This is a genomic window from Amycolatopsis taiwanensis DSM 45107 (genome assembly GCF_000519205.1).
In the GTDB taxonomy this organism is placed as follows: Bacteria; Actinomycetota; Actinomycetes; order Mycobacteriales; family Pseudonocardiaceae; genus Amycolatopsis_E; species Amycolatopsis_E taiwanensis.
Map to the genome: position 1 here is coordinate 1 of NZ_JAFB01000038.1, position 57186 is coordinate 57186.

Annotated in this window: 54 protein-coding genes and 1 rRNA gene (1 of these 55 only partly in view); 14 read left to right on the top strand and 41 right to left on the bottom strand. The window is 68.9% G+C overall.

Annotated features, from left to right (window positions below):
- The 11 genes from A3CU_RS0127305 to argC all read right to left on the bottom strand — a co-directional run.
- Positions 1 to 173: ribosomal RNA gene (locus tag A3CU_RS0127305) — 16S ribosomal RNA — on the bottom strand; the annotation flags it as partial.
- A 358-nt stretch (positions 174 to 531) separates the two neighbouring features.
- Positions 532 to 1809, bottom strand: coding sequence for a tyrosine--tRNA ligase (gene tyrS / locus A3CU_RS0127310; RefSeq protein ID WP_027944975.1), 1278 nt, complete (start codon positions 1807 to 1809; stop codon positions 532 to 534).
- A 30-nt stretch (positions 1810 to 1839) separates the two neighbouring features.
- Entirely contained in the window at positions 1840 to 2463 is a 624-nt protein-coding gene (locus A3CU_RS0127315) for a DNA-3-methyladenine glycosylase (protein WP_027944976.1), read from the bottom strand.
- Between the two features lie 250 nt (positions 2464 to 2713).
- Positions 2714 to 4126, bottom strand: coding sequence for an argininosuccinate lyase (gene argH, locus A3CU_RS0127320; RefSeq protein ID WP_027944977.1), 1413 nt, complete (start codon positions 4124 to 4126; stop codon positions 2714 to 2716).
- Positions 4126 to 5556, bottom strand: a complete 1431-nt coding sequence (gene argG, locus A3CU_RS0127325) for an argininosuccinate synthase (protein WP_027944978.1) — start codon at positions 5554 to 5556, stop codon at positions 4126 to 4128. Before argG ends, argH begins: the two co-directional genes overlap by 1 nt.
- Positions 5557 to 5586: 30 nt before the next feature.
- Positions 5587 to 6024, bottom strand: coding sequence for an arginine repressor (locus A3CU_RS0127330; RefSeq protein WP_052372271.1), 438 nt, complete (start codon positions 6022 to 6024; stop codon positions 5587 to 5589).
- 44 nt (positions 6025 to 6068) lie between these two features.
- Positions 6069 to 6995, bottom strand: a complete 927-nt coding sequence (argF, locus tag A3CU_RS0127335; protein WP_027944980.1) for an ornithine carbamoyltransferase — start codon at positions 6993 to 6995, stop codon at positions 6069 to 6071.
- 2 nt (positions 6996 to 6997) lie between these two features.
- Positions 6998 to 8215, bottom strand: coding sequence for an acetylornithine transaminase (locus A3CU_RS0127340; protein ID WP_027944981.1), 1218 nt, complete (start codon positions 8213 to 8215; stop codon positions 6998 to 7000).
- Between the two features lie 196 nt (positions 8216 to 8411).
- Positions 8412 to 9350, bottom strand: a complete 939-nt coding sequence (gene argB, locus A3CU_RS0127345) for an acetylglutamate kinase (protein WP_027944982.1) — start codon at positions 9348 to 9350, stop codon at positions 8412 to 8414.
- Between the two features lie 61 nt (positions 9351 to 9411).
- Complete coding sequence (argJ, locus tag A3CU_RS0127350) at positions 9412 to 10569, bottom strand: bifunctional glutamate N-acetyltransferase/amino-acid acetyltransferase ArgJ (RefSeq protein WP_027944983.1); 1158 nt, start codon at positions 10567 to 10569, stop codon at positions 9412 to 9414.
- The gene (argC, locus tag A3CU_RS0127355) at positions 10566 to 11594 is read right to left on the bottom strand and encodes an N-acetyl-gamma-glutamyl-phosphate reductase (protein WP_027944984.1); all 1029 of its coding nucleotides are present in this window, start codon (positions 11592 to 11594) and stop codon (positions 10566 to 10568) included. Before argC ends, argJ begins: the two co-directional genes overlap by 4 nt.
- 164 nt (positions 11595 to 11758) lie before the next feature.
- Here argC and A3CU_RS46850 point away from each other — a divergent pair, with 164 nt between their 5' ends.
- On the top strand, positions 11759 to 12124 hold the full coding sequence (locus tag A3CU_RS46850) for a hypothetical protein (protein ID WP_052372251.1): 366 nt from the start codon (positions 11759 to 11761) through the stop codon (positions 12122 to 12124).
- Positions 12125 to 12134: 10 nt separating this feature from the next.
- Here A3CU_RS46850 and A3CU_RS0127365 read toward each other — a convergent pair whose 3' ends face one another.
- Together A3CU_RS0127365 and A3CU_RS46855 are read right to left on the bottom strand one after the other, a co-directional pair.
- The gene (locus A3CU_RS0127365; RefSeq protein ID WP_027944985.1) at positions 12135 to 12614 is read right to left on the bottom strand and encodes a hypothetical protein; all 480 of its coding nucleotides are present in this window, start codon (positions 12612 to 12614) and stop codon (positions 12135 to 12137) included.
- A 199-nt stretch (positions 12615 to 12813) separates the two neighbouring features.
- Complete coding sequence (locus A3CU_RS46855) at positions 12814 to 14337, bottom strand: alpha/beta hydrolase (protein ID WP_043842717.1); 1524 nt, start codon at positions 14335 to 14337, stop codon at positions 12814 to 12816.
- Positions 14338 to 14561: 224 nt separating this feature from the next.
- Between A3CU_RS46855 and A3CU_RS0127375 the strand changes: the two genes are divergently transcribed.
- Positions 14562 to 15272, top strand: coding sequence for a DNA alkylation repair protein (locus A3CU_RS0127375; protein WP_027944986.1), 711 nt, complete (start codon positions 14562 to 14564; stop codon positions 15270 to 15272).
- A 90-nt stretch (positions 15273 to 15362) separates the two neighbouring features.
- Here A3CU_RS0127375 and pheT read toward each other — a convergent pair whose 3' ends face one another.
- The 6 genes from pheT to infC all read right to left on the bottom strand — a co-directional run bounded on the left by pheT (position 15363) and on the right by infC (position 21405).
- Complete coding sequence (pheT, locus tag A3CU_RS0127380; RefSeq protein ID WP_027944987.1) at positions 15363 to 17882, bottom strand: phenylalanine--tRNA ligase subunit beta; 2520 nt, start codon at positions 17880 to 17882, stop codon at positions 15363 to 15365.
- 76 nt (positions 17883 to 17958) lie between these two features.
- Positions 17959 to 19026 (bottom strand): phenylalanine--tRNA ligase subunit alpha, encoded by a 1068-nt coding sequence (pheS, locus tag A3CU_RS0127385; protein WP_027944988.1) that lies wholly within the window; start codon positions 19024 to 19026, stop codon positions 17959 to 17961.
- An 87-nt stretch (positions 19027 to 19113) separates the two neighbouring features.
- Positions 19114 to 19938 (bottom strand): TrmH family RNA methyltransferase, encoded by an 825-nt coding sequence (locus tag A3CU_RS0127390; RefSeq protein WP_084143847.1) that lies wholly within the window; start codon positions 19936 to 19938, stop codon positions 19114 to 19116.
- Positions 19935 to 20318: a 50S ribosomal protein L20 gene (rplT, locus tag A3CU_RS0127395; RefSeq protein WP_027944990.1), complete on the bottom strand. Its 384-nt coding sequence runs from the start codon at positions 20316 to 20318 to the stop codon at positions 19935 to 19937. Before rplT ends, A3CU_RS0127390 begins: the two co-directional genes overlap by 4 nt.
- 210 nt (positions 20319 to 20528) lie before the next feature.
- On the bottom strand, positions 20529 to 20723 hold the full coding sequence (rpmI, locus tag A3CU_RS0127400; RefSeq protein ID WP_027944991.1) for a 50S ribosomal protein L35: 195 nt from the start codon (positions 20721 to 20723) through the stop codon (positions 20529 to 20531).
- 73 nt (positions 20724 to 20796) lie between these two features.
- Complete coding sequence (gene infC / locus A3CU_RS0127405; RefSeq protein ID WP_027944992.1) at positions 20797 to 21405, bottom strand: translation initiation factor IF-3; 609 nt, start codon at positions 21403 to 21405, stop codon at positions 20797 to 20799.
- A 202-nt stretch (positions 21406 to 21607) separates the two neighbouring features.
- On the opposite strand from infC, the gene A3CU_RS0127410 reads away from it, so the two are divergent.
- Complete coding sequence (locus A3CU_RS0127410; RefSeq protein WP_027944993.1) at positions 21608 to 21976, top strand: DUF1844 domain-containing protein; 369 nt, start codon at positions 21608 to 21610, stop codon at positions 21974 to 21976.
- A gap of 25 nt (positions 21977 to 22001) precedes the next feature.
- Here the strand turns inward: A3CU_RS0127410 and A3CU_RS0127415 are convergent, their stop codons facing one another.
- Positions 22002 to 22382, bottom strand: coding sequence for a RidA family protein (locus A3CU_RS0127415; protein ID WP_027944994.1), 381 nt, complete (start codon positions 22380 to 22382; stop codon positions 22002 to 22004).
- A 256-nt stretch (positions 22383 to 22638) separates the two neighbouring features.
- Here A3CU_RS0127415 and A3CU_RS0127420 point away from each other — a divergent pair, with 256 nt between their 5' ends.
- Complete coding sequence (locus A3CU_RS0127420; RefSeq protein ID WP_043842719.1) at positions 22639 to 23931, top strand: amino acid deaminase; 1293 nt, start codon at positions 22639 to 22641, stop codon at positions 23929 to 23931.
- A gap of 85 nt (positions 23932 to 24016) precedes the next feature.
- Here the strand turns inward: A3CU_RS0127420 and A3CU_RS46860 are convergent, their stop codons facing one another.
- The 4 genes from A3CU_RS46860 to A3CU_RS0127440 all read right to left on the bottom strand — a co-directional run bounded on the left by A3CU_RS46860 (position 24017) and on the right by A3CU_RS0127440 (position 29388).
- On the bottom strand, positions 24017 to 24484 hold the full coding sequence (locus tag A3CU_RS46860; RefSeq protein WP_027944996.1) for a YbjQ family protein: 468 nt from the start codon (positions 24482 to 24484) through the stop codon (positions 24017 to 24019).
- A gap of 122 nt (positions 24485 to 24606) precedes the next feature.
- Positions 24607 to 25062, bottom strand: a complete 456-nt coding sequence (locus tag A3CU_RS0127430; protein ID WP_027944997.1) for an SRPBCC family protein — start codon at positions 25060 to 25062, stop codon at positions 24607 to 24609.
- Between the two features lie 7 nt (positions 25063 to 25069).
- Entirely contained in the window at positions 25070 to 27928 is a 2859-nt protein-coding gene (gene uvrA, locus A3CU_RS0127435; protein WP_027944998.1) for an excinuclease ABC subunit UvrA, read from the bottom strand.
- 215 nt (positions 27929 to 28143) lie between these two features.
- Positions 28144 to 29388: an acyltransferase family protein gene (locus tag A3CU_RS0127440; protein WP_027944999.1), complete on the bottom strand. Its 1245-nt coding sequence runs from the start codon at positions 29386 to 29388 to the stop codon at positions 28144 to 28146.
- Between the two features lie 108 nt (positions 29389 to 29496).
- Here A3CU_RS0127440 and A3CU_RS0127445 point away from each other — a divergent pair, with 108 nt between their 5' ends.
- Positions 29497 to 30174: an MBL fold metallo-hydrolase gene (locus A3CU_RS0127445; protein ID WP_027945000.1), complete on the top strand. Its 678-nt coding sequence runs from the start codon at positions 29497 to 29499 to the stop codon at positions 30172 to 30174.
- Positions 30175 to 30269: 95 nt separating this feature from the next.
- Here A3CU_RS0127445 and A3CU_RS0127450 read toward each other — a convergent pair whose 3' ends face one another.
- The gene (locus tag A3CU_RS0127450; protein WP_027945001.1) at positions 30270 to 30950 is read right to left on the bottom strand and encodes a TetR/AcrR family transcriptional regulator; all 681 of its coding nucleotides are present in this window, start codon (positions 30948 to 30950) and stop codon (positions 30270 to 30272) included.
- 66 nt (positions 30951 to 31016) lie between these two features.
- Here A3CU_RS0127450 and A3CU_RS0127455 point away from each other — a divergent pair, with 66 nt between their 5' ends.
- Positions 31017 to 32126 (top strand): FAD-dependent oxidoreductase, encoded by a 1110-nt coding sequence (locus tag A3CU_RS0127455; protein WP_027945002.1) that lies wholly within the window; start codon positions 31017 to 31019, stop codon positions 32124 to 32126.
- A gap of 99 nt (positions 32127 to 32225) precedes the next feature.
- Here A3CU_RS0127455 and A3CU_RS0127460 read toward each other — a convergent pair whose 3' ends face one another.
- Positions 32226 to 32750 (bottom strand): GNAT family N-acetyltransferase, encoded by a 525-nt coding sequence (locus tag A3CU_RS0127460; RefSeq protein WP_027945003.1) that lies wholly within the window; start codon positions 32748 to 32750, stop codon positions 32226 to 32228.
- 215 nt (positions 32751 to 32965) lie between these two features.
- Between A3CU_RS0127460 and A3CU_RS52780 the strand changes: the two genes are divergently transcribed.
- On the top strand, positions 32966 to 33124 hold the full coding sequence (locus A3CU_RS52780; RefSeq protein WP_156960575.1) for a hypothetical protein: 159 nt from the start codon (positions 32966 to 32968) through the stop codon (positions 33122 to 33124).
- A 58-nt stretch (positions 33125 to 33182) separates the two neighbouring features.
- Here A3CU_RS52780 and A3CU_RS0127470 read toward each other — a convergent pair whose 3' ends face one another.
- The 3 genes from A3CU_RS0127470 to A3CU_RS46865 are packed head-to-tail and all read right to left on the bottom strand — an operon-like array spanning position 33183 to position 34693.
- Positions 33183 to 33644 carry a type II toxin-antitoxin system VapC family toxin gene (locus A3CU_RS0127470; RefSeq protein WP_027945004.1) on the bottom strand — a complete coding sequence of 154 codons (462 nt, stop codon included), beginning with the start codon at positions 33642 to 33644 and terminating at the stop codon, positions 33183 to 33185.
- Positions 33634 to 33903, bottom strand: coding sequence for a type II toxin-antitoxin system Phd/YefM family antitoxin (locus tag A3CU_RS0127475; protein WP_027945005.1), 270 nt, complete (start codon positions 33901 to 33903; stop codon positions 33634 to 33636). The genes A3CU_RS0127470 and A3CU_RS0127475 overlap by 11 nt, the downstream gene beginning before the upstream one ends.
- Before the next feature lie 52 nt (positions 33904 to 33955).
- Complete coding sequence (locus tag A3CU_RS46865) at positions 33956 to 34693, bottom strand: TetR/AcrR family transcriptional regulator (protein ID WP_043842722.1); 738 nt, start codon at positions 34691 to 34693, stop codon at positions 33956 to 33958.
- 75 nt (positions 34694 to 34768) lie between these two features.
- On the opposite strand from A3CU_RS46865, the gene A3CU_RS46870 reads away from it, so the two are divergent.
- Positions 34769 to 36307, top strand: a complete 1539-nt coding sequence (locus A3CU_RS46870) for an FAD-dependent monooxygenase (protein WP_052372258.1) — start codon at positions 34769 to 34771, stop codon at positions 36305 to 36307.
- Positions 36308 to 36321: 14 nt separating this feature from the next.
- Here A3CU_RS46870 and A3CU_RS0127490 read toward each other — a convergent pair whose 3' ends face one another.
- The 5 genes from A3CU_RS0127490 to A3CU_RS0127510 form a co-directional block, all read right to left on the bottom strand.
- Positions 36322 to 36828 (bottom strand): mycothiol transferase, encoded by a 507-nt coding sequence (locus tag A3CU_RS0127490; protein WP_027945006.1) that lies wholly within the window; start codon positions 36826 to 36828, stop codon positions 36322 to 36324.
- A gap of 10 nt (positions 36829 to 36838) precedes the next feature.
- Positions 36839 to 37330 (bottom strand): MmpS family transport accessory protein, encoded by a 492-nt coding sequence (locus A3CU_RS46875; RefSeq protein WP_052372260.1) that lies wholly within the window; start codon positions 37328 to 37330, stop codon positions 36839 to 36841.
- A 153-nt stretch (positions 37331 to 37483) separates the two neighbouring features.
- On the bottom strand, positions 37484 to 38233 hold the full coding sequence (locus A3CU_RS0127500) for an MgtC/SapB family protein (RefSeq protein ID WP_027945007.1): 750 nt from the start codon (positions 38231 to 38233) through the stop codon (positions 37484 to 37486).
- An 11-nt stretch (positions 38234 to 38244) separates the two neighbouring features.
- Positions 38245 to 39759, bottom strand: a complete 1515-nt coding sequence (locus tag A3CU_RS0127505) for an FGGY-family carbohydrate kinase (RefSeq protein WP_043842724.1) — start codon at positions 39757 to 39759, stop codon at positions 38245 to 38247.
- Between the two features lie 11 nt (positions 39760 to 39770).
- Positions 39771 to 41198 carry an L-fucose/L-arabinose isomerase family protein gene (locus A3CU_RS0127510; protein ID WP_027945009.1) on the bottom strand — a complete coding sequence of 476 codons (1428 nt, stop codon included), beginning with the start codon at positions 41196 to 41198 and terminating at the stop codon, positions 39771 to 39773.
- A gap of 207 nt (positions 41199 to 41405) precedes the next feature.
- Between A3CU_RS0127510 and A3CU_RS0127515 the strand changes: the two genes are divergently transcribed.
- Positions 41406 to 42386: a LacI family DNA-binding transcriptional regulator gene (locus A3CU_RS0127515; protein ID WP_027945010.1), complete on the top strand. Its 981-nt coding sequence runs from the start codon at positions 41406 to 41408 to the stop codon at positions 42384 to 42386.
- Between the two features lie 11 nt (positions 42387 to 42397).
- On the opposite strand, the gene A3CU_RS0127520 is transcribed toward A3CU_RS0127515, so the two are convergent.
- The 5 genes from A3CU_RS0127520 to A3CU_RS0127540 form a co-directional block, all read right to left on the bottom strand.
- Complete coding sequence (locus tag A3CU_RS0127520) at positions 42398 to 43411, bottom strand: substrate-binding domain-containing protein (protein WP_027945011.1); 1014 nt, start codon at positions 43409 to 43411, stop codon at positions 42398 to 42400.
- Positions 43412 to 43470: 59 nt separating this feature from the next.
- On the bottom strand, positions 43471 to 44493 hold the full coding sequence (locus A3CU_RS46880) for an ABC transporter permease (protein WP_052372261.1): 1023 nt from the start codon (positions 44491 to 44493) through the stop codon (positions 43471 to 43473).
- 20 nt (positions 44494 to 44513) lie between these two features.
- Positions 44514 to 46064 (bottom strand): sugar ABC transporter ATP-binding protein, encoded by a 1551-nt coding sequence (locus A3CU_RS46885; protein WP_043842747.1) that lies wholly within the window; start codon positions 46062 to 46064, stop codon positions 44514 to 44516.
- A 244-nt stretch (positions 46065 to 46308) separates the two neighbouring features.
- Positions 46309 to 48246 carry a S9 family peptidase gene (locus A3CU_RS0127535; RefSeq protein ID WP_027945012.1) on the bottom strand — a complete coding sequence of 646 codons (1938 nt, stop codon included), beginning with the start codon at positions 48244 to 48246 and terminating at the stop codon, positions 46309 to 46311.
- Between the two features lie 61 nt (positions 48247 to 48307).
- Positions 48308 to 49276, bottom strand: a complete 969-nt coding sequence (locus tag A3CU_RS0127540; protein ID WP_027945013.1) for a TerC family protein — start codon at positions 49274 to 49276, stop codon at positions 48308 to 48310.
- 243 nt (positions 49277 to 49519) lie between these two features.
- On the opposite strand from A3CU_RS0127540, the gene A3CU_RS0127545 reads away from it, so the two are divergent.
- The 3 genes from A3CU_RS0127545 (at position 49520) to A3CU_RS0127555 (ending at position 53850) form a co-directional block, all read left to right on the top strand.
- Positions 49520 to 52288, top strand: a complete 2769-nt coding sequence (locus A3CU_RS0127545) for an alpha/beta fold hydrolase (RefSeq protein WP_027945014.1) — start codon at positions 49520 to 49522, stop codon at positions 52286 to 52288.
- Positions 52289 to 52331: 43 nt separating this feature from the next.
- Positions 52332 to 53288: an ABC transporter permease gene (locus A3CU_RS0127550; RefSeq protein ID WP_043842727.1), complete on the top strand. Its 957-nt coding sequence runs from the start codon at positions 52332 to 52334 to the stop codon at positions 53286 to 53288.
- Positions 53289 to 53469: 181 nt separating this feature from the next.
- On the top strand, positions 53470 to 53850 hold the full coding sequence (locus A3CU_RS0127555; RefSeq protein WP_027945016.1) for a VOC family protein: 381 nt from the start codon (positions 53470 to 53472) through the stop codon (positions 53848 to 53850).
- 24 nt (positions 53851 to 53874) lie between these two features.
- On the opposite strand, the gene A3CU_RS0127560 is transcribed toward A3CU_RS0127555, so the two are convergent.
- The gene (locus A3CU_RS0127560) at positions 53875 to 54795 is read right to left on the bottom strand and encodes a 2-dehydropantoate 2-reductase (RefSeq protein WP_027945017.1); all 921 of its coding nucleotides are present in this window, start codon (positions 54793 to 54795) and stop codon (positions 53875 to 53877) included.
- A 141-nt stretch (positions 54796 to 54936) separates the two neighbouring features.
- The gene (locus tag A3CU_RS0127565; protein ID WP_027945018.1) at positions 54937 to 55764 is read right to left on the bottom strand and encodes a tryptophan 2,3-dioxygenase; all 828 of its coding nucleotides are present in this window, start codon (positions 55762 to 55764) and stop codon (positions 54937 to 54939) included.
- A 140-nt stretch (positions 55765 to 55904) separates the two neighbouring features.
- Between A3CU_RS0127565 and A3CU_RS0127570 the strand changes: the two genes are divergently transcribed.
- Positions 55905 to 56333 (top strand): Lrp/AsnC family transcriptional regulator, encoded by a 429-nt coding sequence (locus tag A3CU_RS0127570; RefSeq protein ID WP_211246528.1) that lies wholly within the window; start codon positions 55905 to 55907, stop codon positions 56331 to 56333.
- Positions 56334 to 56593: 260 nt separating this feature from the next.
- Positions 56594 to 57186: the 5' portion of an ABC transporter substrate-binding protein gene (locus A3CU_RS0127575; protein ID WP_156960576.1), read on the top strand. 289 nt of this gene lie beyond the right edge of the window; only the first 593 of its 882 coding nucleotides appear in the window; its start codon is at positions 56594 to 56596; the stop codon falls past the right edge of the window.

Genomic DNA, 57186 nt, shown 5'->3' on the forward strand with positions numbered 1-57186 from the left:
ATCCGGTATTAGACCCCGTTTCCAAGGCTTATCCCAGAGCAAAGGACAGGTTATCCACGTGTTACTCACCCGTTCGCCACTCATCCCCACCCGAAGATGGTTCAGCGTTCGACTTGCATGTGTTAAGCACGCCGCCAGCGTTCGTCCTGAGCCAGGATCAAACTCTCCAACAATGAATGAATTCGATCAGACTCGAATAATCTCAAAGAAACCCAAACAGGGTAACATAAAGAACTACTAACTTAGCTCACTAGCACACTGTTGAGTTCTCAAACAACACGCGACCACAGTCGCCTCTGCTTGTTGTCGTCTGGCGAAGCTCTACCCGTCGCGAATCTTCCGACTCATTCGATGGGCTTAGATCTTCGTCCGACCGGACCACCCACTCTACCACACGATGCGGGAGCTTGGTTCGTGGCCCCGCCTGGTACCCCGTGCCTTCCGGCCCGGTCTCCCTGGCGACGAAGAGAAGATTACACACCTGCGCCAAGGGGCCCCGCACGGGGGTCCCCTAATCGGTGAAAGCGCAGGTCAAGACAGCAATCGGACGCCGGCTACGTGCCGCTTGCCGCGCCGGACGACCAGCCACCGGCCGTCCAGCGCGCCGGTCGGCTCCGGTCGCCAGTCCTCGGCGGCGATCTTCGCGTTGTTCACGTAGGCGCCCCCCTCCTTGACCGTGCGACGGGCGGCTCCCTTGCTGTCCACCAGCCCGGCGGCCAGGAGCAGGTCGACGATCGTCGGCTGGTCGGCCAGCCGGACCTCGCCGATCGGCACCTCGGCCATCGCCGCGTCGAGGGTCGCGGTATCCAGTTCCGCCAGCTCGCCCCGGCCGAACAGCGCCTGGCTGGCCGCGATCACCTGCCGGGTCTGCTCGGGCCCGTGCACGAGCGTGGTCAGCTCCTCGGCCAGCTTCCGCTGACCCGCCCGGCGGTGCGGCTGGTCAATCGTCAGCCGTTCGAGCTCCTCGATCTCCTCGCGGGCCAGGAAGGTGAACATGCGCAGGTACGGCACCACGAGCGCATCGGCCACATTGACGAAGTACTGGAACCACGCGTACGGCGAGGTCATCTCCGGATCGAGCCAGAGGTTGCCTCCGCCGGTGGACTTGCCGAACTTGCGGCCCTCCGAGTCGGTCACCAGCGGCGTGGTGAGCGCGTGTACCGCCGCGCCGTCGACCTTGCGGATGTAGTCGACGCCGCCGACGATGTTGCCCCACTGATCGGACCCGCCGATCTGCAGCTTGGTGCCGTACTTCCGGAAGAGGCGCAGGTAGTCGTAGGACTGCAGCAGCAGGTAGCTGAACTCGGTGTAGGACATGCCGTCCGTGGCGAGCCGCCGCTTGACCGTCTCACGGGCCAGCATCACGTTGATCGAGAAATGCTTGCCCACGTCACGCAGGAAGTCGAGCGCGGTCACGTCCTGGAACCAGTTCAGGTTGTTCTCCAGGATCGCGCCGGTCGCCGAATCGTCGAAGGTGACGAACTTCTCCAGCTGCCCGGTGATCCGCTCGAGCCGCTCCTCGGTGACCTCCCGGCTCACCAGCGTCCGCTCGCCCACGTCGCGCGGGTCCCCGATCTGGCCGGTGGCCCCGCCGGCGAGCACGATCGGCCGGTGCCCGGCCCGCTGGAAGCGAGCCAGCGTGAGCAGCTGTACAAGGTTGCCGGCGTGCAGGCTGTTCGCGGTCGGGTCGAAACCCCCGTAGAGCGTGAGCGGGCCCGTGTCCAGATCCTTCCGGAGTGCGTCCAGATCGGTGGTCTGGGCGAGGAGCCCCCGCCAAGCCAGTTCGTCAAGAATGTGTTCGCTGCTCACGTCTCGATACTCTCCTACCGGTTCAACCGGTTATTTGCCGGGGCGCGCCCGCCCGCCCCGGCGGTAGGGCGACACCGCCGCGGAACCTTCGATCCAGAATCGCCATGGGAAGTCCTCGGCCGCGGCGACCCCCACCCGTGGCCCGGTACGGATCGACTCCGGCGGAATCTCGTCCCCGGTCAGCAGCCGGATCCGCGAAGCCGGGTCGAGGAGATCAACCCCATTGTCCCGCGGGCCGATGTCCAGCGCCGAGGTGAGCCGCGCGGGCCCTCGCGCCAGCTCGCGGTCGTGCCGGGCGGCCTTCCGCCGGGCACGCGCCAGCTCGGTCCCGGAAACCACCTCCGCGGCCCGCAAGAGAACGGCTCCGGCCACACCGTCCTCGGCGCCGACCACATTGGCGCAGAAATGCATCCCGTACACGAAGTACACGTAGAGATGCCCGGCCGGGCCCCACATGACCTGGTTGCGCGCCGTGCGTCCGCGATAGGAATGCGAAGCCGGGTCCGCCCCGCCCCGGTATGCCTCGACCTCCACCAGCCGCGCCGACACGATGCCGTCCGGCCCGCTGGACTCGATGACCGCGCCCAGCAGCAGGCGCGCGAGGTCGAGCGGGTCGACGGCGAGCTCTTCCCGCTTGAACAGCCGGCCGTTCAACGTTCCTCCGCGAGTTTGCGCGCGACCGCGATCGTGTCGACGGGGCGCTCCATCCGAGATCCAATCACTTCCTGGACAAGGGCACCCCGCCGCCCCGATAAGGGGGTCTGGGGGCTTGCCCCCAGTCGGGGTGTGGGGGCGGAGCCCCCACAAGGCACGGGGCCTGACGGCGGCGCGCTGGTGGTCACCCTAATTACCGCGACTCAAGATCGAGCTCCTCATCGGCGCGCTCTCGTCGAGCGCCAAGCGTTCACGAACCGCTCGCCCACTGCCGGAAGCCCTCGGCACGGGCGACCAGCCGGTCGAGCTGCTCCGCGACGCGCGCGGGCGCGGTCCCGCCATGCGCGTCCCGCGACGCGATCGATCCGGCGACGGTGAGGACTTCGCGCACCTGGGGCGTGAGCGACGGGTGGATCTTTTCGAACTCCTCGTCGGTGAGCTCGTCCAGGCCCACACCGCGGGCCTCCGCCACCCGCACACATTCCCCGGCTGCCTCGTGCGCGACCCGGAACGGGACACCATGCCGGACCAGCCACTCGGCGACGTCGGTGGCGAGCGTGAACCCGGCCGGTGCCAGCTCCGCCATCCGGCCGGTGTGGAAGGTCAGCGTCGCGAGCAGGCCGGCGATCGCGGGAAACAGCAGCTCCAGCTGGTCCACCGAGTCGAAGACCGGTTCCTTGTCCTCCTGGAGATCCCGGTTGTAGGCCAGCGGCATCGCCTTGAGCGTCGCGAGCAGGCCGGTCAGGTTCCCGATCAGCCGTCCCGACTTGCCGCGAGCCAGCTCGGCCACGTCCGGATTCTTCTTCTGCGGCATGATCGAACTGCCGGTCGCCCACGCGTCATCCAGCGTGACGTAGCCGAACTCGGCGGTGTTCCAGATGATCAGCTCTTCGGCGATCCGGGACAGGTTCACCCCGAGCATCGCCACCACGAAGGCGAACTCGGCGGCGAAATCCCGCGAAGCGGTGCCGTCGATCGAGTTCTCCACAGCGGCGTCGAAGCCCAGTTCCGTGGCGACCGCGTCCGGGTCGAGACCCAGCGACGACCCGGCCAGTGCACCGGAGCCGTACGGCGACTCCGCGGCCCGGGCACCCCAGTCCCGCAGGCGGCTCACGTCCCGCAGCAGGGCGTGGGCGTGCGCGAGCAAGTGGTGTGCCAGCAGGACCGGCTGCGCGTGCTGGAGGTGAGTCCGGCCGGGCAGCACCGCATCCGGATGCCGCTTCGCCTGTGCCACCAGGGAATCCACCACGTCCAGGGTGCCCGACGCGATCCGTTTCGCCGCGTCGCGCAGCCACATGCGGAACAGGGTGGCCACCTGGTCGTTGCGCGACCGGCCCGCCCGCAGCTTGCCGCCGAGCTCGGGCCCGGCCCGCTCGATCAACCCGCGTTCGAGGGCGGTATGCACGTCCTCGTCGGAGACGGCCGGGGTGAACGCGCCGGAGGCCACGTCCACGGCCAGCGCGTCGAGCGCGCCAAGCATGCCGTCGAGCTCGTCAACGGTGAGCAAACCAGCGCGGTGCAGCACGCGCGCATGCGCCTTCGAGCCCGCGATGTCGTACGGTGCGAGCCGCCAGTCGAAGTGCGTCGACACGCTCAGTGCCGCCATCGCATCCGCCGGGCCGCTCGCGAACCGCCCTCCCCACAGTTGCACCTTGTCGTTCATCAGTCGGTCCCATACTCCATCGCGGCCTGGTCGAGGGAGTCCTGCACGGGACGCGAAGCCTCCGGGTTGTCCGTGATCCGGTCCGCGCCCCCCGCGGGCAGCTCACCGAAGAGCGTGCCGTGCTCGACGATCACCTGGCCCTGGTCGATCGGCTGTGCGGCGTAGAACTCAAGCTTGTGACGCGAGTCTGCGATGTCGAGGTTGCGCATGGTCAGCTGGCCGATCCGGTCGGTGGGACCGAACGCGGCGCCTTCGACCCGCTCCATCGAAAGTCGCTCCGGGTGGTAGGAGAAGTTGGTGCCCTCGGTGGCCAGGATCGTGTAGTCCTCACCGCGCCGCAGTCGCAGCGTTACCTCACCGGTGACCAGGGAGGCGATCCACCGCTGAATGGCTTCGCGCTGCATCAGCGCCTGTGGGTCGAGCCAGCGGCCTTCGTAAAGCAGCCGCCCGAGCTTGCGGCCCTCGTTGTGATAGTTGGCGACGGTGTCCTCGTTGTGGATCGCGTTGAGCAGCCGTTCGTAGACGATCCAGAGCAGCGCCATGCCGGGCGCCTCGTAGATGCCGCGCGACTTGGCCTCGATGATCCGGTTCTCGATCTGGTCAGACATGCCAAGGCCATGACGTCCGCCGACGGCATTGGCCTCCATCACCAAAGCCACCGGATCGTCGTAGGTCTTCCCATTGATCGCCACCGGGCGGCCGGCCTCGAACCGGACGGTGACGTCCTCGACCGGTATCTCCACCGATGGGTCCCAGAAGCGCACGCCCATGATCGGCTCGACGGTCTCCAGCGAGACATCGAGGTGCTCGAGCGTCTTCGCCTCGTGTGTGGCGCCCCAGATGTTGGCGTCGGTGGAGTAGGCCTTCTCCGCCGGGTCGCGATACGGCAGACCGTGGTCGGTCAGCCACTCGCTCATCTCCTGGCGTCCGCCGAGCTCACGCACGAACTCCGGGTCCAGCCACGGCTTGTAGATCCGCAGCTCAGGGTTGGCCAGGAGTCCGTACCGGTAGAACCGCTCGATATCGTTGCCCTTGAAGGTCGAGCCATCGCCCCAGATGTCGACGCCGTCGGACTGCATCGCGCGGACCAGCATCGTGCCGGTGACGGCCCGGCCGAGCGGCGTGGTGTTGAAATACGTGCGTCCCCCGGACCGGAGATGGAACGCGCCGCATGCCAAGGCCGCCAGGCCCTCCTCGACGAGCTGCGACTTGCAGTCCACGATGCGGGCGATCTCCGCACCGTAGTCCTTCGCGCGGCCGGGCACGCCTTCGATGTCGGGCTCGTCGTACTGCCCGATGTCGGCCGTGTAGGTACACGGCACCGCACCCTTGTCGCGCATCCAGGCCGCTGCCACCGAGGTGTCGAGGCCGCCGGAGAAAGCGATACCGACACGCTCCCCCTTCGGCAGGGACATGAGAACCTTGCTCAATTTTCTCTTCCTTCGCTGTCAGTCGGTCGGTCAGTCGTGGATGTGGCGATCGGCCAGCTCGGACAGTAAGCGAGCCAGCGCATCGCCACCGGTTGGTTCGCGGGCGATGACCACGACGGTGTCATCGCCCGCGATGGTCCCGAGTACCTCACCCAGCGCCGCGCGGTCGATCGCGCTGGCCACGAACTGCGCGGCTCCCGGCGGAGTCCGCAGTACCGTCAGGTTCCCCGAGGCGTCCGCCGACACCATCAGCTCGGCCAGCAGCCGGGACAGCCGCGAGGTGCCACCTTGCACACCACGCACCGGGCTACCGTCTTCAGGAATGACGTATACCGGCGCCCCGGAGTCGGCCCCACGCAGCTTCACCGCACCGAGCTCGTCGAGGTCACGCGACAGGGTCGCTTGTGTAACGTCGACGCCCTCGGCCGCCAGGATCTTCGCCAGTTCCGTCTGGCTGCGAATCGCCATTGTGGACACCAGCTCGATGATCCTGGCCTGTCGGGCCGCCCGGCTCACCGTCGTTCGTTCAATAGCCACACCAGGAGTGCCTTCTGTGCGTGCAAACGGTTTTCCGCCTCGTCCCACACCGCGCTCGCCGGCCGGTCGAGAATCTCATCGGTGATCTCCCAGCCGCGGTGCGCCGGCAAGCAGTGCAGCACGATCGCTTCCGGCGCGGCCTGGGCGAGCAGTTCGGCATTGACCTGGAGCCGGCGGAACGGGGTGACCCGGTCCATCCCGTCGTTCTCCTGCCCCATGGACGTCCAGGTGTCGGTGACCAGGACGTCCGCGCCCTCCACCGCGGCCTTCGGGTCGGTGTGGACGGTGACGCTGCCGCCCGTCTCGGACGCGCGTTCCTTGGCCGCCAGCATCACCTCCGGCAGCGGCTGAAAGCCCTCCGGCGTGACGAGCCGGACGTGCAGCCCGGCGGTCGTCCCGCCGAGCATCAGCGAATGCGCCATGTTGTTCGCGCCGTCGCCGAGATAGGTCAGGGTGAGGCCGGCGAGCCTTCCCTTGCGCTCCCGAATGGTCTGCAGGTCCGCCAGGACCTGGCAGGGATGGAACTCGTCGGTCAGTGCGTTGACCACCGGCACGGTCGCCGCCGACGCCATCGCGACGATGCGCTGCTGGGCGAAGGTCCGCCAGACAACCGCGTCGACGTAACGGGAAAGCACGCGGGCGGTGTCCTCGATGGTCTCCTCACGGCCCAGCTGCATCGAGCGACCGTCCACAATGATCGGATTTCCGCCGAGCTGTGCGATGCCGACCTCGAAGGACAGCCGCGTGCGGGTGGAGTTCTTCTCGAACAGCACGGCGACCGACTTCGGGCCGGCCAACGCGCGGTTGCCCAGCGGGTCCTTCTTGAGCTCGTCGGCGAGGTCCAGGACCGCCAACTGCTCATCGGGCGACAGATCGTCGTCGCGGAGGAAGTGGCGCACCATCCTCACTCTCCTTTCTTCGCCGAATCGAGCGCTGCGGGCAGCGCGTCGAGGAAGCCTTCGGCCTGCTCGTGGGTAAGGATCAGCGGCGGCGCAAGCCGGATCGCGTCGGGAGCGACCGGGTTGACCAGGTAGCCGGCCCGCTCGACCGCCTTGGCCACCGCCGGCGCGACCGCCTCTCGCAGCGTGATCCCGATCAGCAGCCCCGCACCGCGAACCCCCGACACGAGCGGGTGCCTGAGTTCCTCCACCCCGTTCGAGATGTCCTTGCCCAGCGCGGCGACGTGGTCGTTGAGGTTGTCGCGGGCGATGGCCCGCAGCACGGCCAGCCCCGCGGCGCAGCACACCGGGTTGCCGCCGAAGGTGGTGCCGTGCTGGCCGGGCTTGAGCAGGTCCCCGGCCTCGCCGACGCCGATCACCGCGCCCAGCGGCAGCCCGCCGCCCAGCCCCTTCGCCAGGGTGATCACGTCCGGCATGATCCCGGCCCGCTGGAAGGCGAACCAGACTCCGGTACGAGCGAAACCGGTCTGCACCTCGTCGAGCACCAGCATCGCGCCGGCCCGCCTGGTGATCTCCCGCGCCGCCTGCAGGTAGCCGTCCGGAGCGGGAATCACCCCGGCCTCCCCGAGGATCGGCTCCAGCACCACCGCCGCGGTGTCCGAGTCGACGACCGAGGACAGTGCGTCCACATCCCCGAACGGGACGTGCACCACGCCCGGCACGAGCGGCTCGAAAGGCTCCCGTTTGGACGGTTGACCGGTCAGCGCGAGCGCACCCATGGTGCGACCGTGAAAGGCGCCTTCGCACGCGATCACCTTGGTGCGCCCGGTACGCCGGGTGATCTTCAGGGCCGCCTCGTTCGCCTCCGCGCCGGAATTGACGAACAGCACCCGGCCCTTCGCCTCACCGTCTCCGTGCCCGGCCAGCCCCGCCACGTCCAGCAACGCCTCGGCGAACTCGACCGCGACCGGGTTGATGTAGAGGTTCGAAATGTGCCCCATGGTGGCGATCTGCTCGGTCACCGCCCGCACCACCTCGGGATGGGCGTGGCCCAGCGCGTTCACCGCGATCCCGCCCAGCAGGTCGACGTACTCGCGGCCGTCGGCGTCCCACACCCGCGCGCCCTCGCCGCGGACCAGGGTCAGCCCGGGCGTGCCGTAGTTGTCCATCAACGCGGACCGCCAGTGCGCCTGGCCGTCCAGATTGGACCGGATCTCGTTCATGCTGTTTCCTCCGCGAACCTGCGCGCGACCGCGATCATGTCGACGGGGCGCTCCATGAGTGAGCAAGTCACGTTTTTGCCGACGGCGCCCCGCCGCCCCGATAAGGGGGTCTGGGGGCTTGCCCCCAGTCGGGGGGCTCGCCCCGAGGCCCCCTTGGTCGGGTCGGCCTGGGAGCCGCGGCTCGGCACGGGGCTGCTCATGCCGGCTCCGGTGCCTGGGTCGAGGGCTGCTCGGGCAGGACCATCGTCCCGATGCCTCGCGAGGTGAAGACTTCCAGCAGTACGGAATGCGCGATGCGGCCGTCGATCACGTGCGCCCCGCGCACTCCGCCGCGCACCGCGCGCACGCACGCCTCCATCTTCGGGATCATGCCGCTGGCCAGGGTGGGCAGCAGTTGCTCGAGCCGGTCCACGCGGATGCGGTCGATCATGGAAGAGCGGTCCGGCCAGTTCGCGTACAGGCCCTCGACGTCGGTCAGCACGACCAGTTTCTCCGCGCCCAGCGCCGCGGCCAGTGCACCGGCCGCGGTGTCGGCGTTTACGTTGTGCACCACGCCATCCGCGTCCGGGGCCACTGTGGACACCACCGGGATACGCCCGGCGTTCACGATGTCCAGCACCGCGTCCGGGTTGACCGAGGCGACCTCGCCGACCAGGCCGATGTCCACCCGTTCGCCGTTCACCGTGGCGTGCTTGCGCTCGGCGATGAACAGCTGCGCGTCCTCACCGGAGATGCCGACCGCGTACGGGCCGTGCGCGTTGATCAGGCCGACGAGCTCACGACTGACCTGGCCGACCAGGACCATGCGCACGATGTCCATGGTCTCCGGCGTGGTCACCCGCAGGCCGCCCTTGAATTCTCCTTCGATGCCCAGCCTGCCGAGCATCGCGGAGATCTGGGGCCCGCCGCCGTGCACCACGACCGGGTGCAGTCCGGCCAGCCGCAGGAAGACCATGTCCTGCGCGAATGCCTGTTTCAGCTGCTCGTCGATCATGGCGTTGCCGCCGTACTTGATCACGACCGTGGCGCCGTGGAAACGCTGCAGCCATGGCAGCGCTTCGATCAGCACACCGGCCTTCTCGGCGGCTGTGGCGAGCCGGTCGTCGGCCGGAACCACGGATTCGGGCTGGTTCATGACTGTTCCTCCGCGCGCGCCTTGTGGTCACCTTGACGGCCGCGGCCTGGCACAGCGCTACTCATGACGAGTACGCGCTGTTCTCTTCGACGTAGGCGTGCGAGAGGTCCGAGGTGTAGATCGTCGCCTCACTCGACCCGACGCCCAGGTCGATCACGAGCTCGACTGCGCGGCCAGACAGGTCGGCCTTCGACCGGTCGGCGGCCGGTGTCCCGTTCGCGAACAGGGTGACTCCGTTGAGCGTGATGGACAGCGAGCCCGGATCAACCTCGGCGTGCGACCGGCCGACCGCCATCGCCACCCGGCCCCAGTTGGGGTCCGAACCGAACAGTGCCGTCTTGACCAGGTTGTCCTCGGCTACGGTACGGCCCACGGTGATCGCGTCCTGCTCGCTGGCCGCGCCCCGGACGATCACATCGACTTCCTTGGTCGTGCCCTCGGAATCGGCGCGAAGCCGGCGTACCAGGTCCAGGCACGCGGCGGTGAGCACCTCGGTGAACTCGTCCAGCCCGGGCGCCACACCGCTGGCCCCGGACGACAGCAGGAGAACCGTGTCGTTGGTGGACGTACCGCCGTCGACGTCCAGCCGATCGAACGTGACGCGCGCGGCGGCGCGCAGGGCCGCATCCAGTGCGTCCGCCTCGACGACCGCGTCCGTGGTCAGCACCGACAGCATGGTGGCGAGGTTCGGTGCCAGCATGCCCGCGCCCTTGGCGAAACCGCCGACGCTCCACCCCGCCGGGTGCTCCTGCCAGGTCTGCTTGGGGTGGGTGTCGGTGGTCATGACCGCGGTCGCCGCGGCAAGGCCCGCCTGCGGAGTCGCGGCCAGCGCCCGCACCGCACTGTCCACACCGGACAGCACCGCGGGCATGGGCAGCCGCTCGCCGATCAGGCCCGTCGAGCAGACCGCGACGTCGACGGCCCCGGTGCCCAGCTCCTCCGCCACCTTCTCGGCCGTGGCGTGGGTGTCCTGGAACCCCTCCGGCCCGGTCGCCGCGTTGGCGCCCCCGGAATTGAGCACGACGGCCTTCAGCCGCTGGTGCCGGAGCACTTCCTGCGACCACAGCACCGGCGCCGCCTTGACCACGTTGCGGGTGAACACTCCGGCCGCGACCTGCTCCGGCCCGTCGTTGACGACGAGGGCGAGGTCGAGGGCGCCCGACTTGATCCCGGCCGCCACGCCGGCGGCCCGGAAGCCCTTCGGTCCGGTTACCGTCACGGTGCCACTCCTACGGTCGAAAGCCCGGTGGTCTCGGCGAATCCGAGTGCGATGTTCATGGACTGGATCGCGCCACCCGCGGTCCCCTTGGTGAGATTGTCGATGGCGGTCACCACGATCAGCCGGCCGGCGTCGGCGTCCACCACAACCTGAAGCTGGACGTTGTTGGCACCGAGCGTGGCCGCCGTGGCCGGCCAGGAGCCCGCCGGCAGCACCTGCACGAACGGCTCGGCGCCGTAGGCCTTCTCATAGACCGCCCTGGCTCCCTCGGTGTCCACATCGGACACCAACGGCGCGCTCGCGGTGGTGAGGATGCCACGCGACATCGGCGCGAGCACCGGCGTGAACGACACCTTCACTCGTTCCCCCGCCGCCGCGCTCAGGTTCTGCACGAATTCCGGCGTGTGCCGATGGGCGCCACCGACCCCGTACGCGCTTGCCGAACCCATCACCTCGGAGCCGAGCAGGTGCGGTTTGAGGCTCTTGCCCGCACCCGAGGTGCCGGTGACGCCCACCACGGACACGTCGGGCTTCACCAGACCGGCGGCCAGAGCCGGCGCGAGCGCGAGCAGACCCCCGGTGGGAAAACACCCCGGCACGGCTATCCGCCGGGTGCCGGTCAGCTTCTCGCGCGCGCCTGGCAGTTCCGGCAGCCCGTAGGGCCAGGTACCCGCATGCTCACTGCCGTACCAGCGCTGCCAGTCGGACGCCTCGGCGAGCCGGTGGTCGGCGCCGAGGTCGACGACGAGGACCTCCGGGCCGAGTTCAGCGGCGATCTCGCCGGAATGACCATGCGGCAGGGCGAGGAACACCACGTCGTGGCCGGCCAGGGTCCGCGCGCTGGTCTCGCGCAGGACTCGCTCGGCCAGTGGCACCAACTGGGGCTGGTGCCGGCCCAATGGGGTGCCCGCGCTGCTCGCCGCGGTCAGTGCGCCGATCTCGACCTCGGGATGCGCCAAGAGCAAGCGCAGGAGTTCACCGCCCGCGTACCCACTCGCTCCGGCCACCGCGACCTTCACTGTCATACGTATGATTATGCACGACAATGAAAGATCAATCAAACGGCTTCGGTGCCGGAAGCGCCCCGGCAGCTTGCTCGGCCTGGCCCCGCTGGCGGACGGGCAGCGCATGGTGGGCCGGGCCGGCACCCCGACTGAGGGCTGCCTCAACCGATACCGGGAAGCGGTCGGTGGACCCGCAGACGAACCTGGCCGCCGCACCAGAGTCTTCGTTCGAAAAGTTGATCGCTGAGGGCGCCTCCGTTCCGGCGGCCGGATGGGACTTCTCCTGGCTCGACGGCCGCGAAACCGAGGGGCGGCCGTCCTGGGACTACTCGCGGTTGCCGGCGAGCCGGATGAGCACTGCCTCGGCCGCACTCGACGTGCAGACCGGTGGCGGCGAAGTGCTGGCGGGCCTACCTCGCCCGCCATCCCTTCTGGTCGCCACCGAGTCCTGGCCGCCCAACGTCCTGCTCGCCCGGCGCAAGCTCGCTCCGCCGGGTGCGTCGGCGGTCGAGGCGGCCGATGCAGTAGTCACCTTGATTGCCGGGGCTTGACACTGGCTACTCATGCACCTCCCGGTGGTGCTCGCCGGCTCGGCGGCTCGGGGAGGTACTCCCCTGGCCGCTGCGGATCGCAGCCGACCCGCGGCAGCCGGGCCCGGATGCCACCGGGCGTCCGCTCGAACCGCGCGGCGATCTCGGCCACGCCTTCGCCCGCGATCCACCGGCGTTCCAGCTCGGCATCCTGTTCCGCGGTCCACGGCCGGCCCCGGCCCGCCGGCCGGTCGCGAGTTCTCCCGCCGCCTGGTTCACTCATCGCACTGTGCTGTCGAAGGGTTTCCGACAGGACTCCGCCCAGCGCGGGGGCCGCGCCCGGTGAGACCTCCAGTTGCCCTTCCGCCAGGTGCTCGCCGTCGGGCCCGGATGCCGCGACACTGATCACGAGGCGATCGCAGCGGTCACCGCCCGGCACGCTGGTGACCTCGATGGAAAAGGTGTTTTCGCCGGCCCGGACCTTGCTCCGGTGCTCTTCGATGATGTTCATGCCGAGCACGGTAGCGACACCGGCCGACATTTTTCGTCACCGAGCGCACCCGGGCAGATGCGGACCGAAATTGTCGGCCCCGCGACGTAACGTGATGACACCATCGCGGCGAGTTCAAGGAGGGCCGATGCCAAGGTATCGCGTCCACAGATCAGTGGCGCGTCGTGTAGGCCAGCAGTGGCTGCTTCGACTTTGCAGGCTAGCCGGATGCCTTCGCTGCGCTCGCACCGGCGGGCACCGGATCCGGCAGCGGGGCGCACGTGGTGTCGGCGTGGTCGCCCGGTTTGCGCGCGGGAAGCTCCCCCTTGGCCAGGTAGTCGGCGACCTGGTCGTCGACGCAGGCGTCCCCGGACAGCGAGTCGGCATGGGTGGTGCCGCCCGGCTCGGCGATCAGACTCGCGTGCGGAAACAGCCGGCGAACCTCCAGGCTGCCCGCGTAAGGAGTCGCCGCGTCGAGGGTTTCGTCGATCAGCAGCGCGCCGGCGACCTTGCTCCCGTCGACGGTGACCGGCGTGCCCGCTTCCGCCGGCCAGAACAGACACGGCGCATTGAACCAGGCGTTGCCCCAGGTCTCGAACGGCGCGCGGAGATAGGCCGACCAGTTGTCCAGCCGCCAGCGATCCCAGTTCACCGGCCACTGCACGTCGGTGCATTGAACCCCGAGGTAGGCCGCGAAGCCGTTGTCGCCGCCCTTGCCGGTGGCGTCGTAAAGGCTCTTCAGGTCCTGCCACTTGCCCTCGTGCACCCAGTCGGCGAAGGCGTCGGCCAGCTTCACCCAGCCGGACCGGTAGTACCCGGCCTGCAGGAAGACGTCGGTCCACTCGTCGCCGCCGATCAACCCGCCCGCCGGATCCGTCGTCAACGCGGCCAACTGCCCGTACCACAGCCGCTCGACGGCATCCTCCGTGGCGCCCAGGTGGTAGACGCTGTCGTACCTGGCGAGCCAGGCGAAGTAGATCTTGATGTTGCGGTTGAAGGCGACGTCCTGGTTCAGATTCGCCCGATACCAGACATCGCGAGGGTCGACGCTGCTGTCGAGCACCATCCGGCGCACACGCTGCGGATACAACGTGGCGTAGACCTGCCCCAGGTAGGTGCCGTAGGAGAAGCCGTAGTAGTTGATCTGCTCCTCGCCCAGCGCCTTGCGCAGGCTCTCCATGTCCTGCGCCACGTCGGTGGTCTTCAGGTGCTGGAGCAACGCGCCGTTCTTGGCGCAAGCGGCGGCATAGCTCTTGGACAGGTCGAGCCAGCTCTGCTCCAGCCGCGGGGTGGCTGGCACGTAGGGCGGCCGGTCGTAACGGAAGTGGTTCGGGTCGCAGGACAGGGCCGGTCTGCTGGAGCCGACGCCGCGGGGGTCGAAGCCGATCCAGTCGTAGGCGTCACCGGCATGGTCGGGCACGGAGCGACCCAGAACCGACAGGCCGAGTCCGGATGCGCCGGGTCCGCCCGGGTTGACCAGCATGACACCCTGCGACCGTGCGGTCTTGTGCTCAACCCGCGAAACCGCCAGCGAGATCTTCGCGCCACCGGGGTCGGCGTAGTCGAGCGGCACCGCCAGGAAGCCACATTGGGCGCCGGCCGCCTCGAGCTTGGACGTGGTGCAGTCGCCCCAGTGGATCGGCGCCGGCGTGAACCCCGTCGCGGGTGCCGCGGCCGCCGACGGCATCACCAGGCACCCGGCGGCGATGCCGGCTACCGCGACCGCTGCAAAAGTCCTTTTCACATCGATCCTTTTCCTCGACGATCACGCCCTGCATGCGGAACTCAACAGGGCTCCCGAACAACCTCTCCGAAGGCGGCGGCCTTCGCCACTCGACTACGGTCGAGAGCTTCCCCCGGCCGGGTGAGCAAGCGGGCCGGTCCCAACGGGACGCATCCGAAGACGGTCGGCCGCGCGGGGCGATCGCAGGGCTTTACGAGATCACGGAGGCAGGGACAGCAGTGCCAGTGGACGAGGTAGCGGCCCTGGTGCGGGCGGTTCGCATCGCACTGGCAGAAATCGCCGATCCGGCCAAGGCGCCGGAAATGCGTCGATACATGAAGTCGGAGATGCCGTTTCGTGGCGTCCAGAAACCCGCGCGCCGCACGGTGGCTCGCCAGGTTTTCGCCGATCATCCGCTCACCACACGGGACTCGTTCCTCGAGGCCACGCTTCGGCTGTGGCGGGAGGCCGAGTTTCGCGAAGAACGCTACCTCGCCATCGACCTGACCGGTGATCGGCGCTACCGGCGGTGGCAGGACACCACCCTGCTCCCGCTCTACGACGAGTTGATCGTCACCGGGGCGTGGTGGGACTACGTAGACGAGATCGCGATCCGCCGCGTCGGGCCGATCCTGCAGGCCGACCCGGAAACAGTGGGACACCTCATGCGGCGCTGGGCAGTCGACAACGACCTGTGGCGCCGGCGCACGGCCGTGATCTGCCAGGTGGGCTGCCGGGAGGACGTCGATCGGGCACTGCTGACCAAAACCATCGAAGCCACCATGACCGATTCCGACTTCTTCCTCCGGAAGGGAATCGGCTGGGCACTCCGCGAACTCGGCAAGATCGACCCGAAGTGGGTGGCGACGTTCGTCGCCGAACACCCGGCGCTGTCCCCGCTGTCCGTGCGCGAAGCCCTCAAATACGTGCCGAGCGCCGCAGAACCCTCGGCGTGATCACCGACGACGGCACCGCCCAGGCCGAGACCTGGGCGGTGTGGACGAGAGCCGGCAGGGCGGATCGCGCAGGCGACCCCGGTGTCTTCGTCAGCTTCGCAGCTCGGCGCCGTAACGCGACGACGCTTCCGCGACGGCGGCATCACGGGCGTGCGTGGCTTCCTCGACAGTGAGGGTGCGGTCCGGGGCGCGGAACCGCAGCTTGTAGGCCAGGGACCGCCTGCCCTTGCCGACCTGGTCGCCCGTGTAGACGTCGAACAACGAGATGTCTTCGAGCAGGTCACCACCGCCCGCGACGAGCGCCTCGGCAAGGTCCGCCGATGGCACCTTCTCGTCCACGACCAGCGCCACGTCCAGCAGCACGGGCGGGTAGGGCGAGACCGACGGGGCCGGACGGTTGTCGATCAGCGGAATCGCGTCCAGGTCGAGCTCCATGGCGACCGTGCGCTTGGGCAGGCCGAGCGCCTCGATCACCTTGGGATGCAGCTCACCCGCGTGCCCGACCGGCCAGTCGCCGACCCTGAGCTCCGCGCACCGGCCGGGATGCCAGGGCGGCAGGTCGGCGGCCCGTACCCGCAGCTCGACACCGGCGGCGGCGCCGACGATCCGGGCCGCCTGCACGGCGTCCGCCCAGCTCGCCGGTTCGCCGTCACCCCACCAGCCGGCGCGCTGACGCTGCCCGGCGAGCACCACCGCGACGTGGCTCGGTTGCACCGGAACCGCGGCTTCCAGCGTGGCCAGTTCCTCGTCCGTGGGCCGGCGGTCGACCCCGAGCTCGGGCATCGGCACCGGGTCGGCACCGGGCAGCACGACCTGTCCGATGTGGAACAGCGCGAGATCCTTGAAACCACGGGAAGCGTTGCGCTGCAAGGTTTCCAGCAGGCCCGGCAGCAGCGACGTCGCCATCTGGTCCTTGTCGGACTCCAGCGGGTTCTGCACGCGGATGGTGCGGCGCCGCACGTCGTCCTCGGCGAGCCCGAACGCGTCCCAGATCGCCGGAGACATGAACGGGAACGGCAGCACCTCGACGTAGCCGGCATCAGCCAGCGCCCGCGAGACCGTGCGGCGGCGGCGCTGGGCTTCGGTGAGCCCGGTTCCGGGCGGTGCAGGCGGCAAAGTGGACGGGATGCTGTCATAGCCCTCGAGCCGCAGCACCTCCTCGACCAGGTCGGCGGGCTGCAGGAGGTCGTTGCGCCAGCTCGGCGGGAGCGCCGTGACGATCGCGGCGCCTTCCTCGGACGTACCGACGGAAAGCTTGCAGCCGATCTGACCGAGCCTGCGAACGGTGACACCACGCTCGTACCGCACGCCGGCCACCCGGTCGGGCAGGTCGATCGGCATCGTCACCGGCGCGGGCGGGTCTAGCTGCCCGACGTCGGTGCGGCCCGGCAGGATGCTGCCGTCGCCGTAGCGGCGCAGCAGCCGCGCTGCCAGCTCGACCGCCGCGGGGCACAACTGCGGGTCGGTGAAGCGTTCGAACCGCTTGGCCGCCTCGGAGAACAGCTTGTGCCGCCGGGAGGTCCGGCTGATCGACGCCGGGTCCCAGTGCGCCGCTTCCAGCAGCACGTCGGTGCTCTCGGGCGTGATCTCGGTGCTCGCGCCCCCCATCGTGCCGGCCAGCGACACCACACCGGTGTCATCGGCGATCACCACGTCATCGGGGTCGAGCTCACGCTCGACATCGTCCAAAGTGGTCAGCTTCTCGCCCGGCTTGGCGCGGCGCACCACGAGTTCGCCCTTCACCGAGGCGGTGTCAAAGGCGTGCAGGGGGTGACCGAGCTCGAGCATGACGTAGTTGGTCACGTCCACCGCGAGCGAGATGGAGCGGATTCCAGCCAGCAGCAGGCGCCGCCGCATCCACCACGGCGTCGGGGCGGTCGCGTCCAGCCCGGTGATCCGGCGCAGGACGAACCGCTTGCAGCCGGTGTAATCCTCGATGCGGACCGGCCAGACGTCACCTTCGCCCTCGGGCAGGTCCAACGACGCCGGGTCACCGAAAGGGACGTCGAGCGCGCACGCCAGTTCCCGGGCCAGGCCACGAACCGACAAGGCGTAGCCGCGGTCCGGCGTCGGCGCCAGCTCGATCACCGTGTCGTCCAGGCCGAGCACCGCGCGCGCGTCGTCACCTGGACCCGCCGTCGCCGACGGGAGCACCAGAATGCCGGTGTGCTCGTCGCCGAGCCCGAGCTCCCGGGCGGAGCAGATCATGCCGTCGCTGGTCTTGCCGTAGGTCTTGCGGGCGGCGATCGCGAAGCCGCCGGGCAGCACGGCACCGGGCAGGGCGACGATCACGAGGTCGCCTTCGGCGAAGTTCGTCGCGCCGCAGACGATGCCGCGGGTCTTGATACCGCGCGCGGCGTCCTCTTCGGACTCCGGCTCGTCGTTGTCGTCGCCGACCTCGACCCGGCAGTACCGGATCGGCTTCTTGAACCCGGTCAGCTCCTCGATCTCCACGACGCGGCCGACGACCACCGGCCCGGTGATCTCACCGAGCGGCCGGAGGTCTTCGACCTCGATCCCGATCCGGATGAAAGCGTCGACCAGATCCTGCGGACCGACCGACTCACCGACATCCAGATGCTCGGTCAGCCAGCTCACGGGGACTCGCACTACGTCACGCCTCCATATCCTGCGGGGCACCCGCACCCGGTCGGCGTGAACGATCAGCTGCGCAATTGTGGTTCATTCACGCCTCCGTTCCGAAGGGGAGGGTGAACCGGATGTCGCCCTCGACCATGTCGCGCATGTCGGGGATACCGTTGCGAAACTGCAGCGTCCGCTCGATTCCCATGCCGAACGCGAACCCGGAATACACGTCGGGATCGACGCCGCACGCCCGCAACACGTTCGGGTTGACCATGCCGCAGCCACCCCACTCGACCCAGCCGGGGCCGCCCTTCTTTTCCTCGAACCAGACGTCCACCTCGGCGGACGGCTCGGTGAACGGGAAGAAGTGCGGCCGCAGCCGGGTTTTCGACTTCTCACCGAACATGGCACGGGCGAACGCGTCGAGGGTCCCCTTGAGGTGGGCCATCGTGAGGCCCTTGTCCACCGCGAGGCCCTCGACCTGGGAGAAGACGGGCGTGTGCGTGGCGTCGAGCTCGTCGGTCCGGTAGGTGCGGCCGGGGCACACCACGTACACCGGCAGATCCCGGTGCAGCAAGGTCCGGGCCTGCACCGGCGAGGTGTGTGTGCGCAGCACCAGGCCCGAGCCCGGCTCACCGACATAGAAGGTGTCCTGCATCTGCCGGGCAGGGTGGTCCTTGCCGAAGTTCAGCGCGTCGAAGTTGAACCACTCGGCGTCGAGTTCGGGGCCCTCGGCGACCTCCCAGCCCATGGCGACGAACACGTCCGCCACCCGTTCACTCACCGTGGTTAGCGGATGCCGGGCGCCGCGGGGAATCCGGTCCCACGGCAGCGTCACGTCGACCGCTTCCTCGCGCAGCACCCGCTCGTCGCGTTCGGCCTGCAGCGCGGCTCGGCGGCTGTCGAAGGCGGCCTGGATCGCCTGGCGCGCCTCATTGACGCGTTTTCCGGCCTCGGCCTTGTCCGCTTTGGACAGACCTCCGATGGCACGGCGAGCCAGCATCAACGGTGCGTGGTCGCCGAGGTGAGCCGGCTTGGCCGCGGCCAGCGCGTCGAGATTCTCCGCCTCGCCGAAATCCGCCTCGGCGGCCTTGACCGCCGCGCGCAGCGTTTCGGGACGAAGTACCTCGGCAGGCTCTTGTTCCTGCTTGTCGTTGGCTTCGGACATAACTCCTCAGCGAGTGGCGTCTGACAGGGTGCGCACGGGTACGCGATTACCGGGCGATTCTAGGCGAGGCCGACCGGTCGCAGCCGGTCACCCTCCGCTTGACCTGCGTTGGGCCATGGCGCTGGTGTACAGGCACACGGCCGCGGCCGTGGCGAGGTTCAGGCTTTCGGCATCGCCGTAAATGGGGATCCGCACGGCGGTGTCGGCCTCGTGCAGCACCTCCGCGGGCAGGCCGTGGGCCTCGTTGCCGAAGATCCACGCGGACGGAGTGGTGGCGTCGAGGGCATCCAGCGGTGTCTCCGCGTAGCCGTGCGCGGCCAGCAGGCGTAGGCCGGCAGCGCGGCAGGCGCTCAACGTGGCGGCCGTGTCGCGGCTGCGGGCGATCGGGCGGTGGAACAGGCTGCCCGCGGAGGCGCGGACGGATTTGCCGTTGTGCGGGTCGACGCTGTCCCCGGTGAGGATCACCGCGTCCGCCCCGGCCGCGTCGGCGACCCGGATGACCGTGCCCGCGTTGCCGGGGTCGGCGACGTCCACCAGCACGGCGACCAGCCGCGCGCCGGCCGAGAGCACGTCCTGAAGAGGGCGATCGAGGAGATCGCAGACCGCGACGATGCCCTGAGGGGTCACGGTCTCGGACAACACGGCCGCGGCCTGCTCGGTGACCGGCGAGATCCGCGCGCCCCGCTCGCGGGCGAGGGCGATCAGCTCGGGATGGGCCTGCTCGGCACGCTCGGTGACGAACAGTTCGTGCACGGTATGTCCGGCGAGCGCGGCCGCGACGGCATTGGCTCCTTCGGCCAGAAAACGACCCGCACGCTCTCGCTCGGTGCGCCGGGTGAGGCGCCGGGCAGCGGCAACCCGAGGGGTCCGCTGGGTGAACGGCGCCGCCCCGGGTTGCCCGTTCCTGCTCAGGCCGACTTCTCCGCCGGCTCGCCGGTGGTCACGTGCTGCTTGGCGAGCTCGGCCAGCGCGGTGAACGCGCCGGGGTCGCTGACGGCCAGCTCGGCGAGGATCTTGCGGTCGACCTCGACGCCCGCTGCCTTGAGGCCCTGGATGAACCGGTTGTAGGTCACGCCGTTCTGGCGCGCGGCCGCGTTGATGCGGGTGATCCACAGCTGGCGGAAGTCACCCTTGCGGGCGCGACGGTCCCGGTAGGCGTAGTTGAGCGAGTGGAGCATCTGCTCCTTGGCCTTGCGGTACAGCCGCGAACGCTGGCCGCGGTAGCCGCTGGCCATCTCGAGAGTTGCGCGACGCTTCTTCTGGGCGTTGACCGCCCGCTTGACGCGTGCCACGGGTCCATCCTGTCGATCTCAGGGGGCGTGGATAACGGCCCCGGTTTTACAGCTTTCCGGTCGGCGGGTTCGCGCGTGAGCGCACCGCCTGGCGTGGCCTTCGCGCTTCGCCGCGATGCCCGGCCCGCGCACTTCCTCCGGGGAGGCGGCGCCTGGGGCCGGCGTAAGCGGTCCTCCGCCGCGCGGCCACACCGATGAGCGATTTCGCGATCAGCGGCCGAGCAGTCGCTTGACCCGGGCGCGGTCGGCCGCCGCGACCTCGGTGGTGCCTTCCAGCCGGCGGGTGAGCGTGCTGGACTTCTTCTCCATGCGGTGACGGCGGCCCGTCATCTGGCGGCGAAGTTTGCCGCTGCCGGTCACCCGGATCCTCTTGGAGGTTCCGCTGTGCGTCTTCATCTTGGGCATTCGTCTGCTCTCTTTCACGGTGCAGCACACCGGGAAACCGGTGTGCTGCGAACTGCGACGGCCGGTGGAGCGGTCAGGACTCGACCGGTTCCTTGGCCGCCTTCTGCTTCGCCTTAGCGTTCTTGTGCGGCGCCAGCACCATGATCATGTTGCGGCCGTCCTGCTTGGGCAGCGACTCGACGTAACCCAGTTCGGCGACGTCGTCGGCGAGCTTCTCCAGCAACCGGCGGCCGAGTTCCGGCCGCGACTGCTCGCGCCCGCGGAACATGATCGTCACCTTGACCTTGTTGCCGGCCGAGAGGAAGCGGGACACGTGGCCCTTCTTCGTCTCGTAGTCGTGCTGGTCGATCTTGGGCCGCAGCTTCTGTTCCTTGATGACGGTCAGCTGCTGGTTACGGCGTGACTCACGGGCCTTCTGCGCACTTTCGTACTTGAACTTGCCGAAGTCCATGAGCTTGGCGACCGGCGGGCGCGCCTGCGGCGCGACCTCGACCAGGTCGAGATCCGCCTCCTGGGCGAGCCGGAGCGCATCCTCGATCCGAACGATGCCGACCTGTTCGCCATTCGGCCCAACCAGGCGGACCTCGGGAACGCGGATCCGTTCGTTGATGCGTGTCTCGGAGCTGATGTGGCCTCCTTGGTCCGAGTTTCGTCGTCTAGCCTGCTCGACCCTGGTGCCCACAAACCACGGGCCCCGTCACCGGCTGCTACCAACCGATCTGCGGGGCCCTGTTCCGATCGCGTTCTCACTCGGGGAACGCACCACCCGACGCGGGTGGTAAGACCGGACCCGGCCGCCCGTTGCGGCGACTCGGGTGGGAGCGGGGCTCCACTTGCCGCCCCCGATCGCTCGGAGGCTGGTCGTACATGGGAGGGTACCAGACGTGCCAGACAATGAATCCAACGCTGCCGAAACACCGGAAAATTCCCCGGGTGTGCGGTCGCTGGAGGATATTCCGAGCGTCGAGGTGATCAGCCGGGCGGCGGTGATGCTGATGTCGGCCGCGGCGGAGCGGCTCGGGCTGGCCGCCGACGACCCGGACACCAGCCCGCACCGCGACCTCGACGAGGCCCGGCGCCTGATCACCGCGCTGGCCGGCCTGGTCAACGCGTCCGCGGAGTACCTCGGGCTCCACGCCGGCCCGCTGCGCGATGGGCTGCAATCGCTACAGAAGGCCTTCCGTGAGGCTTCGGCCGTTCCCGATCCGCCCGGTCAGGGCCCCGGCGAGAAATACACCGGGCCGGTGTACTGACTCCCCCGGCTGCCCGTTCCCGAGTTCAGTCGAGCACGGCGAGGGCGTCGACTTCGAGGAGAATCCCTTCCGGGAGTCCGACGTAGACGGTGGTGCGGGCCGGGTAGGGCTCCTTCACCAGCGCGTTGTACACCTCGTTGAACTCGGCGAACTGGGTCGTGTCGGTGAGATAAACGCGGACCATGATCACGTCGTCGAAGCTGGAGCCGGCGGCGGCGAGCACGGCCTCGATGTTCCGGAACGTCTGCCGGGCCTGCTCGGCCACGGTTTTCCCGACGATCTTGCCGGTGTCCGGGTCGAACGCGACCTGCCCGGCGACCTGGAGCAGGTTCCCCTTGCGGGAGCCCTGCGCGAAGTTGGCCGGCGGCTTGGGCGCGCGGTCGGTGCTGACGGCCACTCTGGTCATGGATATCGCCTTTCCTCTAACGCTTCCGGTCCGTCCACTCTGGACGAACGCGTGTGCGGCGGCGGCCGGCGAGCGACACGGCGGCCGGTATCCGTACCCCGCCCGTCGATGCAACGGATGAAGTCAGGAGTGGCGAGCATCTCCGGGCCGCGGTCAAGGCGCTGTCTTATGATCGCTGCCGTGACCCGCACGGGTGACGATGCTACCTCTGTGCTCTTACCATGTGCGATCAGCCCAGAACGCAACGGAGCCGCCGATGACCTTGTCCAAGTGCTTTCTGGACCCGGCCGCACTGGCCTCGATCGGCGAGGAGCGACTGGACTGGCGGTTCAAGGCCATCCCTCCGTCGCTGTGGGGCCTGACCGTCAACGAAGCCGCCACGCGCCGGCCGAACCTGTTCGGCGACGGGTTCACCGGACCGATCGTGGTGCTGGAAGCCGACGCGCTCGACCACAACCTGCGCACCATGTCGGCCTGGTGCACCGCCCACGGCGTCCGGCTCGCGCCCCACGGCAAGACGACCATGGCGCCCCAGCTTTTCGCCAGGCAGATCGAGCACGGCGCCTGGGGCATCACCTGTGCGAACGCCGCCCAGCTGCGGGTGTACCGGGCCTTCGGCGTCTCCCGGATCCTGTTCGCGAACCAGCTCGTCGACCCGGCCGCGTTGCGCTGGCTGTCCACCGAACTGGCCGCGGACCCGCGGTTCGAGTTCAGTTGCTGGGTCGATTCGGTGCGCGCGGTGGAGCTGATGACCCGAGCGCTGCTGGACGCCCCCCGGCCGGTGGACGTCCTGATCGAACTGGGCGGTGAGGGCGGCCGCACCGGAGTCCGCGACGAGGCGACCGCACGGGCGGTCGCCGCCGCGATCCGGGACAGCCCCGTGCTGCGGCTCGCCGGGGTCGGAGGTTATGAAGGTGCGCTCGCCCACGACGCCGGCCAAAGCTCGTTCGACACCGTAGCCTCCTATGCGCGACGCCTGCGCGAGCTTGCCATCGGCCTGAGCGGCTCGTTCGAGAGCGGCGAGGTAATCGTCACGGCGGGTGGTAGCGCTTTCTTCGACCACATCGCCGAGGAACTCACCACCGGCTGGCCGACTGAGTTCCCGGTGGTGCCCGTCCTGCGCAGCGGCGCCTACCTGACCCACGACGACGGCTACTACCGCCGGGTCTCACCGCTCGGCGAGCATCCCCGCGTCGAAAGCACATCGTCATTTCGTTCCGCACTGCGAGCCTGGGCACAGGTGACGTCGAAACCTACAACGGATCTCGCGTTGCTCACGCTCGGCAAGCGCGACGCGTCCTTCGACGACGGCTTACCTGAACCCCAGTGGTACCGGCGCGACGGCAGGACGCTGAAGCTGGCCGGGCACACGGCCACCAAGCTCAACGACCAGCACGCCTTCGTCGCGCTGCCCGGCGACTCGCCACTCGAGGTCGGCGACTGGGTCGGTCTCGGGCTTTCCCATCCCTGCACCGTGTTCGACAAGTGGTCGCTCATTCCGCTCGTCGACGGCGAGATCGTGACGGGGTTCGTTCGCACCTACTTCTAAGAACGTCCACTATGGATAGACGGAAACGGCCGGGCGCGCACGCTGCCCGGCCGTTCTATCTTGTCCAGCCCATCCAGGCCCGACGCTACTGCCCTTGGTACTGCCCCTGGGTCTGCTGGTACTGCCCCTGCCCCTGCCCCTGGGCCTGCGCCTGCGAGTACTGCGCGGCAGCCTGCTGACCGTCGGCGTTCTCCGGCACCAGATACACCGCCGTTCCGTAGGCCGCGATCTCGCTGGCGGTGTTCGCGATCTCGTTGCAGTCGAACCGCAGTGCGACCACCGCGTTGGCACCGAACTGCATCGCCTCCTGCGCCAGGCGGCCGAGAGCCTCGTAGCGCGAGTCGGAGAGCAGCTTCGACAGGCCCTTCAGCTCACCGCCCGCCAATGCCTTGAAACCGGCGCCCATGTTCGAAAACATGTTCCGGCTGCGCACGGTCAGCCCGAAGACTTCACCGAAGACGCGAACTACGCGATAACCGGGCACATCGTTCATAGTCGACAATAGGATCGGGAAGCGTTGTGGCTGTTGTTGCTGCTGGTATGGCTGGCTCATAGCCGCAGATCGTAACGGGTGTCAAGCCCGCTCGGCGCAGCAGTTACCAAGCTGCCATCACACGTTCGCTCTCCCCCGCCGGGGCGGCGCCGACCGGCTGGCGCCCGCCCTGGCACGAGTGCTCACCGCGCCGCCACGGGCGGGCCCAGAAAACGCCGGAGGCCGGTTTGCCCGCGGCGCATCATGAGCGCGTGGTTGGCGCGGAACAGCGGGCGCGCCACCGGCAGGCGGCGCAGCAACGGTTTCATGGCCACCACGCGCTGGGTTATGTCCAGCCGGGTGCCGGCAGGGTGCCGGTGCACCAGTGCCGCCAGTGAACCTTCCAGGTCACCGGTGAGGTGAACGCGCAGCCGGCCGGCCGGCGCGTCCTGTTCCGCGCGGCGCATCTGCAACACCAGGTCATAGGGCAGGGTCGCCCGGCAGATCAGTTCCGCCGTCTCGTCGTCGATCCGGCGAACCGAACGGACGTCCGGCCACCACTGCGGGTAGCGGGCCAGATCGGTCACCGCGTCGAAAACCGATGGCGCTGGTGCGGCGATGAACCAGCTGTCCCGGAACTGATAGGTGTTCAGACGCAATGGGGGCTCACCCCGCCAGCACGGGTTTCAGGAACTGACCCGTATAGCTCCCTTCGACCGTCACGACGTGCTCGGGAGTGCCCTCGGCGACGACGGTGCCGCCGCCGGAACCACCCTCCGGGCCCATGTCGATGATCCAGTCCGAAGTCTTGATCACGTCCAGGTTGTGCTCGATGACGATCACCGTGTTGCCCTTGTCGACCAGGCCGTTGATCACGCCGAGCAGCTTGCGGATGTCCTCGAAGTGCAGGCCGGTGGTCGGCTCGTCGAGCACGTAGACCGTCTTGCCCGTGGACCGCTTCTGCAGTTCGCTGGCGAGCTTGACCCGCTGCGCCTCGCCGCCCGACAAGGTCGGCGCGGGCTGCCCGAGCCGGACATACCCGAGCCCGACGTCCACCAGCGTCTGCAGATGCCGGTGGATCGCCTTGATCGGCTCGAAGAACTCGGCGGCCTCCTCGATCGGCATGTCGAGCACCTCGGAGACCGTCTTGCCCTTGTAATGCACTTCGAGCGTTTCCCGGTTGTAGCGCGCTCCCTTACACACTTCGCAAGGTACGTATACGTCCGGCAGGAAGTTCATTTCGATCTTGATGGTGCCGTCACCGGCGCAGGCCTCGCAGCGGCCGCCCTTGACGTTGAACGAGAACCGGCCCGGCTGGTAGCCCCGGACCTTCGCCTCGGTGGTCGCCGCGAACAGCTTGCGCACGTGGTCCCACACCCCGGTGTAGGTGGCCGGGTTGGACCGGGGCGTGCGGCCGATCGGCGACTGGTCGACACGGACGAGCTTGTCCACCAGGTCCAGCCCCCGCACCCGGGTATGCCGCCCGGGCACCTGGCGCGCGCCGTTTAGCTTGTTGGCCAGCACGGTCGCCAGGATGTCGTTGACCAGGGTCGACTTGCCGGAGCCGGACACGCCGGTTACCGAGATCAGGCAGCCGAGCGGGAAGGACACGTCCACCCCGCGCAGGTTGTGCTCGCGGGCGCCGACCACGGTGAGCTGGCGCTTGCGATCCGCCGGCCGGCGGATCGGTGGCACGGCGATGACCTTGCGGCCGGACAGGTACTCGCCGGTCAGCGACCCCTTGCTGCGCAACAGTTTCCTGAACGGTCCGCTGTGGACGATTTTCCCGCCGTGCTCGCCCGCGCCGGGTCCGATGTCGACCACCCAGTCGCTGGCGCGGATGGTGTCCTCGTCGTGTTCGACGACGATCAACGTGTTGCCGAGGTCGCGCAGCCGGGTCAACGTCTCGATCAGCCGGTGGTTGTCCCGCTGGTGCAGGCCGATGGACGGCTCGTCGAGCACATAGAGGACGCCGACCAGGCCCGAGCCGATCTGGGTGGCCAGCCGGATGCGCTGCGCCTCCCCACCGGAGAGGGTGCCCGAGGCCCGGTCGAGCGAGAGGTAGTTCAGCCCGACGTCGAGCAGGAACCGCAGCCGGGCCTGGATCTCCTTGAGCACCGCGCCCGCGATCATCTGCTCGCGCGGGCCGAGCCGCAGGCCGTCCAGGAACTCCGAGGCTTCCTCGATGGACAGCGCGGACACCTCGGCGATGGACCGCTGGCCGTACTCGCCGTGTTCGAGGGTGACCGCGAGGATCTCCGGCTTGAGCCGGCTGCCCTGACAGGCCGGACAGGGCACCTCCCGCATGTAACCCTCGTAGCGCTCCCGCATGTATTCCGACTCGGTCTGCTCCTGGCGGCGCTCCAGGAACGGGATCACGCCCTCGAAGTTGGCGTAGTAGGACCGCTGGCGGCCATAGCGGTTGCGGTAGCGGACGTGCACCTGCTCGTCGATGCCGTGCAGGATCGCCTTCTGTGCCTTGGCGGGCAGTCGCCGCCACGGCGTGTCCATCCGGAAGCCGATCGTCTCGGCCAACGATTCCAGCAGGCGCTGGAAGTATTCGGCGCTCTGCCCGCCCGCCCACGGCGCGATGGCGCCATCGGCGAGGGACAGCTCGTCATCCGGCACCACCAGCTCCGGGTCGACCTCCTTGCGCACGCCGATGCCGGTGCACTCCGGGCAGGCGCCGTAGGGGGAGTTGAACGAGAACGACCGTGGTTCGAGGTCTTCGATGGTGAGCGGATGGCCGTTGGGGCAGGCCAGGTTCTCGGAGAAGCCGCGGGTGCGGTGCGGGTCGTGCTCGGGCAGGTCGACGAACTCCAGCTCGACCAGCCCGTCGGCGAGCCGGAGCGCGGTCTCCACCGAATCGGTGAGCCGCTGCTTGGACGCGGGCTTGACGGTCAGCCGGTCCACCACGACGGCGATGTCGTGCTTCTCCTGTTTCTTGAGCTTCGGCGGGTCGGTGAGCTGGTGCACGTGCCCGTCCACCCGGGCCCGCGAATAGCCCTGCTGCTGCAGGTTGGCGAACAGGTCGAGGTACTCGCCCTTGCGGCCGCGCACGATCGGCGCGAGCACCTGGAACCGGGTGCCCGGTTCCATTTCGAGCACCTGATCGACGATCTGCTGCGGGGTCTGCTTGCTGATCGGTTCGCCACACTGTGGACAGTGCGGCGAGCCGGCGCGCGCGTAGAGCAGGCGAAGGTAGTCGTAGACCTCGGTGATGGTGCCGACCGTGGAACGCGGGTTACGGGAGGTGGACTTCTGGTCGATGGAGACCGCCGGGGACAGCCCTTCGATGAAGTCCACGTCCGGCTTGTCCATCTGCCCCAGGAACTGCCGGGCGTATGCCGACAGCGATTCCACGTAACGGCGCTGGCCCTCGGCGAAGATCGTGTCGAAGGCAAGGCTCGACTTCCCGGAGCCGGACAGGCCGGTGAACACGATCATGCTGTCCCGGGGCAGGTCGAGATCGACGCCGCGCAGATTGTGCTCACGAGCGCCGCGAACAACGAGGCGATCAGCCACGCCAAGGTCCCTTCGCTGGTCTTTGTCAGCAGCGTCATCCCCGAACGCGGGCACGAGCGCGATGGTCACATCCTGACCCGTACGGCCGGCGGGCGGCGCGGCGGGCAGGCGGCCCGCCTCCCCATTCTCGCAGCACGATCCGCTCATGCCGGATCACCCCACGCACTCACGTTGCGATGACGCTGGTGGCCGGACACCTCCGGCCGATCCCCATGCTAGGACCGGTCACCGACAGAAATGTGCGCCGGACCCGGCCGGCCCGGGAGGAAATCGTCCTGGGGTCCGCGGGCAGCCGGCGTCGCGGAGGCTCGGCGCCCGGTGGTGAGCCGCCGGAAGGCCGGCCGTTCCACCGCCTCGGTGAGCAGCCAGCCGAGGCCGACCGCCGCAACGATCACGATCGGAAGCCGTGTCCAGCCGGTGAACCCGGCGTCGAGCAGGGCCTTCGCCAGCAGGTAACCGAGTTCCTGGTGAAGTAGGTAAACGCCGTAGGAAATGCCGGCGAGCCAGGTGATCAACGGCGCGATCGGGCGCAGGAAGGTCCAGTCGGGCCCCTTTGCCGCAGCACAAATTGTGATGAGCATCGCAGCAAAGCCGAGGTCCGAGGGCAGGCGCGCGGGATCCCCGGGCAGCGCCACGTGTTCCGGGTAAAGGTGCAGGTCCTGGGCGCAGACCGCGGCCACGAGCAGCAACGCCAGGTGTCGCCCGCCGATCCGGTCGCGGGACCACAGCCAGATGCCGATACCGGCGGCGAAGGCGTGCATCCGGTGTAAGCCGAAACCGTTGACGAGCGCGAAGGCCCACGGCGACGGGTTGTACACGCCGAGGATCCAGAACCGCAGCACCAGCGGCCCGGCGATCATCGCCCAGGCCAGCCATTCGACCCCGCGGCCGGTGCACAGCCGGCGCGCCCGCGACCAGAGCAGGGCAGCCCCGGCGAAGATCATCAGCTGCACGGGCAGCGTCCAGTACGAGCCGTCCAGCCAGATGAAGCCGTTGTGCCAGCCCTGGATCATGAACACGTTGACTAGCAGGTCCCAGCCCACCGGCACGTACCAGGACGATATCCAGGCCTGGCCGTCGGAGGTGGGCCCGAACAGCAGGTCCCACCAGCCTTCGCCGAAGCCCTGTCCGTTGAACGCCGCGCCCGCCATCCGCATGACCAGGTAGGTGGCTACGACGGCGGCCAGGTACGGCGGCAAAAGGCGAGCGACCTTGCGCCACAACCACCGACGGGTGTGTCCACGGCGGATCGTCTGGCACACGAAAAATCCGGAGACGACCATCAGCCCGGCGGCGCCGTACTGCGCCGTGATGCGGAAGGGATAGTCGTCGAGTTCGGGGTGCGCGAGCGGCCCCTGGTGAGTGATGTGTCCGAGCATCACCGAGAACACCGCGACGACTCGGACGGCGTCCCAACTGATGCGTCTGGGCTTGTTCGCGGGAGAGTCGGACCTGGGCACAGTCTTCCTGCAAGATCGGATCGGGGACTCGACCGAGGCTACGTCACGGATCCGGGGCGGCGAGGAACGGGTGGAACGGTGCGGAGCACACCGACTACCGTGTGACGAGTGGACGTAGTGGATGACTACACCGGGCATGTCGAACCCGGCGGTGACGCCGCGCGCCGGACCCTGGAGGCGCTGACCATCACCAAGCTGTCCGTCGGGCCGATGGACAACAACACCTACCTGCTGGTGTGCCGCGCCCAGAACGAAGCGCTGCTGATCGACGCCGCCGCGGACCCGGACCGCATCTCCGATCTCGTCGGCCACGGACCGGACCGGCCGGCGTTGCGCACCATCGTGACGACGCACCAGCACGGCGACCACTGGCAGGCACTGGGCGCGGTCGCCGGCGCGAACGGGGCCAACACCGCCGCCCACCCCGACGACGCCGGGCCGCTGCCGGTGCCGCCGGACTTCCTCGTCGAGCAGGGGGACACCCTCTCAGTCGGCGACTGCACCCTCGAAGTGATCCACCTGCGCGGGCACACCCCGGGCTCGATCGCCCTGCTGTACCGGGATCCGTCCGGGCCACCACACCTGTTCACCGGCGACTCGTTGTTCCCAGGCGGTCCTGGGCGGACGACAAATCCCAAGGACTTCACCAGCCTGATGGACGACCTGGAGGAGAGGGTGTTCGGCACGCTGCCGGACGACACGTGGTTTTACCCTGGTCACGGGGACGATTCCACCCTCGGCGCCGAGCGGCCGAAGATCCCGGAGTGGCGGGAGCGGGGTTGGTGAGCTGAAGACCTTCCCGAACGGGGCTGCCTACCAAGTAGGCGGCCCCGTTTGCGGTGGATCCCCCGCTGGTGCCACGGGCGGCGCTCGGCCGCGCGTCAGCTTGAGATGCGGGCTTCGATGCCGTCGAGGAGGAAGTCGAGGCCGGTCCGGAAGGTTTGGTCGGCGTCCGGGTGGGGGCCATCGTGGACGACCGTGGCCAGCGCGGGGAACCGGCCGGTGGCGAAGGTCCGCCGCAGATAAGGCCCGAAGGTGGCCTGCCACTGCTTCTGGTCCATCCCGGAGGCCCGCTCGGCGCGCCGCTCGGTGATTTCCCGGCGCACCGCGCCGATCACGTACGCGTTGACCGCGGCGATCGCCGGCACGACGGTGTCCAGGTCGATGCCGCTCATCCCGGCCGCTACAGCCTCCCCGCTGGCCAGCGTGTTCGGCCCTAGCTGGGGCCGCCCGCCGATCAGGTCGGCGAACCATTCGTGCCGGTGAGCGGCCCGCCGGATGGCTTCGGCGAGGGAGCGCAGCACCTCTCGCCAACTGTCTCCGGCCGGCCGGATCTCGGCGTGAACCGCATCGACCATCAGGTCGAGCAACTCCTCCTTGGTGGCGATGTAGCCGTACAGCCGCATCGGCCCGACGTCCAGCGCAGCAGCGACCTTGCGCAGGGACACCGCCGCCAGGCCGTCCGCGTCGGCCAGCCGGATCGCCGCTCGTACGATCCGCTCCCGGCTCAGCGGGGCCAGTACCGGTCGATCCGGCGGCTCCGGCCGCTCCCACACCAACATGCCGACGACAATACAGCGCCCAGTGCGATACAGTGTATTGACCAATACAGTGAATCGAGGATAGCTATGACCATCGCGATTGTCGGAGCCGGCTTGGGTGGCTTGGCCCTTGCGCGGGTGCTGCACGTGAACGGCATCGACGCCGTCGTGTATGAACGTGAACCGTCACGCGGTGCGCGCGGTCAGGGCGGCATGCTCGACATCCACTCCGGCCAGCGGGCGCTGCGCGAGGCCGGTCTGATCGACCAGTTCTACGCGATTGCCCGTGGTGAAGGCCAGGACATGCGACTTCTGGAGCCGGACGGCACCCTGCTGCTCCAGGAGGACACGCCCGACGACGCACCGCTTGAGCGACCCGAGGTCGACCGCGCCGATCTGCGCAACCTGCTGCTGGATTCCCTCCCCGAAGATGTGGTGCGCTGGGGGCACGCGTTCAAATGCGCCGACAACGGCCTCCTGTATTTCGCCGACGGCAGCAGTGCGACGTATGACCTGCTGGTCGGCGCGGATGGCGCGAACTCCCGAGTCCGTGCACTGCTGACCGACGCCCGACCCGCGCACATCGGCCAGAACGTCGTCGAACTCAGCATTTCCGACATCGACCGCACCCACCCCGACCTCGCGGCGATGGTCGGGCGCGGCAACTACTGGGTGCTCGGCAACGGACAATCCCTGGCCGCGCAGCGCAACGGCGACGGCCGCGTACGCATCGGCCTCAACTTCTACAACACCGCCGAGGACTGGTTCGCCACCAGCGGGATCCCGTTCGACGACCCGGCCGCCGCCCGAGCGCGGCTGATCGAGCTGTTTGCCGGCTGGGACACCCGGTTCACCGCGCTGATCGCAGCCTGCGACGACACGATCGTGCCGCGGTCGCTCACCACTCTCCCGGTCGGTCTGACGTGGCCATCGGCATCAAGCGTCACGCTGCTCGGCGACGCCGCGCACCTGATGCCGCCGGTGGGGGAAGGCGCCAACATGGCGCTGCTCGACGGCGCACTGCTCGGTCTCGCGCTGGCCGCGCACCCGGACGACTATCCCGCCGCCGTCAAAGAATACGAACGCGAGATGTTCGAACGTACCGGCGCTGCCGCCCGGATGTCCGCGGACATGCAGAAATTGCTGATGTCGCCGGACGCCGGCCGGAGGATGCTCGAGTTCTTCCAACCGGGCTGAATGCAACCGAATACGACCAGGCAACCGGCCGCCCGGTGGGGAGTGCTGCCGGGCACCGTTTCTGCTGCAAAGCGATCCGCAGGTGGAGGCAGCGCGGCGTCAGGCTCGTCCAGGTGTCTTGGCGAACGTAGCCAGTGGGCGTACGCGCCACACCACCCCGAGTGCGGGGTCACCGGTGGGGCTTGGCTCGACCTTTTCCACGGTGAAGCCCTCACGTTCGTAGAACGCACCCGCGCGCTCGTTGGCTACGAAATGTTCGATATACAGCCGATCAGCGTCAGCGGGCAACTGCCTGATGAGGGCATCGAGCAGCCGCGGGCCCAGCCCGTTGCCGCGATGCCGGGGGTGAACGTAGAGCTTGTACACCACGTGGTCGCCACCGCTTCGACCGCGCTGCCCGACGCCGACAAGGTGCCCGTCGGCGTCGGCGACGACTACCAGACCGCCGGCCACGGCTGCGCCGATGTGCGCCTCGTTCCACCAACTGCGGACCTGCTCGTCCGCCGCGGCGGCGCCGATCAGCGGGGCGTAGTGCGGCCGAATGTGCGCCTCACCGAACCGGCGGATTGCCGCCACATCGTCGTGTCCTGCATCCCGTACGACCGGTTCAGCACTCGACTCCACCGTATTCTCCCGCAACGGGCACACCCGATCTTGCACTGGCCAGACCAGGTTACGACAGCACAGCCCGCAGCCGAAGCCGAACCGATCGCCCGACTCGTACGCAGGCGCCCTTCCTAACCCTGGATCAGTGCGGTTCGGGTTGTGGAGCGTCCGTGGAGCCGCTCCCCGAGAAAGGCCAGGATCGCATCTCTGGCGCGTAGTCTGGGGTGCCCTTGTTGATCAACGAGGTGTGCGGTGACAACGCTGTGGGACGTGCCGACGACATCGCGGAAGAACGGGGCAGGTTGGAGTTGGCCTGCCTCGCTGGGCAGGACGCGGCCGTCGAACGCGTCGCCAAGGAGTGCCTGATAGGCGGCGAACCGCTGAGCGGCTGAAGGCTCTCGACCGAGACTGCAACTGATCCCCGGATTTCCGCGCCGCACTGGCGAGCGCTCAACGCTCATGCGGCAGCATGGGCCGATTGACCGGCACGATCGTCAGCAAATCGTCGAGGCCGTCGAAATCCTTAGGATTCGTGGTGAACAGCGGGAGCCTCTCCGCGATGGCGATCGAGGCGATCATCAGGTCAGCAATACGACGCCGGGGCTTGCGGCCAACACCGACGACGGCGGCACTGACGCGACCGTAAATACGCGCGGCTTCAGCATCGAAGGGAATCGGATCGAACTCGTTCTCAGCTCGTTGCAGGATTTCAAGACGTCTAGCACGTTCAGCGTGCTCGTCATACGAACTCTGTTCTTGCGCGCTCCGGACCTCGTGTGGTCCAGCCGACAACTCGGCCAGCGTGATCGCGCTGATTGCCATCTCATCAGGCAACTCAGTGGGATTCACCCACCTGCGAAGGATCACGATGTTGGTGTCGAGCAGCCCCTGCGTGTGTCGGTCACCGGTCATACGGGCTAATCATTTCGTGATCCGCAGCGGCGTCCTGGTCTGCACGGAAAGTCTCGATGTCAATGCCGGGCGCATTGCGCGACATCGCCGCAAACTGTTGTCGTGAGACGAATCGAGGGCGCCTACGTAGCGGGATCAACTCCGCGATCTCATGACCATCCCGCGTGACGGTGAACGACTCCCCATGCTCAACGGCATCCATGATCTCTCGCGATCGGCTCCGCAGGTCACGCTGGGTAATTTCAGGCTTGGCCGTCATTAAGGCAGTCTACCAGCTGTGCTACATCGTGCCATGCCGTGAACCTGGGTGCTCATCGGTCAGGCAGGTCGAGGTTCATCGTGGTCGCCACACCTGCCAGCAGCACGGACAGGCCGTGGCGAAACCTGTCGCGTTCGGATGTGTCGCCGACGAGCCGGTGAAACACCTCCTGCCGATCCTCGCCAGCGAACAGCGCCTGGGTATGCGGAAACTGCCCGGTGGCGAACTGACTTTCGACGAACCGCTCGGCCGCTTCGAACTCCTTGTCATCTGGGGCGACGCCCATCTCGGCCGAGCGCAGCACGTTGCCGCGCACATAGTCATCCACGAGGCCGAGCAGCGCGAATTTTTCGGGGGCGTCCAGGCCAGTGTCGGCGATCGCGGCGAGTGACTGTTCGAAATGACGCATGGCGTTGGGGCCGTGCGGCGCGTTCTGAAGGGAATGGAGGGCCCATGGGTGGCGCATCAGCACATCCCAGGTACTCAGCGCGACCGCGGTGAGGGCGTCGTACCAGTGGGCCGGGAACTCGTCGCCGGGGATCAGCACCTCGGCCATGATCGCGTCGTCCATCAGCGCGACCAACTCGTCTTTCGTACGCACGTAGTAGTAGAGCGTCATGGTGCCGGCGCCCAGTTCGCTGGCGACGCGGCGCATCGACACCGCGGCGAACCCCTCGGTGTCCGCGATCGTCAGCGCGGTCGACGCGATCTGGTCACGGGTGAACTTCGGCCGGCGAGAACCGGGCTCCGGCCGGGTCCAGATCAGTGCCGCCCCTTCCACGCTTGCCACTCGTACACTGTACCGTTAAGTTATTCGTACATCGTACGATAGTTTGGTACAAGATACGAAGAACAGGAGCCCAGGATGAGAGAGATCGACGTGGTGATCGCCGGAGGCGGCCCGACCGGGCTCACCCTGGCCTGTGAACTCGCCGTTCGCGGCATCGAATTCCGCATCATCGACCGGGCCGAGGGCTTCTTCGGCGGATCGCGCGCCGACGGCATCCAGCCGCGGACCATGGAGGTCTTCGCCGATCTCGGGGTGATCGACCCGATGCTGGCCGCCGGTGATCTCGGCACGGTGATGCGCGCCTACCGGGGAAACGAGGTCGTCTGGGAGGGCCGGATGGCCGAGCCCGTCGAACCGACCCCGTCCATGCCGTACCCGAACCCCTGGTTCGTGCCCCAGTTCCGCACCGAGGAGATCCTCCGCGAGCGGCTCGCCGAACTTGGCGGGCAGGTCGAGCTGTCGACCGAGTTGACCGACTTCACCCAGGACGCCGACGGTGTGACCGCGACGCTGGTCGCCAACGGCGTCCCCGAGACCGTGCGCGCCCGGTACCTGGTGGGCGCGGACGGCGGGCACAGCACGGTGCGCAAGCACCTCGGTATCGCCTTTCCCGGCGAGACCGACGAGGGCACCACGATGCTGTTCGCGGACGCACGAGTGGACGGCCTCAGTCACGACCACGGCCGGATCTGGCCGACGGGCGAGGGCGCCGTCTCAGTGATGCCGTTGTCCGGGACCGAACTGTTCGTCGTGGCGGCGACGCCTCCGGAGGACTCGGACGAGCCCGTCCTCGGCTACCTGCAACGGCAAATCACCGAGTCGTCGGGCCGGGAAGACATCGTGGTGCGCGAGGTCACCTGGTGCACCACCTGGCGGGCGAACACCCGGCTGGCCGAGCGCTTCCGGGACGGCCGGGTCTTTCTGGCCGGTGACGCCGGGCACGTACACCCACCGACCGGCGGCCAGGGCATGAACACGGGCGTCCAGGACGCCTATAACCTCGGTTGGAAACTCGCCGCCGCACTGTCCGGTACCGCCGACGACCTCCTGGACAGTTACGAAACGGAACGGCTGGCGGCGGCCCGCACCGCGCTGGACCTCAGCACGGCCCTGTTGGAGAAACACAAGCGCGGCGATGAAGACGCGCACGTGCGCGGCCCGGAGCTGTACGGGCTCACGCTGAACTACCGCGGCGGTCCACTCTCCCGCGACGACCGCAAGGAACCCGGCACGCTCAGCGCCGGCGACCGCGCGCCGGATGCCCCCGCGAGCACGCCGGACGGCCGGCCGGTGCGGCTGTTCGACCTCTTCCACGGTCCACACTGGACTCTGCTCGCCTTCGGCGCGGAGCACGCCGGCACGGTCGCGGACCTCGCCGGACGGTTCGGCCCTGCCCTGCGCGCATTCACCGTGGTCCAGCCCGGTCAACTCGCCGACCGCAACGCGGTGGTGGACAGCGACGGACACATCCGGGCCGGGTATGACGCGGCGGAGGGCACCCTGATGCTGGTCCGCCCGGACGGCTACCTCGGCCTCGTGACGAGCCGCGGCGCCGAGCGGCTGACGGAATACTGGAACGCGCTGCACGGCAGCCGGATGCCCGCCACAGCGTGATGGCCCCCGGTCCCTTACCGCTGGTCGAGGATCCCGCGGATGAAGGCGGCTTGCCCAGCGTGCTGCATGTCATCGTCGAGCACGCTCACCAGCCGGACCCCCAGGGACACGGGCGGGTCCCACCCCTCGTCCACGATGCGGTCGAGTTGGGATTCCTCGAGGCCGTCGAGCCAGGCGACGGTCTGCGCGTGCACAGCGTCGTGATACTCGGTCAGCAGGTCCGCGGGGGCGCGGACCGTGGCCACTGTCGCCGAGGAGTGCCCGTACCCGGTGTCTGCCGGATCGAGCGGAAGCGCGAACCGCTCATGGAAGCCACGCGTCGTCCACACCTGCTCGGTTCCGGCCAGGTCGGCGAGGTGATCGTCCTGGACCCGGGTCAGGTGCCACACCAGCCAGGCGATCGAATTCGCTTGTGGGGCAACGCGTTCGGCGAGCTGGTCCACGCTCAGCCCCTGGACGGCGTCATGCACCGATTCACGGATCCGGCCGAATCCGTCGATCACCAAGTCGGCAACGGTCATGCCAACCAGGCTATCCCCCGGCGATCAAACCGGCAGCGACGAAGCACCGGACCACACCCCCGGGTGTGGCGACGGTCTGTTCCGCGAGCAGCGTCCCGTCGACCGTGATCCGGCACTTCAGCGTTCCCTGCCCCCTGTCCTCGGCGGAGAGGCTGTAGAACTGCCCGCTGTGCGCGGGGATCTGCCAGCTCAACGATGCCGACCATGGGCCATCCGCCTCGGCGACCTGCGCGATGTTGGAATCCTGGACGACATAGGTGATGTTGAGGGCGCGGCCCCCGCTGAGCTCGTACTGGACGGAATGGGTGACCGGGGGTGCGGGCGCGGGGGTGACCGGCCCGGCCGCCGGCATACCGGCCGGCGGGCCCTGCGCCACGCTCGTCCGATGCGTGGTGAGCACACCGAAGACGAGACCGACAGCCAGCACTACGCCAAGGCCGGCGATCAGTGCTACAGAACCGTGACGAAGCCTTCGCTCCGGTGTGGAGTCCACCGCGGCCACACGACCTTTCCTCGTCTTCAACGGTTACTCGAGAGCCGAGGGCGAATCGTTACCAGTGCGAATCCTGTGGCGATTCTTTCACCCGTGTGGGGTAATAAGGGAGTTTCGGACGACGTGCGCCGCAATTACCCGAGGCCCTCCCGTGAAGGCCCGCTATTCGCTCGCGTCGTCGATGTCCCCGGTCTCCACGGAGATGACCCCGGACTGCCCTGCGAGCGCCGTCAGCAGGTCGTTGACCTGCCTCGGGCCAAGCAGCCGCAGGCGCAGGTCGATCAGCGAGCGGAACCTGACGTAGCCTCCGCTGTGCCCGTCTTCCTCGTCGTCGTCGCGGTCGAGTATCTGACGGTGGGTGACGGCCTGCTCGACGGAGTATCCGGAACGGGTGGCCAGTTCGAGGATCGTCCGCAGCACCCCCTCGCCGTCCCGGTAGGTCACCCGGACGGCCGCGGTGGCCGGGCGGGTGCGGGTCAGCAGGCGAACCAGCGGCGGGTAGCCGTAAACGACCAGGAAATGGGCCGCCGTGACCACCAGCGCGAGCAGCGGCAGGCCGGCGGCGCAAGCGCACCCCACGGCCACGCTCATCCACACCACGGCCGCCGTGGTGAGACCGCGCACGATGTCCCGCCGCACGAAGATCAGCCCGCCGCCGATGAACCCGATCCCGGACACGATCTGCGCCGCCACCCGGGAGGGGTCCAGCACGATCCGGCCCTCGGTGAGCACGTCGGTGAAACCGTACTTGCTGACCAGGAGAAACAGCGCGGCACCGACACCGACGAGGGTGTGCGTGCGCAACCCGGCGCTCTTCTGCTTGAGTTCGCGTTCCAGCCCGATCAGCGAACACAGCACGAGCGCGAGCAGGAGTTCACCGATCTGCGTCCAACCCTGACCTGACGGCTCCATGGTCGGCCAGTTTACGATCTCCCCTCGGCCTGCTTGTGCTGATCGGCCAAGAAATGCGTGATGTCCACGGTGGCCGGATAAAGCGCGCGGTAACGGCGATAGAACTCGTCATAGACGGCCGTGCGCGCCGGATCCGGCCGGACCGTGGCGGACACCGGGTTCCACGCCGCGACATCGGGTTCTGCTCCGGTGGCGACCGCGGCGAGCAACGCGTCGCCCAGCGCGGCGCCGATCGTCTCGGCCGGCACCTGCTGCTCCTGGCCGGTCACGTCGGTCACGATCTGGGTCCACAGTCCGCCCTGCGTCCCCCCGCCGACCGCGACCAGTCGTTTGGCCCGCCCACCCGAGGCGTGCATGACCTCCAGGTTGTGCCGAACGCCGTAGGCGATTCCCTCCAGGGTCGCCCGATACAGCTCCCCCAGCCCGTGACCGGTGGTCAGGCCGGCGATGATCCCGCGGGCGTCGGGATCGAACAGCGGGGTGCGCTCGCCGGCGAAGTACGGCAGCAGCAACAATCCCCGGCTGCCCGCCGGCACCTCGGCGGCCCGGCGGAGGAGATCGGCGAAATCGCCGCCGACCAACTCGCGCAGCCAACTGGTGATGGCACCGGACGTGGCCATGCCCGCCGCCAGCGAAAACGTGCCCGGGAAGGCGCCGCGGGTGGTCCACAGGCCGGGGTGGGGCCGTGGGTCGGCGAGCACCTGCACGAGGAACATCGTGGTGCCGTACATGACCATCGTGTCCCCCGGGTCGGCGACGCCGACGCTGGCCGCCTCCGCCCACGCGTCCACGGTCCCGGTGGTGACCGGTAGTCCTTGGGGCAGGCCGGTTTCCCGTGCCGCCGCGGCGGTCACCCGGCCGGCCACCTCGGTGGGCCAGAGCAGCCGGGGCAACTCGATCCCCGGCGCCACCTTCGCCGACCAGTCCGGTGCCCACCGGGCGTCGCGCAGGTCGTACATCGGGTCGCATTGGCTTGCCGAATGATGATCCAGCACGTACTCGCCGGTGAGCCGGTGTACCAGGAACGAACTGGCCATCAGGAACAGCCTGGTGCGGGCGAAAACCTCCGGCTCGTGGCGGGCGAGCCACACCCATTTCGGCCCGACCGCCTGGGAGGACAGCGGGGTGCCGGCACGGTCCAGAATGGACTCCGCGCCGAGTTCGGCGGTCAGCTCGGCGATTTCGGCCTCCGCCCGGGTGTCCACTCCATACAGGATCGCCGGGCGGAGCGGCCGGCCATCGGCGTCCGCGGGCAGCAGCACCGGACCGATGCCGCTCACCGCGAGCCCGGCCAGCCGCCGGCCGTCGGCGGCGGCCACCAGCTCGCGCGCGATGGCCAGGAAGTCCTGCCACCACACGGTTTCCGCGTCGTGCTCGACCCAGCCTGGGTGCGGGTGTGACGTTTCGTGCGGGCGTGAGGCGCGGGCCAGGATCTCGCCTCGCGGCGTCACCAGCACGCCCTTCGAACTCGACGTGCCGATGTCGATGCCCAGGAGCAGCCCGTCGCCCACGGAATCAGCGGCCATTCCCGGGCTCCTTAAGCGCTCTCGCCGGCGCGGGTCCACTCCTCAAGCCGCACGCCCAGCAGTTTGGCCACGGCCCGCATCTCCGGGCGCCGGTCGCCGGGGACGGCGTGGATGTGGTTCGCGCCGAAGCGGGACAGGAACGTCGGCCCGTCCACGTCCAGCCGGGCGAAGGCATGCGGCCATTCCGGGGTCGACTGCCGGATCAGCTCTTCGTTGGTGGCCTCGTCGTAACTTTCGAAATCGCCGAGCATCAGTTGCAGTCGGTATTCGCCCGCTTCCCGGGTGAGCCGGCCGAGCGTCATCCGGCCCGGTGCGGCGATGTGCTGCACGGAAGCGCCGCCCGCCGGGAAGAAGAACACCTCGGGATAGAGATTGACCTTGGCGAGGTTCTCCGCGGGATCGTCGCTGCGCGCCGCGTACCAGGTCGCGTGCTGGCCCGAGTTGCACAGGTCCCAGATGTCCCGATCCGCGTGGTAGTGCCGGACGTCGGCGAAGAGCACCGGGTCACCGGAGATCTTGTGGAACAGCTGCATGGTGAGCGCGCCGTCCATGTCCGCCTCGGTGGCGGTGACGTGCACGGGCTTCGGCCCGTTCCAGTCGTAGGGGTCGTTGAGGAAGGCCTCGGTGACATCCATCGTGGCGAAGTGCTCGGTCAGCTCGGGCTGGCCCTTGATACCGGAAAAGTCGAGCTTGCGTTCCTCGATGATCTCGCGGATCGCCAGGTACGACCGGATCTGCCGCTCCAGCAGTTCCGGCGTGAGCTTCTTGCCGTCGTAGTGCACACCCGCGGCATGCTTTTCGATCCATTCCCGCGCCTTGACCGCCTCGCCGGCGTCGGCCTGCTCGGCGCGGAGCACGAGTTCGTACTGGTCGATCTCCTCGACGTCGATGCCGAACTGGCGCATCCACTGGTCGGTGTTGGCGACCGCGGTGTTCATGCCCATCGGCCGCCCGCCGAACCGGCCGAACGTGGCACCGCGCAGCGACGCCACCGCGGCGGCGGCCCGTGCCTGGACGCCCACGTCGGCGATCAGCGCGGCATCGTCGGGGGCGCCCCACAGGCGGGTGTGGGTGCGGCCGATCTGGTCGAGGGCACCGCCGGCGGCGAGCATGCCGACCAGCCCGGGCTCGGTGGGATCGGTGCTGGCCACCAGGACCAGCGGGGTGCTGGTGGCGTCCGCGGCGAGCATGGTGAAGTGCGGGAAGCTCCACACCGCGTAGTAGAAGATCGTCACGTCCACGCCCGCGGCCGCGACCTGCCGGGCCACGGAAGTCGCGAGCGTGTTCGTGGCCACCAGTTCCTCGCCGGCCACCACCTGATGGCCCGCCGCGCTCAGCGACCGGACCAAGGCGTCCTGTTTGGACTGAATGAACCCGGCGTTGCGCGCGTGCACATGGTCGCGTCCGTCCGAGATGCTGATCACGCCGATGCGGGCCACGGTATCTGCCTTCCGGGGTGTCGAGTAATCGATTACTCAGACGCTATGCTGGACAGTGAGCGGTGTCAAATACGACCCAGTGCGCCGATGAGCGGTCCCCACACCGAAGTGGCGGGCTATCGTGTCGGCGGGAGGCTCGACCAGCGCGAAGACCGGCTCGCCACTCGGTCGCGCCGAGCGCCGCCGGCGTGGCAACAGGAGGAAAAGGTGGCGACCATCAACGACGTGGCCCGGCGCGCCGGGGTGTCCACGGCCACCGTCTCCCGCGCGCTCAACGGTAAGTCCACAGTGGACCCGGCGTTGGTGACACGGGTCCGCGCGGCGGCCAAGGAGCTCGGGTACCACCCCAACGGCCTGGCCCGCAATCTCCGGCGGCAGGAGACCGCGGTCCTCGCCCTGATCATCGCCGACGTGGAGAACCCGTTCTTCACCGCGATCGCCCGTGGCGTCGAGGATGTTGCGCAGGCCGAGGGCTACTCCGTGGTGCTGTGCAACTCCGACGAGAGCGCGGAAAAGGAGCGTCGCTACATCGATGTGGCGCTCCAGGAACGGGTTGCCGGGGTGATCCTCTCCCCTACCGGCGCGACGTCCAACGTCGAACGGCTACACGAACGCGGCACGCCGGTCGTCGCCGTGGACCGGCCACTCCCGGCGGGCGATCAGGTGCTGGTGGACACGCGGCTCGCCGCACGGGAAGCCACCAACCACCTGATCGCCGCCGGATACCGCAGAATCGGCTGCGTGACCGGACCCGCCGGGGTACGCACCGCGAACGACCGCCTCGCCGGCTACCGCGACGCGATCCGGGCCGCGAACCGTCCGGAACTCTTCCGCCACGGACAGTACTGGGCCGCCGGTGGAAAGCAGGCCACGGTCGAGTTGCTCGCCGAGCCCGAACCACCCGACGCGCTGCTGATCGCCAACAGCGCCATGGCAATCGGCGTGCTCGAAGCCCTCAGCGAAGCGAAGCTGCGTCTCGGCCGTGACATCGGCGTCGTCACCTTCGACGACGCCGCGTGGGCCACCCTGATCGACCCGCCGTTGACCGTCGTGGCCCAGCCCGCCTACGAAATCGGCGAGCAGGCCGCGAAACTCCTCTTCGCCAGAATCGGCGACCCCTCCCCGCCACCGCACACGGTCACCCTCGCGGCGCGGCTGGTCACCCGCGGCAGCACCCTGCGCGGGTAAGCCGCTCACCGCTATTGGCGGTTGAGTTCGGCGTAGACCTGTGGCGCGTTGTCCTTGGTGACCAGTTTCGTCGACAGGGTGTCGGTTTTCGGCACCTGCTGGCAGTCGATGAGCAGCTTCTTCGCCGCGTCGACCGCCTCCCTTCCACCGGTGGGGTAAACGAACGTGGCAGAGATTCGCCCGGCCTCGACCGCCTTGATCCCGCCCGCCTCGATGGGCAGCCCGTCGATCCCGGTGATCGGCAGGTCCGGCCGCCCGGCGTTGGTCGCGGCGATCCGCGCGCCTTCGGCCATCGGGTCGTTCTGCGAATAGATCGCCTGGATGTCGGGGTTCGCCTTGAGAATCGCGTCCGCCTGCTGCTCGCCCTTGTCCTGCAGCCAGTCGCCGTCCTGGGCGGCGACGATCTGGATGTTGTGGCCGGCGATGCCCTGGTCGAACCCGTCGGCGCGCTCCTTCGCCGGGGTGGACCCGGCCAGCCCGCGCAACTCGGCGATCTTCCCGCCCTGCGGCAGCAGCACGTTCGCGAAGTACTGCCCGGCCTGTCGGCCGATGTCGACGTTGTCCGCGCCGATGAACTCGGTGTAGGCGTCGCCGTCCACCTTGCGGTCGAGCACCAGGACCGGGATTCCCTTGTCGTAGGCCTGTTTCACCACCGCGGTGAGCGGCGTCGCCTCGTTCGGGCTGATGATCAGCAGGTCGATCTGCTGGGTGAGAAAGTTGGTCACCTGCTCGACCTGCTTCGCGTTGTCCTGTGCGGCATCGGCGAACTTGACGGTGAACTGGGGCACCGTCGAGGCGGCCTGGCGAATGTCGTCGTCCATCCGCTGGCGGTACGGCTCGGCCACGTTCGCCTGGCTCATGCCGATCGTGTAACTCCCGCCCGGGCCGTGACATTTGCTGGGCGCCGCCTGCTGCCCGCCGCCCGTACCCGCGTTCTCGTGGGTGGTGCCGCACGCCGTGCCGGCCGCGATCACGGCACACGCCGCCAGCGCCGCACCCACCACCGTGGATGACCGCATCGTCATTCCCCTCCACCTCCTGTGCTGTTGTTGAAGTTCTCCTCTGATGTGAATCCGACGCGAAGTCACGAAACCGATGCCGGACGCAACTGTTGCAGGCCCGCGGCCAGGACGATGACCAGGCCGATGATGAGCAGTTGGACGTTGGAGTCGACGTTGCGCAGCCCGAGGATGTTGCGAAGCACACCGACGAGCAGGGCGCCCGCGACCGTGCCGGCCACCGAGCCGCGGCCCCCGGCAAGGCTGGTGCCGCCGATCACGACGGCGGCGATCGCGTCCAGTTCGTATCCCGTGCCGTCGTTGGGACCGCCGAAGTTCAACTGTCCCGCGTGGACGATGCCGGCCAGCGCCGCCAGCAGCCCGCAGAAGCCGAACACCAGGATTTTCACCCGCGTCACCGGCACCCCGGACAGCCGCGCCGCCTTCTCGTTGCCGCCGATGGCATACACGTGCCGCGAAAACGCGCTGACCCGCAGCAGCACCACGGCCAGCGCGGCGACCACGATGAAGATCAGCGCCGGGATCGGGACCAGGCCGTCGAAGGTCCGCTCGCCCAGCAACGAGAACGCAGGCGGTGCCTGGCCCGGCCGGTCGCCATAGGTGATCGCGATCGCCTGCCCGCCGGACCAGATCCGGGCCAGCCCGCGCGCGATCTGCATGCCCGCGAGGGTCACGATGAACGCCTGGATGCCGAAGGTCGCGATCGCGACCCCCTGCAGCAACCCGAAGGCCAGGCCGATGGCCAGCACACTCAGCACCGCCGGCACAATCCCGAAACCGTTGTTCACCAGCAACGACGCCGACCCGACGCTGGCCAGGCCGAGCACCGAGCCGACCGACAGGTCGATCCCGCCGATCAGGATCACCAGGGTCATCCCCACGGCGAGAATGCCGATCTCGGAAATCGACCGCACGACGTTGAACAGGTTGCCGGAGTCGAGGAACAGCAGTTGCCCGTTCTTGCTCGGCGAGTAGAACACCGCGGCGATGAACACCAGGGCAAGGCCGAACAGGCTCTGGAACTTGAACAGGGTGGGCAGGAACTGGCGGCGCCGGTCGAGGGCTCCTTCGGCGAGCTTGGTGTTCATCGCTGTCCCTCCGCGGTTGTTCAACCCCCACCTCCCACGGTCAGGCCCTCCACGGCACCCTGCCCCATCGCGGCGGCGAGCACCTCGGCCTCCGACACCTCGCTGGTATTCAGCTCGTGCACGCTTCGCCCGTCCCGCACGAGGACTACCCGATGACACACGCCGACCAGCTCGGCCGGCTCCGACGACGCGAGCAGCACCCCGAGGCCCTGGCTCGCCGCCTCCCAGAGCAACCGGTAGATCTCCGCCTTGGCGCCGACGTCGACGCCCCGCGTCGGCTCGTCCAGTAGCAGCAGGCGGGGCTCGGTGAGCAGGTTGCGACCGAGCACCACTTTCTGCTGGTTCCCACCGGAAAGCGCGCCGACCGGTGCGTGGAGCGACGCGAGCTTCACCCCCAGCCGCTCGGTGGCGGTTCGTGCCGTGCCGCGTTCCCGCTTGGACGACACCAGCCCCAGCCGGGCAATCCTGTCCACAATGGATAACACGGTGTTGGCCAGCACCGAGTGCTCCAGGGCCAGCCCGGCGATCCGCCGGTCCTCGGGCACGAACGCGATGCCGAGTTCGAGGGCCTGCCGCGGCCCGCGCGGCCGGACCGGCCGGCCACCGAGCAGGACCCGGCCGTCCCACGGTCCCCGCGCGCCCACCCCGTACAGCGTCTCCAGCAGTTCGGTCCGGCCGGAGCCGAGCAATCCGGCGAGCCCGACGATCTCCCCTTCCCCAACCCGAAGCGTGATTCCGGCCGGATCGCGGCGGCCCGGCCGCGACCGCCGCACCGCCAGACCCTCCACCCGGAGCAGGTCGGCTGCCCCCGACGTCACCGCCACCGCCTCGCCCGCGCCGTCGGTCGCGCGGAACATCAGGTGCACCGGGCGCCCGACCATGGCCTCGGATGCCTGCGCCGCGGTCATCGACCGGGCGTCGAACTCGGCCACCACCCCGCCGTTGCGCAGCACCGTCGCCCGGTCGGCGACCCGCCCGATCTCCTCCATGCGGTGGGAGATGTAGACGATCCCGGCCCCGGCCAGGCGCAGCTCGGCGATCACCGCGAACAGCCGGTCGACCTCGCGCGCGGACAGCGCGGACGTCGGCTCGTCCATGATCAGGAGACGGGCCTCGTGGGAAAGCGCCTTGACGATGGTGACCAGCTGCTGTTCGCCGGTGCGCAACTGCTCGACCGGGCGCCGCGGGTCGATGGGCACCCCGGTGCGCTCGATCAGCGCGGCGGTCTCGCGCACCATGCGCCGGCGGTCGACGACGCCCAACCGGGTCCTGGGCTCCCGCCCGAGGAACACGTTCTCCGCGACCGACAGCGCGGGTACCAGGTCCAGCTCCTGGTGGATCATCGCGATCCCGGCCCGCTGGGCGTCGGCCGGTCCGGTGAACCGCACCGGCTCGCCGCCGATCCGGATCCGGCCCCGATATCCACCGACCTCGCCGGAGAGGATCTTCATCAGGGTGGACTTGCCGGCGCCGTTCTCGCCCAGCAGTGCGTGCACTTCCCCGGCCCGCACCGTGAAGTCGGCGCCGGCGACGGCCTGCACCCCGCCGAAGGACTTGCTTACGCCGATCATCTCGACCAGCGGAGCGCTCGATTCAGCCACGACGCGTCTCGTCCATCTCGACTCCGCACTTGAGCGAGAAATCGATTACTTCGGCGAAGTTAGATGGGGTCACGCCACGTGTCAATCCCTCAATCGGGCTCGGCTGTGTCCAACCCGCATCAAAGGAGTGTTCAACTCACGGCGGTTCAGGTTCAACTCGCGCGCGCCCCATTTCACGCGCGCGAGTCGAACCTTCACACCTTCGAGTAGAGCGTCAGAGCCGGCGGCTCCACCAGTCGAGCACGGCTTCGAAGCGCTGGATCCGGTGCCGCGGCCGGCCGGACCGGCTCAGCTCGTGCCCTTCACCGGGGAAGAGCAGCATCTCCACCGGCGTGCCCGCACGCTTGAGCGCGACGAACATGCGCTGCGCCTGCTCCACCGGGCAGCGCCAGTCGTGCTCGGAATGCACCACGGCGAACGGGATCTTGATGCGGTCGGCGTAGCTGAGCGGGCTGCGGTCGAGTTGAGTCTGCAGGTCCGATCCGACGTAGGCGTCGGTGAACATGTAGCCGATGTCCGAACTGCCGGTGAAGGAGTCCCACGCGTTCACCGCGCGCTCGCTCCACGCCGCCCGGAACCGCTCGCCGTGGTGACTGGCCAGCCAGCCGGTCATGAACCCGCCGTAGGAGCCGCCCATCACGCCGACTCGCGACGCGTCGAGATCCGGGCGGGTCAGCGCGGCGTCCAGCAGTGCCAGCAGGTCGTCCGCATCGACCGTGCCGAGCCCGTGCACGATCGCGCGGCCGTGACTCTCGCCGTAGCCGGAGGAGCCACGCGGGTTGCCCATCACCACGGCGTAACCGGCCGAGGCGTACACCTGTGCCTCGTCGAACAGGCCCCAGTCGTAGGCCGAGAACGGCCCACCGTGGATGACGAGCAGCACCGGATGCGGCCCCTCTCCTTCCGGGCGCACCAGCCAGCCGTGCACCGGGTAGCCATCGGGCGCGGTGGCCGACAGCTCCTCGACCGGCCGGATTCCCTTCTCCCGGACCGGTTTCGACCAGTCGGTGAGCACCCGGGTGCCACCGTTTTCGACCACGACGACATCGCCCGCGCTCTCCGGCGTGGCGACCACGGCGACGATCCGCTCGCCGTCCACGGCGAAGGCACGCACCGCCGCGCGTTCCCCGGTCACCAGCGACAGCTTGTCCAGCGGGACACCGTCGGCGTCCTGCGGGACCGCGCGCAACTCGACGCTCCCCCGGTTCCCCACGGCCACCAGCACCTGGTCGCCGTAGGGCACCGGGCCACCGGCCGCGGGTGCACACGCCACCGTCTCGGCCTCGGTCATCCGCCTCGGCACCGCGGGCTCGCCGCCGGTGGCGGGCAGCACGGCCGACCACAACCCGGGGTTCCGCACGTCCCAGTTCGGCCCGACGAACTCCGAACCCAGGTACCAGACGACACCATCCTCGCCGACCACGGGATGTTCCGCGTCACCCGCGGTCCGCACGGCGAGCACGGGCTCGCCGCCCTCGGCGGGGACGGCATAGATGTCGGCCTCCTCCGTGGCGGTGGCACCCCAGTCCCGCTTGGCCACGACGAGCACGGCCCGACCGTCCGGCGTCCACGCGGGGTCAGCCACGTCGACCCGGTCGTCGGTGAGCGGTTCGAGCTCCCGTGCCTCGTCCTGGATGTCCAAAACGAACAGTCGCTGCCGCCGGTCGACCAGGAAGCCGATGTTGTCCAACCGGTAGTCAAGCCTGGTGATGTGCCGGGGCGCCTCCTCGTCGGGCTCGGACTTGGTACCGCCCTCGTCAGGCGTCCCGTAGCGGCCCGGCTCGGGGATCCGCGCGGTGAACGCGACCCGCCGCGAGTCGGGCGCCCACACCGGCCGGCCCGCACCGAGGGGCAGGTCCGTGAGCTTGCGCGCGTCGCCACCGCCGGTGGGCATCACGTACAACTGGGGACGGTCTTTCTGTCCGTCGGCGCGCAGGAAGGCGACCCAGCGACCGTCGGGCGAGATCGAGGGAGAGGAGTCCCGCTCGCCGTGAGTCCAGCGCCGGACCGCGCCGTCGAGACCCACCTGCCACAGGGTGCCGCGATAGCTGTTGGTTCCGGGATCGGGGTTGGTCAGCCCGGCCAGCAGGAAGTCACCGTGCAAGGCCGGGGTTCCGGGGACGGCAAGGAGTTCGAGATCGACAGGACGCATGGCGCCGACGCTACCGCGCCGGTGCCGGGTTTTGGCGCGTCCAGCGAAACCCTGGCCGGCGTCACCGTAGTGACGAAGCCCGTCCCGGAGGGTCACGCCGGGATTTGGCCAGGCTGAGCAATGTTGTGACGGTGAGCACGCCGACGATCACCCCGAGGGAGAGCCAGTTGCTGAAGTCCAGCCAGTCCGGCACGACGTGATACTCGTTGAGCGCGTGCAGAACCAGTTTCGCGCCGATGAAGCCCAGGATGATCGCCAACCCGTAAGACAGGTAGACGAGTCGGTTCACCAGGCCGCCGAGCAGGAAATACAGCTGCCGCAACCCCATCAACGCGAAGGCGTTGGCGGCGAAGACCAGAAAGCCCTCCTGGGTGATGCCGAAGATCGCCGGGATCGAATCGACCGCGAACAGCAGGTCGGCGCTGCCGATCGCCACGATCACCAGCGCCATCGGGGTCATCCGGCGCTTGCGGTCGATCGTGATGAACGCCCGGTGCCCGTGGAACTCCTCGGTCACCGGGTAGATCTTGCGCACCCAGCGGGTGAGCGCGTTTTCCCGGTACTCGGTCTCGTCGTCGTTGCCGCGCAGCATGTTGATCGCGGTCCACAGCAGTACGGCGCCGAAGGCGAAGAACACCCAGACGAACCGCGAGATGAGCGCCGCACCGATCGCGATGAACACGCTGCGCATCATCAGCGCGAGCAGGATGCCCACCAGCAGCACCCGGTGCTGGTGGATCACCGGCACCTTGAACGACGCCATGATCACCATGAAGATGAACAGGTTGTCCACCGACAGCGAGTACTCGGTGAGGTAGCCGGTGAAGAACTGGGCGCCGTAGTCATGCCCCGCGAACACCCAGATCCCGGCCCCGAACAGCACGGCGCAGAGGACGTAGAACACGACCCAGCGCGCCGCCTCGCCGGTGGTTATCTCATGTGGCCGGTGGTCCACGATCACCAGGTCCACCGCGATCAGGACGAGCAAGCCCACAACGGTGGCGGCCCACAGCCACAACGGGACGTACATCTATGCGAAAACCTCCGGTTAGCGCGCATGGCGCCGAGCCGGAGGTCTCTTCCGCCAGAAACACTGGCCGACGGTGCCGGGGTCCCGCAGGACAACCGTGCTGACGACACCGCCGCGAAGGAATACTCCCCTCCACGTACGCCTGCCATCATGAAGCATGCAGCGGGCGCCGGCCAGCTTAGGTAAGCCTTATCACCTACCGGCCCGCGCAAACTCTCAGGAACGCTCGCATACGGTCATGGCGTGCCTCGATTCCCGTTTCCACGCACCCGGCGCACTCGCCTGCTGACGCTGGCCGCCGTGGTCGTCATCCTCGCCGCGGTCGGCCTGGTCTGGGTCCGTTCCGCCGGCGGAGACGGCCCCCCGGTGCGGACCCAGGACGCGATGATCGACGTGCCCGCCGCTCCCGGCTCGGCCGAGCAGGTACGGCTGGACACCACGATGTACTTCCCGGAACGAACACCGGCGCCCGCGATCCTGCTCGCGCACGGGTTCGGGGCCGACAAGACCAGTGTCACCGGCGAAGCCCAGGAACTGGCGCGCAAGGGGTTCGTGGTGCTCACCTACTCCGCGCGCGGCTTCGGCCACAGCGCCGGCCAGATCTCGCTCAACGACCCGGACTTCGAGGTCGCCGACTCCTCCCGCCTCCTCGACTACCTCGCCACGCGGCCGGAGGTGCAGCAAGACGGCCCGAACGACCCGCACGTCGGCGTAACCGGCGTCTCCTACGGCGGCGCGCTGACCCTCATGCTGGCCGGCCAGGACCGGCGAGTCGACGCGATAGCGCCCGTCATCACCTACAACGACCTGGCGCAAAGCCTGATCCCGAACGGGGTCTTCAAGCGGTCGTGGGCGGCGCTGCTGTTCTCCTCGGGAGCCACGGGCGGCGCGGGCGGCGGCACGGGAGCCGAGGCGCCCGAACCGGGGCAGGCGACCACCGACAGCGCCACCGCCCTCTCTTCCGGGGCCGGCTCGGCCGCCGCCGCTTCGGCGCCGCAGTCGCCGCCGGCGGCACCCGGGAACGGCGCCTCGTGCGGCCGGTTCACCGCGCGAATCTGCCAGGCCTACACCGAACTGGCCACCACCGGCGTGGCCAGCCCGGCCACCCTGGACCTGCTGCACCGGGTCTCGCCCGATTCCGTCACCGCGAACATCAAGGTGCCCACGCTGCTGGTGCAGGGCGAGAACGACACGCTGTTCGGGCTCGACCAGGCCGAGGCCAACGCCCGGCAGATCACCGCGGCGGGCGGGCAGGTTCAGCAGATCTGGTACGCGGGTGGGCACGACGGCGGCAAGCCCGGCCCGCAGCTGCGCGCCAAGATCCACGACTGGCTGCGCTTCCAGCTCACCGGTGAGGGCACCAACCCGGTCAGCGGGTTCCCCTACGACGTCCAGGGCACCCTGCGCGCTTCGGGTGCCCCGTCGGTCCGGATCGTGGAAGCGGCCAGCGACGTGTCACAAGACCAGACGGTGGCGCTGGCCGGGCCGGAACAGACGATCGTGAATCCTCCGGGCGGGGTGCCGGCGGCGGTGAGCGGCATCCCCGGACTCAACGGGCTCTCCGGCTCCTCGCGGGCGACCGGCCTGTTCGGCGTCGACCCGCCCGGCCAGTCGGCCCGGTTCACCTCGGCCCCGCTGGCCTCCCAGCTCCTCGTGGCCGGGGCGCCCACGATCCGGTTGCGGGTCTCGGGCACCGCGGGCGAGGCCGTGCTGTTCGTCAAGCTCTACGACGTGAGTCCGGACGGGACCGCCAGCCTGCCGGCGAACCAGGTGATGCCGATCCGGGTCGCCCTGCCGGCCGACGGCAGCCCGGTCGAGGTGCCGGTGACCCTGGCCGGGATCGTGCGGCCCATCGAGTCCGGCCACCTGGTGCGGATCGTGGTCGGCACCACCGACCAGTCCTTCACCACGCCCGTCGCGCCCGCCTCCTACCGCGTCTCTCTCGACGGCGGCGTGACCGTCCCGACCGTGCCGGGTCACGCGGTCGGGGCCGGGTGGCCGGTGAACAACCTGCTGGCCATCGCGGGCGTGGTCGCCGCGGCGCTGGTGATCGCGCTGATCGCGGCGCTGCGCCGGCGGCGGGCACACCACGCCGACCCCGAACTGGCCGAGGTGCCGCTGGTGATCAACGGGCTCACCAAGGCATACCCCGGCGGCCTGACCGCGGTGAAGCAGCTTTCCTTCCGCGTCGAACGAGGCCAGGTGCTCGGGCTGCTCGGCCCCAACGGCGCAGGCAAGACGACGACGCTGCGCATGCTGATGGGCCTGATCACGCCGAGCGCCGGGGAAATCCGGGTGTTCGGACACCGGATCACGGCGGGCGCGCCGGTGCTGTCCCGGATCGGCTCGTTCGTCGAAGGCTCCGGCTTCCTGCCTCACCTGTCGGGTGCCACGAACCTCCAGCTGTACTGGGCGGCCACCGGACGGCCGGTCGAAAGCGCGCACGTCACCGAGGCGCTGGAAATCGCCGGGCTCGGCGACGCGGTGCACCGGAAGGTGCGCACGTACAGCCAGGGCATGCGGCAGCGGCTGGCCATCGCGCAGGCGATGCTGGGCCTGCCGGAGCTGCTCGTGCTCGACGAACCGACCAACGGGCTCGACCCGCCCCAGATCCACCAGATGCGCGAGGTGCTGCAGCGTTACGCGGCCACCGGGCGCACCGTGCTGGTGTCCAGCCACCTGCTGGCCGAGGTCGAGCAGACATGCACGCATGTGGTGGTCATGCACCGGGGCGCGCTGGTCGCCGCGGGCGAGGTCGGCGACATCGCGGCCGCGGGTGGCGAGGCGACCTTCCGGGTGGACCGGCCGGCCGCCGCCGCGGACGCCCTGCGCGGCTTCGACGGAGTGTCCCATGTGGACGTCGAGGGCAACCTCGTGCACGCCGACCTGGACGGGCTGCCGCGTGCCGAGGCGGTGGCGGCGCTGGTGCACGCCGGGGTGGCGGTCGAGCAGGCGGGCCCGCGGCGCCGGCTGGAGGACGCGTTCCTGCGCTTGGTCGGAGAGGATGGGTGAGGGCGTCGATCGCGGTCGCGCGCGAACTCGCGGAGGAGAAGGCATGAGCAAGGCGGACCAGGCCGCGAACGCGGCGATCGACACGGGCGTGCACACCGATCCGGCAGCGCTCGACGAGCTCACCGACGCGGCCGAACACGAGCACTCCGGTGTCGGGCCGGACGGCGGCGTGCTCGGTTACCGGCCCGGCCGCACCCTGCGGCTGGGGGTGGAGCTGCGCCGGCAGCTTCGCCGGCGGCGCACCCAGCTGGTGCTCGGGTTCGTCGTGGTGCTGCCGTTCATCCTGGTGCTGGCGTTCGAACTCGGTCAGTCGAACCCGAACCGCCGCTCGGGTGGCTTCGTCGACCTGGCGACGGCGAGCGCGCCGAACTTCGTGGTGCTGGCGCTGTTCGTGTCCGTCGGCTTCCTGCTGCCCACGATCGTGGCCCTGTTCTTCGGCGACACGGTGGCGAGCGAGGCTTCCTGGTCGAGCCTGAAGTACCTGCTGGCGATTCCGGTGCCCCGCCATCGCGTGCTGCGGCAGAAGGCGATCGCCTCCGCCCTGCTCGCCCTGCTGGCACTGGTGCTGCTGCCGCTCGTGTCGCTGGGCGTGGGCATGATCTTCTACGGCTCCGGCGACGCGATCAGCCCGACCGGCGATGCGATCCCGTTCGGACAGAGCCTGCTCGCGCTGGCCATGTCGTGCGGCTATATCGTGATCCAGCTGGCCTGGGTCGCGGGGCTGGGCCTGCTGCTGAGTGTGCTCACCGACGCGCCGTTGGGCGCGGTCGGCGGCACCGTGCTGGTGGCGATCCTGTCCCAGATCCTCGACCAGATCACCGCGCTGGGCAGCCTGCGGAACTACCTGCCGACGCACTACGCGTACTCGTGGGTGGATTTCATCGCCACCGATATCGATTGGACGAACATCGCCGCGGGCGTGCTCTCCGCGATCGCGTACGCGACGGTGTTCTGGCTGATCGCGGCCCGCCGATTCGCGACGAAGGACATCACCAGCTGACCGGCCTGCAACGCAGGCGGGGGGTCACCGTGGGTGGGCGCAGTGAGCCGATGCGTGGCATTTCCGGGAAAACCCCCGCCTGGCCGCGATCCGCCGTGAACCATGCGGACAGCGGCTGGCGCGGCGTCGCCCCGGCCGCGTAAAGTCTTTTTATTCCCACATCCCCCAGGAGGCACACGCCATGCCTCGTCCGGTTCATTTCGAGGTCCACGCGACCGATCCCGAGCGGGCGATAACCTTCTACGCCACGGTATTCGAGTGGGGGTTCGAACGCTGGGGCGATACCCCGTACTGGTTGATCACGACCGGCAACGGGCCCGGTATCGACGGCGGGCTGGTGGCCAGGGAAGGCCCGCCGCCACCGGAAGGCGCACCGGTGAACGCCTTCCCCGTGACCCTGGATGTCACCGACCTCGACTGTGTCACCCGGCGCGTCGAGCAGGCCGGCGGCGGGGTGGTGAGACCGAGAAGCCTGATCCGCGGAGTGGGCTGGCTCGCCTACTGCAAGGACACCGAAGGCAACATTTTCGGCGTGCTGGAAAGCGACTCGACCGCCGGGTAGCTACCGCTGCCGGCTGCGCGCCCGTCAGCTCGTGACGCGATGCTGGTGGACCCGCAGGTGCAGGGTCGCCAGGTCCAGCAGCGGGGTGTCCACCGACATCGCCCGCGCCCGCGCCACCAGGTCACCGAAGACGTGTTCGACTTCGGCCGGGTTCCCCGCGGCCACGTCCCGGTACATGGAGGAGGTGATCGGGGACCCGGCTCGGGTGCAGATCGCCGTGGACGCCTCGAGTTCGGCATCGGGCACCGGATGACCGGCTGCCGAGGCGACCGCCGCCGCCTCGGCGATGACCGCGCGCGCGAACTCGGCGCCACCCGGAACTGCGGCGACATCCCCGACCGAACCACGCATCAGACAGGTGATCGCCCCCAGCGAGGCGATGAACGCCCATTTGCGCCACATTTCCCCGATGATGTCCGCCGAGACCGTGAATTCGTAGCCGTCGACGTCCAGCTCCTTGCCCAGCTCCGCCACCCGCGGCGAGACGCCGCCGCCCTGCTCTCCCAGCACGAAGCCGGCCAGCGGCCCCACCCGCAGGATGTCGCCGTCGGCGTTGATCGTGGTCATCACCTTCACCACGCCCCCCAGCACGGATTCCTTGCCGAACCGGGCGTTGAGAGTGTCCAAATGCGCCATTCCGTTGAGGAATGGCACGATCACCGTGCGCGGCCCGACGGCCGGGGCGACGTCCTCGACGGCCCGCTCCAGCGCGGCGGCCTTCACCGACACCAGCACGACGTCGTACGGTTCCGCCAGCTCCGCGGCCGTGACCAGCTCAGGCCGGAGGATTTCGTTTTCGCCGAGACCCGTGATGCGCAGCCCGCGCTCGCGCAGCAGCGCCGCCCGCCGTGGCCGCACCAGGAACGTGACGTCCCGGCCCGCGCGCACCAGCCGCGCTCCGAAGAACCCACCGGTGGCTCCGGCACCGACGACGAGAATCCGCATTCCCACGCTCCCAACCAATCCGGCCGGCTTCGCCAGACCTGCTCCGGTCCGGCCTGCCGACGCCGGATCCACCAGCCGCCACGGTAAAGGGTGGTTTCCCGGGGCGCCAAACCGCCTCCATGGGCTGGAAAGGCCACGGCGTCACATGTGGGTGCGGGCCGACCACAGTTCGGGAAAGACCGCTCGTGCCAGGCTCCGTTCCAGCCACCCGATGCCGGACGAGCCGCCGGTGCCCGGCTTTGCCCCCATCGCACGACGAACCGCGCTCAGATGGTGGTAGCGCCACTCCCCGAACCGCTCGGCGACCTCGGCGAGGGCTTCGCCCAGCATTCTGAGGTGGTTGTCCGGGCCATCGTCGGAGTAGATCGCCACCCACGCGGCCTCGACGGCCGGGTGGGGCACGTGCTCGAGGGTGAAATCGCGGTCGAGCACGGCGCGCGGGATCTCGTGGCCGTGCGCGGCGAGCACGGCGACCGTGTCGTCCCAGATGCTCGGCTCTTCGAGCGAGCGCAGCAGCTCCCGGTGGGTGGCCACATCTCGCTTGAACAGACGGATCAGCGAAGCGGTCCTCAACCCCAGCCTGAATTCCAGCCGCCGGTACATCGCCGACTGCATGCCCGATGCGTCGCCCAGCTGCGCGCGGAAACGATTGAAGTCGGCCGGGGTCATCCAGCGCAGGCTCTGCCAGCTGGCGTCGAGGCCCTCCAGATGCAGCGCGGCGCGGCGCAGGGGCGCGAGCGACGACCAGATCTCACCGGCGCGCAACTGCCGCTGCGCCTCGCGGAGTTCGGAGTCGATGAGCCGGAAGTACAACTCCATGATCTGGCTGACCACCAGGAAGGACATCTCGCCGGGGTCATCGGTGCGCGGTCGCTGAAGACTGTGCAGGGTTGTGGCCTCGACATAGCGGTCGTAGGGCACGCGCCCGTCGAAGTCGACGATCAGAGTGTCAACGCTCGGTTCGCTCATAAGCACCCTCCGCAAGGATTATGCCCCGGTGAACAGGCGGACGGAATGCCATTTCAACGGCGATACCCGTGTTCAGCCGTGACTTCCTCCGCATATGCTGCGATCTACTTAACAAACGAGAGGACGTCCTGGTGGACGAGATGGACTGGGAGATCCTGCGGGAGCTCCAGGACAACGCGCGGTTGTCCTTCAACGAGTTGTCCCGGCGCGTGCACCTGTCGCCACCCGCCGTGGCAGAGCGCGTACGCCGGCTGGAGACGGCCGGCGTGATCACCGGCTACCACGCGGAAATCGACGCAGAACGCGTCGGCTGGGGCGTGAACGCGTTCATTCGGATGTCGTGCTACGGGCAGCACTGCGTGCTGCGCGACCCGGAGGTGCCCGGCTGGCCCGAGATCCGCGAGATTCACCGGGTCACCGGCGACGCCTGCAGCATCCTCAAGGTGGCCGCCGAATCCATGGCGACGTTCGAGCGGCTGATCGACCGGCTCGCCCGTTACGGCCGCCCGTCCAGCACCATGATCCTGTCCACCCCGCTCCCCCGGCACGCCCTGGCTCGCGGCGAGTGAAGCGGTACCAGCAGAACATGATCCCACCTTGGGAAAATGCGACATTTGACGTATCCAAGACGCGACAGTAAACCTCGGCGCTTGCTCCAAAACTCGAGGGAGTATTGAATTCGTTGTGTCCCAGCGATCTCGTGTCTATCGGCAGTGACGCAGATGGGTGGATCGGTTTTTCCGCATTGCCCACGCTGTTGGAGTCGGCTTACTGTGGCGTGGTTGTCGTGCGTGCGTGAGATCACTATCTCAAGGCCGAGGAGATGATCATGCCATTCCGCATCCAGCCGCATGTCCGCCTGCACGAGTGGGTTGCCGACGAGCTGGGATTCTTCGGTGCCGAGGGGTTGGACTACGAGTTCGACCCGGACGGGTTCGCGGGGAGTTCGGCCGAGGCGTCGATCACGTCGGCGGCGGACGTGCCGGCGCAGATCAGGAGCGGGGCATTCGAGGACATGCAGCAGGGCCGGAGTTCCGATGTGTCGTGTGCCTGCCACTGGGCGGTGAACGCGGCGTCGGCCGGGAACCATGGCAGGATGTACGGGAAGGCATACTCCGTTTGTCCTTCGGGAATCTTTGTCGCGCCGGAGTCGGACCTGCACCGGCCGAACGATCTTGCCGGGGTGGACGTGGGCGTGGGCTACCACTCCGGTAGTCATTACTCCGCGCTACAGGCACTCGAAGCCTTCCTCGACACCGACCGTATCCGGCTCAGTTTCGTCGGGCGCCCCTTCGACCGGGCGCGGTTGCTGGTCGATCGCCGGATTCCCGCGGTGAACGCGTGGGGGGCCATGTACTACTTGTTGGAGCAACTCGGTTTCCGCAAGCTGGTCGACACGACGTTCATCATGGGCTTCCTGGT

Coding starts and splice junctions, on each gene's coding strand:
- A3CU_RS0127420 (WP_043842719.1), top strand. CDS start 22,639: ATGACCTTGTCCAAGTGCTTTCTGGACCCGGCCGCACTGGCCTCGATC.
- A3CU_RS46860 (WP_027944996.1), bottom strand. CDS start 24,484: ATGAGCCAGCCATACCAGCAGCAACAACAGCCACAACGCTTCCCGATC.
- A3CU_RS0127415 (WP_027944994.1), bottom strand. CDS start 22,382: ATGACCAGAGTGGCCGTCAGCACCGACCGCGCGCCCAAGCCGCCGGCC.
- A3CU_RS0127540 (WP_027945013.1), bottom strand. CDS start 49,276: ATGTACGTCCCGTTGTGGCTGTGGGCCGCCACCGTTGTGGGCTTGCTC.
- argB (WP_027944982.1), bottom strand. CDS start 9,350: ATGAACCAGCCCGAATCCGTGGTTCCGGCCGACGACCGGCTCGCCACA.
- A3CU_RS0127340 (WP_027944981.1), bottom strand. CDS start 8,215: ATGAACGAGATCCGGTCCAATCTGGACGGCCAGGCGCACTGGCGGTCC.
- A3CU_RS0127555 (WP_027945016.1), top strand. CDS start 53,470: ATGCCTCGTCCGGTTCATTTCGAGGTCCACGCGACCGATCCCGAGCGG.
- A3CU_RS0127505 (WP_043842724.1), bottom strand. CDS start 39,759: ATGGCCGCTGATTCCGTGGGCGACGGGCTGCTCCTGGGCATCGACATC.
- rpmI (WP_027944991.1), bottom strand. CDS start 20,723: ATGCCCAAGATGAAGACGCACAGCGGAACCTCCAAGAGGATCCGGGTG.
- A3CU_RS0127330 (WP_052372271.1), bottom strand. CDS start 6,024: ATGGCGATTCGCAGCCAGACGGAACTGGCGAAGATCCTGGCGGCCGAG.
- A3CU_RS46885 (WP_043842747.1), bottom strand. CDS start 46,064: ATGATCGGCGTAAGCAAGTCCTTCGGCGGGGTGCAGGCCGTCGCCGGC.
- A3CU_RS0127455 (WP_027945002.1), top strand. CDS start 31,017: ATGACCATCGCGATTGTCGGAGCCGGCTTGGGTGGCTTGGCCCTTGCG.
- A3CU_RS0127490 (WP_027945006.1), bottom strand. CDS start 36,828: ATGACCGTTGCCGACTTGGTGATCGACGGATTCGGCCGGATCCGTGAA.
- A3CU_RS0127520 (WP_027945011.1), bottom strand. CDS start 43,411: ATGACGATGCGGTCATCCACGGTGGTGGGTGCGGCGCTGGCGGCGTGT.
- A3CU_RS0127570 (WP_211246528.1), top strand. CDS start 55,905: ATGGACTGGGAGATCCTGCGGGAGCTCCAGGACAACGCGCGGTTGTCC.
- A3CU_RS0127550 (WP_043842727.1), top strand. CDS start 52,332: ATGAGCAAGGCGGACCAGGCCGCGAACGCGGCGATCGACACGGGCGTG.
- A3CU_RS46880 (WP_052372261.1), bottom strand. CDS start 44,493: ATGAACACCAAGCTCGCCGAAGGAGCCCTCGACCGGCGCCGCCAGTTC.
- A3CU_RS0127450 (WP_027945001.1), bottom strand. CDS start 30,950: ATGTTGGTGTGGGAGCGGCCGGAGCCGCCGGATCGACCGGTACTGGCC.
- A3CU_RS0127500 (WP_027945007.1), bottom strand. CDS start 38,233: ATGGAGCCGTCAGGTCAGGGTTGGACGCAGATCGGTGAACTCCTGCTC.
- A3CU_RS0127565 (WP_027945018.1), bottom strand. CDS start 55,764: ATGAGCGAACCGAGCGTTGACACTCTGATCGTCGACTTCGACGGGCGC.
- argC (WP_027944984.1), bottom strand. CDS start 11,594: ATGACAGTGAAGGTCGCGGTGGCCGGAGCGAGTGGGTACGCGGGCGGT.
- A3CU_RS0127560 (WP_027945017.1), bottom strand. CDS start 54,795: ATGCGGATTCTCGTCGTCGGTGCCGGAGCCACCGGTGGGTTCTTCGGA.
- A3CU_RS0127475 (WP_027945005.1), bottom strand. CDS start 33,903: ATGACGGCCAAGCCTGAAATTACCCAGCGTGACCTGCGGAGCCGATCG.
- argF (WP_027944980.1), bottom strand. CDS start 6,995: ATGGTGCGCCACTTCCTCCGCGACGACGATCTGTCGCCCGATGAGCAG.
- A3CU_RS0127365 (WP_027944985.1), bottom strand. CDS start 12,614: ATGAACATCATCGAAGAGCACCGGAGCAAGGTCCGGGCCGGCGAAAAC.
- A3CU_RS0127535 (WP_027945012.1), bottom strand. CDS start 48,246: ATGCGTCCTGTCGATCTCGAACTCCTTGCCGTCCCCGGAACCCCGGCC.
- pheS (WP_027944988.1), bottom strand. CDS start 19,026: ATGTCCGAAGCCAACGACAAGCAGGAACAAGAGCCTGCCGAGGTACTT.
- argH (WP_027944977.1), bottom strand. CDS start 4,126: ATGAACGACAAGGTGCAACTGTGGGGAGGGCGGTTCGCGAGCGGCCCG.
- A3CU_RS0127470 (WP_027945004.1), bottom strand. CDS start 33,644: ATGACCGGTGACCGACACACGCAGGGGCTGCTCGACACCAACATCGTG.
- A3CU_RS46870 (WP_052372258.1), top strand. CDS start 34,769: ATGAGAGAGATCGACGTGGTGATCGCCGGAGGCGGCCCGACCGGGCTC.